Source organism: Shewanella marinintestina, assembly GCF_023283845.1.
In the GTDB taxonomy this organism is placed as follows: domain Bacteria; phylum Pseudomonadota; class Gammaproteobacteria; order Enterobacterales; family Shewanellaceae; genus Shewanella; species Shewanella marinintestina.
Window position 1 is genome coordinate 57,672 of record NZ_JAKILC010000017.1, and the last position, 57,671, is coordinate 115,342.

The following is a 57,671-nucleotide window of genomic DNA, read 5'->3' on the forward strand; positions in this document are numbered from 1 at the left end:
CCAGAAGGTGATGAGCCAAGAACAATCGAAGCTGCAGCTATTTGTGCTGAACGTGGTATCGCTCGTTGCGTGCTTTTAGGTAACCGCGAAGAGATCGAGCGTATTGCCAGCCAACAAGGTGTTGTATTAGGTGAAGGCGTAGAAATCGTTGATCCTGAAACATCACGCAGCCGTTACGTTGAAGCTATGGTTGAGCTACGTCGTGGTAAAGGCCTAACTGAAGTTGTTGCTAAAGAGCAATTAGAAGACAACATGGTACTGGGTACTATGATGCTTGCTCAAGGCGAAGTAGACGGTATTGTTTCTGGTGCGGTTAACACCACAGCGAACACAATTCGTCCACCACTACAGTTAATCAAAACTGCACCAGGTTCAAACCTAGTCTCGTCTATCTTCTTCATGCTAATGCCTGATCAAGTATACATCTACGGTGACTGTGCGATTAACCCAGATCCAAGCGCTGAGCAGTTAGCTGATATCGCGATTCAATCTGCAGAATCTGCAATTGCATTTGGTATTGAGCCACGCGTTGCAATGATCAGTTACTCTACCGGTAGTTCAGGTACAGGTTCAGACGTTGATAAAGTTCGTGAAGCGACTCGTATTGCTCAAGAAAGACGTCCAGATCTCATGATCGACGGTCCTCTACAGTACGATGCGGCAGTGATGCCAAACGTTGCTCGCTCTAAAGCGCCTAACAGCCCTGTTGCTGGTCAAGCGACTGTATTCGTATTCCCAGATCTAAACACGGGTAATACAACATACAAAGCGGTACAACGTAGTGCTGACTTGATCTCTATTGGTCCAATGCTTCAAGGTATGCGTAAGCCTGTGAACGATCTATCACGCGGCGCGCTAGTAGACGATATCGTTTACACCATCGCTCTAACTGCGATTCAAGCGGCTCAAAACGAACAAGCTTAATTAGCCTCGTTTTAATCCCAATAAAAAGCCTGCATTTGCAGGCTTTTTTGTATTTAAATTTTTATTAAGTCAGCTTATTCTTAAAAACGTATTACCTAGAAACTACTCAGAAAGCAGACTATTAATAGACAGAACTACTTATAAACCGGGCTATCGTAATGGTGTCCTTCATCACTGTAAGCGGTAACGATTGCATCTTCCACTAAGCCTGTTTCAGCTTGCACTTGAGTTTCAAAAAAGTTCTTAATTTGCTGGCGGTTACCGTGAGCAGCCCAGGCTTCAGCATTTTGCCAGATCTCGTTAAACACAATCGGATATTCATTACGCGTGGCACTAGGATGGTCAATCTGACGGGTGAGCATATATTGAATACATCCCTCTTCCCGGTATGAGTCCGGCTCTAGTGCCTTTAATACCTCAAACAACTCAGACTCCTTACCCGGCTTTGGTTTAAATTGAGCTAAAACATAAACGCGACTAGACATAATAAATCCCCTGTACTTAATCATTTCATCGATAATAGAGGAGTTTTATAGCAAATAATAGCAAGGTGATAAATGTGGCGTTAAATTAGCTATGTAACTTTTATTGATAATAACAAGTAGCATATTTACGCGCATAAACGGTACAAAGACACAGCTTTAAACGTTGCTAAAACCCAATAGAGCCCAACAAACAATGCCACTACTTTTGCGTATTTTCTAACTATGAAGACGGGATAAAAACGATCCCGAGATCTTTTAAGGATAAAGAATTGAGATGATTCAGGCAGAAATTAACAAGATAAATATTAGACAAAACATAATGTATCAAAAAATAACCAGCACTTTTACCAGTTAAATATCAGCAACTTAACCATGTTAAAAATAGTCTTCAACATGGTTATCCACAGATTCTGTGGATAACCTTTTTAAGTCATCCATACAGATATGCCTCAGATCTTCTTTTAGGTCAAGCTTTAGATAAGATCTAAGCTGATTTTCTTGCGTTAGCCCTTGATAATCGTGATACTGAGTAAAATTCTTAATTAATGAAAACATGATTAAAATTGTCATTTTGATTATTACTTGTTTCGGCCTTTCTGCTTGTAATCCATCAGAGAACGCTAGTAAAGATATTAGCGCTGATGCTAAGCCTTCCCTTCGAACTCCTGAATTATCGTCTCTAGGCTTTCTTAACGCAGTCTATAATGACAAAGATATCGAGAAAGCAAAATTTTACGTTGACGAACCTTTAAAAGAGCTCCTCGGTCATTACTATATTGCTGCTGCGGTGCAACGCAACATGCTCAATTTATCGATGGCTCACGTAGAGCTTGAGGTTGACGAAATTGATATTGATTTCTTTCGTAAGTTTACAGACGATGTAACTGTTATTGTAAAAATGAAAGGCCTACGTGGCGGACAGCATTGGGTGGACGATAGAACATTACGCCTAAATAAGCGCAACGGTAACTGGATAATTGTCGAAATAATGCCAGAAAAGCGGCAAGTGAACGGCTAAACCTTATTATCAATCATCCGCTGTCAATATTGCACCCACTTGCACGATCAAAAGTATTACAGTGAGCAGGCGTTACCTATCTTATACCAATCAATATGGTGACGGTTTCTTATGCTAGTTTAGCGACAAACCAACAAAAAATAGCAACCCTTAGGTTGCTATTTTGTCTTAAGACTCTAGTTACAGTTTGTCGTGTTCCACGCTATAACTGAGTTCTTAGCAATTTTCCTTAATCTAAAAACGCTTCTTCATCCATTTCAACTGGTAGAGACTCTAACATCTCATCTTGTAGTTGGTAATATGCGCCTTCATATTCCTGAATTTCCATAACGACTCCGGATCTTTGATTAAGGTGTAGGGTAAAGAGGCATGTCATCAAAAGTGTGACATTTAGCCTTTTTTCAAAAATATGCCAAATATGCATAGTTCTTAATTCGGAGTATAACAGTTCGTCAGCAGCACTTACAGAAAACTTTCACTATTATTCTAAAAAAACAGCAAAAAACACCTAAAACCCTCTAAAAAGCATCAATAACGGTTACCAGAAGTGAAAGGCTTTCAGTTTAATATTCACTTTTACGCTTAACAGCCTACTTTTTTGTGTTCAAATATTATACTAACCGTTCCACTTTTCGCCCTTTACCTCACCCCATTAGGTTATAGATAGGCTTATTTAGCACAAAACAGGCATAAAAAAGGCCAAACATCTTGTTTGGCCTATCGCTACTTTCTAAAAACTAGCACAGTGCTTGCTTGCGGTACCTAAGCACTTTTAACGCTTTATTAGGATCGACATCTTCAAACACTGCAGGGTTAGCCAGTTGCTCACAAAAAACCAAGCTTGGGCTGTACTCCTCAACCTGCTGCATTAAGAAATCAATACTCAATTCTGGTGCATTAAGGCACAGTAACATATCACCATCATCGGTTAATAACTCAGGCAAACGTTTTAGTAATCGAGCATAATCTTTAGTGGCAACAAAACTGCCCTTTTGATTACTTGGCGGATCGGCAACGATTAGCTCATAAGGCCCAAGCTTGGTTAACTTACCCCAAGACTTAAAAATGTCATGGCCTAAAAAGCGCGCCCCGGCTTTAAAATCATTCAGAATGTGGTTTTGCTTACCGATGGATAAAGCACCTTTACTCATATCGATATTAACTACTTCATCGGCTTTACCTTGCAGAGCAGCAACCGAGAAGCCACAGGTATAAGCAAATAGATTCAACACTTTTTTATGCGCGCTGTTTTCACGCACCCACTGGCGACCATTTGCCATATCCAAGAACAAACCATGATTCTGGCCGCGTAATAGATGCACTTGAAAACAAGCACCATTTTCAGTCACAATGTGCTTTTCAGGCACCTCACCCTTTAGGATCTCAGTGTGTGTTTCACCGCCACGACGGTACTGGAATACCAAATTTAATGGCTCATCACCTTTTACTTCAAGCCAGCGCTGCTCAATAGCTTCGCATAAACTGTTGAGCTCTGAAGTTTCTAGTACTTTAAAACTGGTTAACAGCACCACAGGCGCAAACCAATCCATACACAAATGCTCACAGCCAACAAAACGCTCGCCTCGCCCGTGAAATAAACGCGTAACATCTTGTGGAAACTCTACCTGTTTTACTGCTTCAATAAATAACTGCATCAAGCTCACTTTTCACTATTTTTTAACTGATTACTGTCTTGCTGCTCGCTCGCTGCTGCAGATTGATCTACATCAGAATGCGTTAGCGATGTACTCTCTAATGCTGCGGTCGCGCTCATTTTGGCTTCTTGTAATTGCTCCTCAGATACATCATCACCAAGCAGCACCGCTAACCAACGTCCACCCGAGCTAGACTCAAGGGCGATTTTCACAATCATAGTCAAAGGTACAGATAACAACATGCCCACAGAGCCTAATAACCAGCCCCAGAAAATTAACGACAAGAACACCACCAATGTCGATAAACCTAAACCTTTACCCATGTATCTTGGCTCAACAGCGTTACCCATAACCGTATTAGTACCAAGGTAAAGTAATGCCACACCACCAGCAGCCCCAGGGCCTAATTGAATAAAGGCTAATAGCACCGACGGAATAGCAGCAATAATTGAACCGATATTGGGGATATAGTTAAACAAAAACGCAATCACGCCCCATAACAATGCGTAATCGACACCAATAAAATACAAACCAACGCCAATTATGCTACCGGTTGCTAAGCTGACTAATGTCTTAATCACCATGTACTGGTTTACAGAATGTAAGAAACGATCCACTTGCTTTAAGCGCATATCAGGATCGTCTAGTGCAAGGTGCATCTTGGTTGAAAAACCATTTGATTCAAACAACATGAACACCACTGTCAAAATAATCAAAAACAGATTAGCCATTACACTGCCGACGCCAGACAGCATGTTAGTTGTCATCGACAGCGCAACACCTGGGTCGAAATATGCCAAAATCTGTTCTTTGGAGATTTGAATATTAAACGCCGCTAGCTTTTCTACAATCCAAGAAAACTGATCGATTAATTGGTCACGATAAAAAGGTAGTTGCTTGGAGAATTCATTAATTGAAGTGCCAACCACTGAGGCCAACCACAAGCCCATTAACACAATAAATACCATCAACAGCAATACAGCCAAACCGCGTGGTGTACGATGACGTGTCATCCAACTGATCATCGGATTACAGATCACCGCAATAAATACTGATAATACAAACGGCACAACAATAGGGCTAGCTGCTTTAATGCCTGCCAAAATGACCACAATAAATGCGGAAATGGCGAAGCCTTTAAAAGCTACCCCTTGATTCTCGAATCGAGTCATTACAATAAAGTCCTTCTTGATTCACTATAATATTGATAGGGTTATATAAACTGCTTCTAACATGAACTACAACAGGGACATCGTTTTTTATGAAACCAGAAATCGCCGTGATCCGCATTAAGAACCTAAGGTTACGTACTTACATTGGCATTAAAGAAGACGAAATTCAAAATAAGCAAGATGTCACCATTAATACTGTTATTCATTACTGTGCAAATAAAGCCAGAAACAGTGACAATATGGATGATGCTCTGAATTATCGCACGATTACGAAAAAGATCATTGCTTTAGTTGAAAACAACCGTTTTTCTTTACTGGAAAACTTAACCAGTCAAGTGTTGAGTATTGCCAGTGAGCATGATTGGGTCGACTTTGCTAAAGTAGAAATCGATAAGCCCCATGCATTACGTTTTGCCGATTCAGTGTCGCTAGAGCTGTGTTATCAAAAACAGTCGATCCAATAGGTCAGCCATAGCGTACTGATAATCATCTATTTTATAATCTCTGAGTTTGAGCCTATGAACATATTAATAACTGGCGCCAGCGGATTTATTGGTACGCAACTGGTTAACGCCTTAAAAGAAAAACACCAACTAACGATTTTAAGCCGCTCAGTTGAGGCAGCAGAAAAACGATTGGGCGCCTCACACCAGTATCTAGCATCAATAGACAAGCTCACTCACCTCAATGACTTTGACTCCGTTATCAATTTAGCCGGCGAACCCATTGCAGGAAAACGCTGGAGCGAACAACAAAAGCAGGCTATTTGCCAAAGCCGCTGGGATCTCACCAGCAAACTAAGCAGTTTAATCGAGCAAAGCGATACACCACCGCACACATTTATCAGCGCATCAGCCATTGGATATTACGGCGATCAAAAGCTACAACCTATCGATGAGAGCTTTGAAGTTAGCCAACAGACCCAAGCCGAATTTACCCATCAAGTCTGTCGCCGCTGGGAAGATGAAGCCTTAAAAGCCCAGAGCGAGCAAACACGGGTGTGTATTGTCCGCATAGGTTTGGTATTAGGCCGCCACGGCGGTGCGCTAGCCAAAATGTTACCGGCATTTAAATTGGGCCTCGGTGGGCCCATTGGTAACGGGCAACAGGGAATGAGCTGGATCCATCAGGCAGATCTTATCGCACTTATCAGCCATTTAACTCATCATGCTGACTGCGAAGGTGTTTATAACGGCACTGCGCCCAACCCTGTCAGCAATAAAACCTTTACTCAGGCACTTGGCAAAGCCGTCAATCGCCCAGCTTGTATTCCCGCCCCGACATTTGCGTTAAAGCTTGCTTTAGGTGAGATGTCATCGTTACTCATCGAAGGTCAATACGTCACACCAAGACGCGCATTAGCAGCGGGCTTTGTGTATCAATACCCAGAGCTTGCGCCCGCATTAGCGGAGATATTAGGCGACTGACCTATTAATCAGCAGATGACTAAAGTAAAAGATCCACCTTCTGAAGAAGGTGGCTTTGCTAGCCCTTATTAAACGAACTCCCTAAAAGGGAGCTTTCCTACCGTGCGTTAACAAGACGCCGTAAATATATCCCTATAGGCTCTACTAAATCCCCCCTGATTTAGAAGCTTGTACCGCACTAATAGCAAAGCTCACGTAACACTGAGTTAATCAGCTATGTTTAAATGAATTTATAAGCCGTCTATCGCATGGATGCTAAACTCACCTCCATGGACCCTTTCTTTCAAAAAATGTCAGCGTGCTTATAAGTCGTTAAATATTGCCTTACTCCGCAATGCCATTGAACGTACTTCAGGCAAAGCCTAATTGATGATAACCACCTACTAAAGTAGGTGGTTTAGAGCTAAAAACAAAAAGGATAACGCCCAGCGTTATCCTTTTTTGATTCGTGCTCAATTTGTTATGGGTAACTAATGCCCTTTAAGCAGCTCACCACATGACTTGCTCAGCAATTGTCTGCAGCGCCAAATACCTAAAGTCGCCACAACCAGTCCACCACAAAGCGGCGCAATACCCCACCAAGGCCAATGCATATACACGTTTAACTCAAACACCTGCGTTTTAAGTAGGTAAAGCGTAAACTCGGCAACGATTACCGCCAAAATGCCGGCAATGGTACCAAGTAGCGCAAATTCAAGCCCTGTTGCTGCGCGTAGTAACCAGCCAGAGGCACCAAAGGTACGCAATACCGCCAACTCTCGCTGCCTTGTCGCCATCCCTGCTTCAGTTTGTGCAATCATCACTAAGGCACTTGCCAGTAATACCAAGACTAGGACCAATGACAGAGATAAAGAAACTTGATCAATAATCTGCCTAAGCTGACTCACCATAGCGCCAACATCAATAATCGATACTGTTGGGAACTGTTTGATTAACTCTAAAATCAATCCTCGCTGCGAGTCATCAAGATGAAAGCTCGACATCGAAGTATAAGCAAACGGCGCTAATGCCTCTTGAGTAAAGATCATAAAGAAGTTGGGTTGTAGTGTTTCCCAATGCACCGCACGAATACTGGCTACATTCACCGTCAGGCTTTGGTTATCGATGGTGTAAGTTAATTTATCACCTAGCGCTAACCCTAAGCGCTCAGCTACGCCCGACTCAACTGAAACGTCATACTTGTCTTGGTTAAACTCACCTTCTAACAAATCGTTATTGGGTGGCATGCTGTTGCGGTAAGTGAGGTTTAACTCGCGGGAGATCCCCACTCTGCCCTCAACGCCCTCTTGTTGCTGATCGCGTGAAATTAACACCTCTGCGTTAATTGCGGTCAATCGTCCACGTACTACAGGGTAAATAATCGGCGCAGACTTTAGATGCGGCGCTAAAAACTCACTAATTGGCTGGGTTTCTTCTGGCGCAATATTGACTAAGAAATAGTTTGGCGAGTTTTCCGGTAACTGTTTTTGCCACTCATTAAGTAAATCTTGTCTAAGAGCAAAAATAGTCAATAGCAACACCAATGCACTACTAAAGCCCACCAGCTGCACCGCATTTTGTTTGGCGCGGCGTCTAAGCCCTGCCAATGCTAACTGCAATGGATTGGTGGTTTTCATGCCCACGCTGTGGCCAAGACGGATCATAAAGAAGCCAAGCACACTTAATAGTACGCCTAACAAAAGAACAGCAGCGACCACGGTTAAGGTTAACGCAAGGCTTTGCGAGTACAGATAACCCAATAGCGCCATCGCCCCTAAACTCAGCACTAAGTGCAGCCACATTCCCAGCTGTATGCCTTCAAGCTGCCTTTGCAATACACGTAATGGCGGAATAGCCAATAAGCGCATGAGCGGATAGGCCGAAAACATAAATGCACTTATAAAGCCGGTGCCTAAGCCCAGCATAATCGGCCGCAGCATTGGCGGCGTATAAGCGGCAATTTCTGCCGGTAAAAATGCGGTAATGCCTCTATCTAAGGCAAAGCCACCAATAAGCCCAAGTACCACACCAACGGCAGTCACTAACAATAAGTGCATACCAAATAGCACGCGGATCTGTTTTGCCGACGCGCCAAAGGTTTTAAGCATGGCGACCACGTCATAATGACGCTGACAGTAACGCTGCGCCGCAATGCCTATTGCCGCGCAGGCAAGTGCAATACCTAATAAGCTTGCCAGCAATAAGAAACGCTCCGCGCGCTTTACCGCTTCCGCAATAGGTGAATCACCCGATTGCACATCTACCCAACGCTGGCTGGTATTTAGCAACGGCTTAGCTTGTGCTTCAAAATCTTTAAGCGCGGTCGCATCACCTGCAAACTGATAACGGTATGTCACCCGGCTGCCAGGTTGAATCACTTCAGTTTTAGCCACGTCTTCTATGCGCATCAACACAACCGGCGATGAGGCAAACGGATTAAAGCCAGCATCCGGCAAACGAATAATCTCTTTCGATAAGCCAAATTTGGCATTACCCAGCTCAATTTGCTCTGGGTAACCTAACAAGCCGCCTAAACGAGTTTCAAACCAAATATTATTCTCGCTAGGTAAGCCTTCGGCCTTACCACTGCTAAGCTCAATATCGCCTTTTAACGGATAACCTTGTTCAACCGCTCTGACCGTCACCAGCTGAAACGCATCACCGGCATAAAGCATCGAATTAAATTGCATGCTACTGACACGAGACAAGCCGTTATCATCGGCTAACTGCAGCACCTTGGGGTCTATTGCATTGGGGGAATCAATGATGCGGTCAGCTGCGATAAACTTTGAGGCTTGGCCGTTAATCGCCAGCTGCAAGCGCTCACTGACACTGGCAAGACCGGTCACAGACAGCACAGCCAAGGTTATCGCCAAAATAATCAACACCAATTGGCCTTGGGATAACTCCCTTTTAAACAATCTCCACGCTAAACTTAACTCCATGCGCGCGCCTCGCCCGTTACCTCATCACTTTCCTCTGCCTTCTGCTCAACATCTTGCACAGCCATTTTTTCGCTTAAGCAGCCCGAGTCCATAATGAATTGTCGCTGACAGCGGCTGGCAAGCTCCATATCGTGAGTGACCAGCACTAAGGTCGTGTCACTTTCACGATTAAGCTCAAACAGCATATCGGCAATCTTGTCGCTATTGGCTGAATCAAGGTTACCTGTCGGCTCATCGGCAAATAACACTTTAGGCTCGCAAATAAACGCTCTGGCAATCGCCACGCGTTGTTGTTCGCCACCGGAAAGTTGATTAGGAAAGTGGGTTAAACGATGGCTTAGTCCAACCCGTTCGAGCATAGCTTGGGCTTTGTCTTTCGCCTTTGCAATCCCAGCGAGTTCCGCTGGCAGCATCACGTTCTCAAGGGCGTTTAAGGTGTCGACTAACATAAAAGATTGAAAAATAAAGCTGACTTTTTGTTTGCGCAGGGACGCTTTAGACTCTTCATTAAGTGTTTCAAGTGCAACACCGTCAAGTTTGATTGAACCGCTGCTTGGTGAGTCAAGTGCAGCTAACAAACCTAATAACGTTGACTTACCTGAACCCGATGGTCCGAGGATCGCCACACTCTCTCCTTGCTTGACATCCATATTAATGCCGTTGAGGATAGTCAGTTCTCCCTCTTGAGTAACAACTGATTTAACTAGGTGGCTTACGGTAATGGCGCTATTTTCAGACATAGAATCCTTCTTCAACGTTAAAAACCGACTTCGCGGTTTGGTCTTATTATTGGTTTTCAGCAGTTTTGGGCTGAGTGCTACCCCTATATTAATCCTAGGTGATAGCCTAAGTGCAAGTTATGGCATGCCTGAAAATCAAGGCTGGGTACAATTACTACGAGAGAAAATGCCAAATAGCTCAATCATTAATGGCTCAGTTAGCGGCGAAACATCGGCCGGCGGATTACGCAGACTGCCCGCCCTGCTTGAATCTGCTCAGCCAAAAATATTATTGATAGAACTTGGCGGTAATGATGGACTTCGCGGGTTCCCACCAAAACAATTGAAAAACAATCTTACAAAAATCATTGAGCTAGCTAAAGCACAACAGGTAAAAGTGTTATTAAGTGAGATTATGGTGCCACCTAATTACGGTCCAAGATACGCTTCACAGATTAATACGGTATATAAAGATTTAGCCACTGAACATGACGTCACCTTGATGCCATTTTTTATGGAGCAAATTGTCATCGACCCATCATTAATGCAACGAGATGGCATTCACCCAAATCAAAAAGCGCAGATAATAATTGCCGAGTTTATGTTGCCATGGTTTGAGCAAGCTTTATAATCGCCGCTTAAATCATTGCACCGTTGTTTAATACTCAAACCTTGAATAGCATATTTACACCTTAATTAAAGCTGACCGGCTAAAAATAAAGTCAGCCAAAGGAATCGCTTTTCAAGGGAAGCTTAATGGAATACCACATGCGCTATACACTTATCGCTGCGACCTGTCTCGCAGCCGTTTATTCTGGTTCTGCGATGTCAGCAGAAGCGGTTATCACGACACCAGCTACCTCTCAACAAGCACTTACGCCAGCCGATCTATATCCGCCAGCGGACGCTAAGTACGATTGGCTGCAACTCACTTCACTTGAGCTATTAAAGGGCGAAATTAAAAACCTTTATGATGACAAGTTAGAGTTTGAAAGTGATGAGCTCGATACTGTCTATATCGACTGGGAAGACGTTAAAGTGCTACAAAGTAGTGGCATTGTCAGTATTGGTTTTACCGATCTAAGTACTAAAACGGGCCGTTTACTGGTTGAAAATGGTAAATCGTACATTAATGGTGAAGAGTTTGATAACACGCAAATCATGACCATTATTGCTGGCGATCAATCAGAAGCTAATTACTGGTCAAGCAAGATCACCTTAGGTGCAAACTTTCGCAGCGGTAACACCGACCAAATCGATTACAGCGCATTAGCTAAGACGATTCGTCGTACCACTGAATCACGCTTTAATCTTGATTACATCGGTAATTACTCTAAGACTGACGGTGATAGCCGCATTAACAATCATCGTATCAACACTAACTTTGACTGGTTTATCTCGAAGCAGTTCTATGTGAGACCTATCTTTGCTGAGATCTACAAAGATCCATTCTCAAACATTGAGTATCGAGCGACAGTCGGTTCGGGTTTGGGTTACAACATCATTGATAACTCAAAAACAGAATGGAGCATCAGTGGTAATCCGGCTTATACCTATACTAAGTTCGATGAAGTAGCCGCTGGCGAAGAAACCGATGATGGCAGTGCCGCTATGGTCATTGAAACTGCTTTTGACACTGAAATTACCAGTGACATCGATTTCAATACGTTATACCGCGTGCAATACGGTAATGAACAGTCAGGTGGATATACTCACCATGCTATTGCCACATTAGAGATTGAATTAACCAGCATGTTTGACCTTGATCTGTCATTCGTTTGGGATCACATCAATAACCCACAGGCTGATGCCAGCGGATTGATCCCAGAGCAAGATGACTATCAATTTATTATTGGTTTCGGTATCGATATCTAAGCATGACTCGCTATGTAAATAGCGACTGGCACGCGTTAAAATAAAATCCCTGCCTTAATCGGTGGGGATTTTACTCTCTATCCTCCTATTCCCGCCCACGTCTTTTCGAGCAAAGCGCGATACCGTCATACCGCCGCTAAAATAACCTCACTTTTTATCAGACATAGCGAATCAATACAGGCGTTTGAAACTTATCGAGTTCAATCTAAATTTCAATACTTAAGCCCAATCACCTCGTTTAAACCTCAACACAAACACTCAAGATAACAACTTGTTAAATAATTGTTGTCCACATTTCACATTGCTTATCTTGTACGCCAGTGCAATCTAGGAGTCGCATAATAAAAATAATTTTGGAGACGCTATGCTCAACAAGAAACCGACTTGGCTAATGCCAACTTTGATTGCCAGCGCTGTTGCAATAAGCTTGGGGGCTTGTTCATCAGACGATGATAAATCAGTGGTAGACGATACGCCCGCAGTGGTAGTGCCAGATCCACAACCTGAGAACAACTTTCCCGAAGGCGCCATTATGGTTCAGGAGGGTGACAACCTCACTATGCGCATTCAAGAAGCACTCATTAATGCCCAAAGTGGTGATGTCATCGTGTTGCCTAAAGGTAACTTTGAAATCGAATCAACACTGCTATTTGACGGCGATGTTGACGGCGATGGCAGCTACGCTAAAAACGTCACCATTATGGGTTATGGCATGGATGAGACTGTTTTAGACTTCTCAAATGCCAACTCAGGCGACGGTATTTTTGTGCAAAATGCCATGAACATTATTATTCAAGACTTGTCGGTTAACGAAGCTAAAAACAACGGCATCAAGCTTAAAAATACCAATGGTATTATCCTGCGTCGCCTAGCAACAGTTTGGGAAGGTGAGCTTGACGAAGGCAACGGTGCTTACGGTCTATACCCTGTTGAATGTGAAAACATTCTCATTGAAGATACCTATGTCCGTGGTAGTGCCGATGCCGGTATTTATGTGGGTCAGTCTGAGTACATTGTCGTGCGCCGCAATATCGCCAAAGAGAACGTGGCAGGTATTGAAATTGAAAACTCAAAATACGCCGATGTATATGACAACGAGGCCATGGGCAATACTGGTGGTATTTTAGTGTTTGACTTACCTATTGGTAACCATAGATACGGCTCAAGCGTACGTATTTTCAATAACAAAATTTACGACAACAACACCAAAAACTTTGCTAACGCTTCCGCCAACCCAGCAGGCGTTCACATTGTGCCACCGGGCACAGGTATGATTATCCTGTCTACCGACGATGTGGAGATCTTTAATAATGAGATCACTAATCACGATACTATGGCTGTCACTATTTCGAGCTTCTTTATTGCCGAGCCCGATATTTCGGCTTTTGTGGCTAACTATGGTCAACCAGGACAACCGATAGCAGATGGCTGGCGCCCAACGCCGCGCAATATTTATATGCATGGCAACAAAATTGAAGGCTATGGCCAAAAGCCTAATGGTTACCTAATTGATGACATTATTAAAGGTTACCTCTTTACCCACGGTCAGTTCCCGGGAGTGTTATACGATGGTCTTGGAGAACTGCTATCAAATAATGGCACCGCGGCATATTTAGGCTTACAAGAACTGCCATTTGCCGATGACGGCAGTGACAATATCTGTGCAACCGACAATGGTGATGTGTCATTTGGTCGCTTATATGCCAATGATAATACCGATACCAATAGCCCAGAGTTCCTGCTTGAAAAAAACCAGACCGATATCATGAACTGTCAACAAGTCAGCTTGCCAGTGCATACTGTCACCTTTGGCGATCAGATCTTTGGTTGTGGTGTCGATGATGACACAGCAGGTTGTGACGGCGGTAATCTAGTGGGTGGCGGCGGCACCATTGGCGAAGGTGAAGGGGGTCTTGAGGGCGATGGCGACTTAAGCTTGTGTAAGGCTGAAGGTTCAAATGCCTCATGGGATGCGCTACTCAAAGCAAACTGTCCAAATCTGTCTGACTACAACCTATTTGCAGACATGAAGGATCCAACCAATGCACCACACTCTGGTGGACTACCTTATGACTTAAATACGCCATTATTTACTGACTACTCAAGTAAATATCGTTATGTATTTGTGCCTGAAGGCACTAAAGCGGATTACTCTGCAACCGAGTCAATGGACTTCCCTGTCGGCACTGTCATCGTTAAATCATTTGCGTTGCCGGCTGATACCAGTATGCGCGGCCTTGCTAATGAGGACCTAATTGAAACTCGTTTGCTTATTAACCGTGAAACAGGCTGGACAGCGCTGCCTTATGTCTGGAACGCTGAAAAGTCTGATGCGGTTCTAGCCAAAGCCGGTGCCATTCAAGCCAAGAGTGTGATGCACAATGGCGATGACTTTGCCTTTGATTATGTCGTGCCAAGCATGAACCAATGTAAACAGTGCCACCAGTATAAACCTGACGCTGACAGCCCGGCTAAATTTGTGCCTATTGGCCCTAAAGCGCGCAATCTTAATAAAGATTACGCCTATAACGACGGTAGCATGAATCAGTTATTAAAGTGGCAAGCAGCGGGTATTTTACAAGGTGTACCTGATGTAACCAGCATAGATACGGTTCCAGCATACAATGACGGTGATGAAACCAGTATTGCACAGCTTTCAGACACAGAGCTAATGAAAGCAGCCAAAGGTTATTTAGACATTAACTGCGCCCATTGTCACCGCCCAGAAGGTAACGCGTCTAACACTGGCTTAAAGCTTGAATACTGGCGCTCATATGCTGAAGATGCCGGTCTTTCACATGGTACTTGTAAATCACCTGTGGCTTATGGTGGTGGCTCGTTAGGGTTTGATATCGTACCGGGTAAGCCAGAGGAGTCGATTCTGCACTTTAGAATGGAATCTAACGACCCAGGTGACAGAATGCCTGAGATCGGCCGAAGCTTATCTCACGCTGAAGGTGTTGCACTCATTAATGAATGGATTAAACGTCTACCTGAAGCAAGCTGCTCCAACTAATAGCGGATTCTTTTAATCGCTTTATCGACCTAAGGCCGGCACATGCCGGCCTTTTTTAACCCTAAAACACCAAAAATAGGGGAAAACCCATGCGCACAGTTTTGTTCATTATTACAATTTACCTATTAGTCGGCTGCGGTGGCTCCGATGAGCAAGCACAAACAACACCTGATCACCAAGCGCCGGCGGTTACCCCAAACCCTACCCCCTCACCTGATCCATCATCTAGTTGTGAGGCCACCACCACTGAAGTTAATTGGGATGCACTGATGAATGAAGATTGTCAGTCTTTAGCGCAATATGGACTGTTTATCGACCCTTCTATTCCCACCAGCTCGCCAACATCGCCGGGGTTAAGCTACCAACTCTCAACAGCGTTATTTTCTAACTATGCCAGTAAACACCGCTTTATATTTGTCCCAACAAACCAAACCATCGGCTTTGATGCCACCGATACATTCAACATGCCTGTGGGCACAGTATTGGTAAAAACCTTCTCCCTGCCCTTTGATACTCAAGTGAGCGGCGCGAATAACGAAGTATTAATTGAAACTCGCCTGCTCATTCATCGAGACACCGGCTGGACGACATTGCCCTATATCTGGCAAGACGGAGAAGCAAGTCTGCAAGTCGTTGGCAAAGATATTCCCCATACACTTAACCATAAAGGGCAAAGCCAACAGTTTGATTATCATGTTCCTAGCCGCGCTGAATGTAAGTTATGCCATCAAACCAGTGGCGATAGCAGTCAAATTGAGCCCATCGGCCTAAAAGCACATCTGCTCAATAGAGATGTTAGCCATCAAGGTAGTCAAATCAACCAGTTGCAACTATGGCAACAGCAAGGACTACTGCAAGGTTTACCACAGCTTAATCAAGTTGGTAAAACCTACGATATTTTTGATGACTCGGCGCCGCTTACCGCCAGAGCAAAAGGCTATTTAGATGTGAACTGCGCCCATTGCCATAACCCACAAGGCTTTGCCAGTATCTCAGGCTTAAGGCTTGGGTTTTATGTCGACCACACCCGCTTTGAATACGGGATTTGTAAACAGCCTCCCGGCTGGGATGGTGGTGAGCGCGGCTTGTCTTACGATATTATTCCTGGCGACGGTGATCATTCGATTTTGGTGTACAGACAAGAATTGAACAACGCCAAAGACAGAATGCCGCCTATTGGTCGCAGTATTGCCCATAGTGATGCAGTTGCGTTGATAGAAAAGTGGATTGACCAAATGGAGTCGGCATTAGGTAATTGTCAGCAGTAATAAGTTGTATTCAAGAAACCGTAACCAAATAGCGCAGGTCATTGATGAGGCATACTTGATGCTTATCGTAAACTTTATGCCCAGTATTTATGGCAATGACTTTCTGAAATTAAAGGACGATTTAATCGATGAAAATGACCTGGCGGGTGACCAATCCAATGTTTAAAGCTCTGCCGGAAATGGCTAACCTCACCAAAGCCCATCAGATCAGAAATCGCCTCGATTGAATAATCGCTGGTTAAAATCAAATCAATCGCCATTTGACAACGAACTTGGTCAACCAACTTTTGATAACTGGTATTCGCATTGGCGAGTTTTCGCCTCAGAGTTCTAGCGCTAATATTTTGCTTTTCAGCCATAGCTTCCATACTTGGTAACTCAGGAGCTTGTAGCCTAAGCTGGTTAAGCACTTCTGAAATATAAGACTGTTCGCTATCAAGCCTGCCACTATCTATCTGCTGTTCAAATTGATAAGTTATGGGTAAAGCAAGATAGTCATGGCTAATTGACCATTCAAAAAATCCACAAGTAAACTGCACTTCAGTGCCTGTTTTCATCGCTAAAAACTCAGCGTTTCTAACTGGCTCCGCAAGAGAAATATGGTTTAATTGAATCGCTTTACCAGTTAGCTCGTTGGCGAAAGCTAATAAAGAACAAATACTGTGTTGAAACTGACAACTGTAGCGTTCTGTATCGACTTTATTAGTATTTAGCCAACGTACATGTAAATTGCCATCATCATTTCTGAGTAGCGTGTCGGAGAAACTACCAACAAGTTCTGGATGAGAAATAGCAAACTGCAAACAGTCGCCTAATGTGGCAAACGTCGCCAAATAAGGCTGCAACACATCAAGTTCAACTACCCGATAACAGCTAGCTGCCTTTGCAGCCACTTCTGGGTCTTGGCTCAAATGGCGGATAAAACTCATGGCATAATCGACCTGCCACACATAAACAAATTCACTGAGCTGCAGTTCAGTTTCTCCAATACCAATATCGCTATAGAGCTTCTCAACCTGCTCAGTCGCATAGTTTCGCGCTAAATAGTTAACTAAATTTTTTAGCTCATAGGAAGGATACGATTGGTCCCCTACTCTCATATTTGGCTTATAGCTACAGGCTTGTTGCATTACACTCAATAACTGATGAACGGTAATAATATTTTTAGCGGATCTAAATAAGAATTAATAGCCTTTTATTAATTTAAGCTTAAAAATTATTGTTGCCTTGGAATGAAGGTTGGTTGCATTTTTTGATCGGTGTTACGGGGAAGCGAGTCTAAACTTGCCAAGTTAATGGTATTAATCGCCTACAGCGGGTGATGTGCAGATACTGCAGCCAGACGCAGCACTCGATAATTGGCGCACTCTAGGCGCAGAATTGTTTTATTTCTTAGTTAAAAATGTCCCAAAGTGAGTTAGCCTTCGAATGAAGGCTGATTTACCTTTTGTTTTACTCGGTGTTAAATGGTTGTGAGTATTAAATCGATGCTCTTGAGTTATCAATCGCCTGCAGCGGGTGATGGACAGGACGTTCGAATGTCGTGATCACATGGTCAATGATGTTCCCTACATCATACTGACATTTACCATATCCCTATGGATCAGATGTGAATGAACGACCTTATGTGCAGACGCTGCCGTGACACGCTGCATTTCTTTGTGAAAGACAGGGTCCCAGGTAGCTCGGTCATGACGAATAGCATACTTGCTAAAAAGTCAGTTCGGCATCCTGCCTCTCGTTCGAAAGCTTGATAACTGAGTTATCACTCACCAGATCATGGACGGTCACGTCCGTATCTACAAGGGGTAATTTGTGTACTCATTGGGCTAAGATGATTGGTTTCTAAATTAGAAATGCCTCAAAATTAGCTAGCGAGAGAAATTTTCGCACCGGAGAACTGCAATAGCACCTTGTATTTTCTAAAGTCTTGGGCACTCAGATCTGACTTTAAAGTACTAGATAGATAAATAGTTATAATTGTACGTTGATGACTTGTGAGTAAAGTGAGCAAAAATCGAGTAAATTATGTTCGATAAACTTCTGGTTTTTTGATAACTTATTGAATTTACCATTATTGGTAAAAGATTGTAGAGATCTCTACATCAAGTTGCTGCTAAGTTGGATTTTAGCCGAAAGATTATTGAGCAGCTAGATAATAAGCTGTTATACGTTTCTAGGCTATGGAGTAATCTTAAATGGATTTTGATAAAAACAAATACAAAATATGGAAGTTACCTCATCCAATGTTATTACACTGGATATTAAATCCGGGGTTAGCTTTTAACGAACTAATCCTTGGTCAACGCATACCAAAAATAACATTGATAGACAAAACTAGCGATGCTCCGCTAATGGAAAGGCAATATGTTCCTTGCCCTCATTGCAACACAATTCATAACGGTTCATTGTGGGCTAAACAAAGAGGGTTTAAAAATTGGTTTGGTTTATTCTGCCCTAATTGTGAAAACATTATTCCGTGTATTTGGAACCTGACTAGCCTTGTTTTATTAGCTGTTACTTTTCCTCTTTGGGGTTGGTTTCGTCGTCCTTTAAAGTCAAAGTGGCGTAATTTTAAAAAGAATCAATTCCTTAAAAATAAAGATTTAGAACCAATAACAGCTAAAAATACTTCTTGGTTAAAAATGGGGCTTATTTATGGCACATTAATGTTTTGTTTTATGTCATTACCTAAAATCATCAGTGGTGATGTAACGTCAAAATATATAGTTACTCAAATTCTAATTTGCCTAGTTGCAGGATTGTCTTTTGGTGGCGCAATGAAGTTGTTTATAGGTCGTAGAAAAAACGTATAACAAGCTAATAAATAAGGACTAAAAACAGTTTACTGTTTCGTTCCTCAACATTTTAGCAAACTATTTTTAGCCCATTATTAAGTCATTACCGTATATCGACTTTTCATACTTCCCCTAATGAGAGTCATCACTTTAAGAGCTTTGAATCTAAATGATTCCTGTCCAATAATCAGTTATGGAGCAGGTCGAGTAAACGAGTTAATTTAGCAACGCTAAATAACACTCATAAAAAAACCTGCACTAGGCAGGTCTTTTTATTGTAAAACTAGCTTGCTGAAACCTGTTCTCTAAAACCTGCTCTCTAAAAAAGCTTTATTATTTAAGCGGCTGGTTTTTCTCTGCGAATTTATTGAAAATCGCATTGAAAGACAAAGATGCGCCATGGGCAATTTTGTCTGATAGCTTTTTCTTAAGCTGGTAGCTCACTTTAATAACTGTGCGCTCATTGGCAAGTTTCATGATGACATCATCACTTGTTGAGATCTCATCGACTAAACCTAATTCAATCGCCTGTTGACCATACCAATGCTCGCCTGTTGCCACTTTTTCAAGATCTAACTCTGGACGGTATTTAGCAATGAACTCCTTAAAGAGTACATGGGTCTCTTCAAGCTCTTTTTGGAACTTTTCACGACCTTCATCAGTATTTTCACCAAAGATGGTTAAGGTACGCTTAAAGTCGCCTGCAGTATGCTGCTCGTAATCAATATCGTGCTTTTTCAGTAAACGATTAAAGTTAGGCACTTGAGCAACAACGCCAATTGAACCAACGATTGCAAATGGCGCAGAGTAAATCTTGTTGGCTACACAAGCCATCATGTAACCGCCACTGGCAGCCACTTTATCAACGCAGATGCTAAGTGGGATCTCAGCTTGTCTTAAACGGTCAAGCTGGCTAGATGCCAAGCCATAGCCATGAACCATTCCGCCACCGCTTTCAACATTAACGATAACTTCATCGCCCTTTTCTGCAATAGCTAAAATCGCACTGATTTCTTCGCGTAGTGACGCCACTTCACCTGCGTCAATACTACCTTTAAAATCAACAACAAAAACTTTAGGCTCCGCTTCTTCAACCTTATCCTTTTGTTCTTTTTCTTTGGTTTTCTCATCAGCTTTCAATTGCTTTTCATAAGCCTTAAATGCTTTCTTAGATAACAGCTCTTCTTTCAAATCATGCTTAAGTGATTTTAAGTTATCGCTTAGATTTGTCAGTTTAAGCTCGCCTTTATCGGTCTTGTGCTTAATGGTTGAGGCAAGCACTACAATCACTACGGCCAAAATAGCCACGACGATAGTGACAGCCTTTGCCAAAAATAAACCGTACTCGTACAGAAATTCCAAAATATTCTCCAGCTTAACCAAATCTATCTCTTCAATTGCGAGCTATTCTACCAGCCTATTTAGTAATAAAACATGCCAATAAAAAACCCAGCTTTCGCTGGGTCTTTTTTTGCACAAAATTGGCTATATCAATTAACTCAACTTGCCTATGGGCAGCTTTGTAACACGCTGCTGTCTTGCACTAAGATAGTGGCTGAGCCTTTACCCGCTGTAAGGGCAAATGCGGCGACTTCTTGCTGCATTTCAACTGTCGCTTGTGCAGCCATACCATCAGTTACACCTTCAATCTCATCAGGACTAACAATTGAGCTATGGTGACCTTTGCTAAAGCGTACTGCACCAGAACCTGCTTCAGTACTGTCGATACACTTAAGACCAAGGTTAGTAATCAAAGGCTCTGTGCCTGACAGTGGGAAACCTTCAACCGTATTTGGTAATACCTGATCTGGTTTATTAGTTGCATCACCAACGACTTCGATTAAATGAACCGGTAATTGCGTATTAGCAAGTGATACTGCGTGGTTAATTGGATCCGCGCTATCAAATGCTGTTTGTACTGCAAATGCGAAAGTCGGGATAAATTCAGCGTAAACTGCTGCAACAATTGCGTTGTATTCATCACTCCCAGGCTCAGCATCATTCACATTAGCTTCGTCAACCAACGCCTGGAACGACTCAGTTGCCACTATCGTGTCAAACAATACAGGGCCAAAAGTTGGTGAACCAGCAAATGCCCCCGCTAGGCCACCAGCTGGTGCTACTAGAGAAGCTGCATTTACAACATAAGCATTCGGTAGCTCAGTTCCACTTGCTGGGTCCCGAAGACCGGTAGATGCATAGTTAGAGAATGTTGTCCCAACAATACCACCTAAACTTAACCCTTGAGCACTGATTTTACTGATATCAAAAATCTGCGGCTGCTGAGCTTGTGCAAGACCTAGGTATAAACCTGTTAAAGCCGCACGCAACGCTAAATGGTCAACCGTTGCTTGGCGGAAGTTGTCACGCACCGTCAAGGTGCTAGCAATATTTACAAAGGCTAGTGGATTACCATTTTTAAAGGCATCTGGTGTACCGACAACAGCACCATAGCTAGGATCTGTCGCTGACACTTCATAAATACCATCACCGTTGGCGTCAAATGAGCGCGCACCATGCAGTGGCATATCAATTGATATAGTGGCAATACCCGATGCTGCGTAAGTACCAGCATAAGCAAGAGCCATCTCTTTACCACCACCTAGACCATGCATAGCAATGGTTGTTGGCCAGCCGTTAGTTGGTGCGGTAAATGGTAGACCTTGCTGCTGATAAAAACCGGCAAGTTTGACGGCATTAGGTAGAGTAATTTGTACGGCGACTTTCTCGTATCCCTTAATTGCAGGAATAGGATTAAACTTAGTTAGATGCTTAGTTGGATCAGCAGGTGTACCGTCGTCTAATAACCAAGTTTTTCCCGCTAGTAATGCAGGATTAGTTAGACCCGCAACAGGATCAACGCCTTGCGCCTCTGCTTGGGAGAAATAATTGGCTTGGCTTAGCGTTTGTGCTTCTAATGCTAATAACACTGAAACAGGGCTATCGCCTTGCGCTTTCCAGTGACCATTGATTAACGGATTTAAATTAGCATCTAAACAACTTGTCGATGAACAGTCGCCGTAAATAGGCACTTGAATTTCAGCAGCATAAACGTCTGCTAAATCTGAAACCACATAAGCCAAACCATCAGCAGGGGTTAAACCTGCAGCTTGAGCGACTGTGACACCCAATGGTGTTGGCATTGCCGTTAATTTAGGCGCATAAGGGTTGCCGTCTGTTGGGTCAACCATTAATAGTTTGGTGGTTTCATATACGTCAGCAACTGACTGAGTGGTAAACAGGCCTGAGTAAGTCACTTCTTCAGTGCTTGGACCACCTGCAGCAGCCATACCTTTTTCGTAGCTGTTTACTAACGTTTGTAAGAACAACTGATCAGGTGTTTCTAGTGGCTTAGTTTCAATATCAAGCTTTAATAACCCGTAAGTTGCAGATGGCGCGATAGGACGGCCAGCAGAATCTTGGATAAGTGTTGTGGTCGCATAAATATATGACTGACCGGCTTTTAAAGGCTTAAGCGGAATAATTGCCACTTTGTTACCAGAAGCTTGAGAGACGTAATCAACGCCGAATTGCAATTCATCACCCACTTTACAAGCAGATACTGAAGGTGCTCCGCTACATTCAGGATCCGATGAAAGCGCACCGCCTACGGTCGCTTCAAATACACGCACCGCACCCGGTTGCGCCACAGACGCCGCATCAATCGTTAATACTGCGCCATCGTTGTCGGTTGCTGGTGCAACGTCGATAGTAATAGGTGATGTCAGTGACCAACCATCTAATGCACCAAGCGCGATTTGCGGATCAACATAATCGCCAGACTCTTCACCAGGAATAGCTAACGTGCCATCGGTAGTACCGTTAAACAATAAATCGTTTGGTAGCGGCACAGCACCCGCTGCAGGATCAAAAACAAACACAGACTGAGGAACCAGAGGCTCAGTTTTGTCTACTAATTCGTTATAACTGTCTTCGCTACAAGCCGTGAGCCCCAATGCTGAGGTGATTGCTACGCCCAAAAAGAGTTTTTTCATCTTTTTTCCCCAAATCTTGTTGTAATAATTTTGTTTTCACTAAGAAATTGGTCACAATAGTCAACAATGTATACCAATAGGACTTATTGTTAGTCCTTAACTAAGTTCAAGTTAACGCAAAATTATTGAGTTAGCTACATTTTTGTCACATTCAACCACCAATTGAGCGGACAAAAATTAATCGTTTGTTTTAAACAGCTGTTTATCATATCAGCGATTCTAGAAGTGACGGGCGTTTGAGCTCTGAGGAAGTATTAACTCATGTTGGAATATCAAGCAGCAAAAGATTTACTCAAAGACAAGACCATTTTAGTGACCGGTGCAGGTGACGGCATAGGTAAAGCAGCAGCGATTGCTTATGCAAAACATGGCGCCACGGTGATCTTATTAGGCAAGACAGTAAAAAAACTAGAAGCAGTTTATGACCTAATTGAGCAAGCTGGTTACCCTACCCCTGCTATTGTGCCTCTCGATTTGAAAGGCGCAACCGAACAAAACTATAAAGATATGGCTGACACCATTGAAGAGCAGTTCGGCAAGTTAGATGGCTTATTGCACAATGCAAGCCTGCTAGGCGTATTGGGCCCGTTTGAGCACATTACCATGAGCACGGTAAATGAAGTTATGCAGGTTAATGTGATTGCAGAAATCATGCTAACCAAGGCTATGTTGCCAATCATGCGCAAATCTGAATCTGCATCTTTACTGTTTACCTCTAGCAGTGTTGGTCGCCAAGGTCGAGCTTACTGGGGCGAATATGCTATTTCAAAGTTTGCTACCGAAGGCATGATGCAATCATTAGCTCACGAATACGAAGATACTGTTATCCGTGTTAACAGCATCAACCCAGGTGCAACACGAACCGGCATGCGCGCAAATGCCTACCCTGCTGAAAATCCTCAGACACTTAAGGCACCTGATGAAATCATGGCGACTTATCTGTATCTAATGGGTGATGACTCTAAAGAAGTCAATGGTCAGCAACTGAACGCTCAGTAATCGCAATTAGCTTAGTATCGAGCAATAGGTACAAAAAAGGCCGCTAGTTAGCGGCCTTTCTAATGCTTATCGATTCGTCGATGAGCGGGTTAGCAATTAGCTACGCTGACGGGTAGGCTTTGGCTTACCTGTAGCAACTTTATGCTTATGTACAGCGCGCTTAATTTTAGCACTACGTACTTTGTTACGCGCAACACTGTGCTTATCAGTGCCAAGTAATGTACGTGTTTCTTCGTCCATGCCAGCTGTCTTACGAAGATAGTTTACTTCTTCGATTGGCAACTCAATCCAACCACCACGTGGTAGCGCTTTAGGTAGCTCAATCATACCGTAACGAATACGGATAAGACGGCTTACCTGAACTTCTTGAGATTCCCATAGACGACGAACTTCACGGTTACGGCCTTCAGCTAAGCTAACGTGCCACCACTTATTCATGCCTTCGCCACCAGCAGCTTTAACTTTGTCAAAGTTTGCAGGGCCGTCTTCTAACGTTACGCCCATACGTAAACGTTGAATACACGCATCAGTCACTTCACCAAATGTACGCACAGCGTATTCGCGCTCCACTTCATTTGATGGGTGCATTAAGCGGTTTGCTAATTCACCGTCAGAGGTGAATAACAATAAACCTGAAGTATTAATATCCAAACGTCCTACTGCTACCCAACGTGAATCGCGAGTTTTTGGTAAGCGGTCAAATACCGTTGGGCGTCCTTCTGGGTCTTTACGACTACAAATTTCACCCTCTGGCTTGTGGTATGCAATAACACGACAAACCACATCCTCTTCAGAACGAATTGAAACTGTACGGCCATCGATACGGATTTTTGCGTCTGATTCAACGCGATCACCTAGGCTTGCAATTTCGCCGTCAACACTAACTCGACCTGCAGCAATCCATGCCTCCATCTCACGACGGGAGCCATGGCCTGCACGGGCCAAGACTTTCTGCAATTTTTCACTCATTAGTAGACTCTTCTGTTTTTTCGGTCACACTCTTTTCAGATGAAAACAGTGCAGCCAATGATTCGGGATCAGACAAAGGCGGTAGATCCGCAATAGTGTCTAAGCCGAAATAAGCTAAAAAATCGGTGGTTGTCGCATAAAGCGCTGGTCTTCCCGGCACCTCTTTATGACCCACAACTTTAATCCAATTTCTATCGTTTAAACTTTTTATAATGTGGCTGCTAATTGCCACTCCTCGCACAAACTCAATATCACCACGGGTAACAGGCTGACGATAAGCAATTACCGCCAATGTTTCCAAGGTTGCACGCGAATACTTAGGGGCTTTTTCTTGCCATAACGGCTGTAAAAATGGACTCAATTCAGCCAATGTCTGAAACCGATAGCCCCCTGCCACCTTTACTAATTGTACACCTCGATTCTCATAATCGAGCTGTAACTCTTCAATACATGCTTTGATTTTCACCCGTGACACATTAAAGTTCGACAATACAGTCTCTTTTAACGCTTTAATTGTCATAGGCTTAGCCAATACAAATAGGCTTGCTTCAATTAACTGTTTAAGCTGATCTGGATTTATCTGAGACAATCAGTACGCCCTAACATGTATTGTTGAAAATGGCTCAGCCTGTACAAGCTCAACCAACAACTCTTTAACTAGTTCCATTAACGCCAAAAAGCTCACTACTACACCACTGCGGCCCTCTTCGAAATCAAACAAAGCTTCAAAGGGTAAATAAGTCTCAGCGTTGAGCTTAGCTAAAATCTGCGCCATACGTTCACGTGTTGATAATACTTCACGTACAACATGATGACTCTCTGTGGCTTCAATGCGCTTTAATACCGAAGAAAATGCTCTCGCTATCTCTGTTAAAGAGACTTCTGGAGGCAACAACTCCGGCTTGATATTAGCAGCAGGGATTGCCTTAGCTTGAAACACATCGCGTTCCATTCTAGGCAACTCATCCAACTTCTCTTGAGCATCTTTGATCACTTCGTACGCTTTAAGCTGACGAATTAACTGTGCTCGTGGATCTTCCTCATCTTCTTCCTCAACTTCAGGTCTTGGTAGCAGTAAACGAGATTTAATCTCGGCTAAGGTTGCCGCCATAACAAGGTAATCAGCTGCAAGCTCCACTTTGGCACCTTGCAAAAGATTCACGTATTCCAAGTACTGCTGAGTAATAGAAAAAATAGGTAAATCAACAACATCAAGTTTTTGTTTACGGATTAAATAAAGCAGTAGGTCTAACGGTCCTTCAAATGATTCAAGAAAAACCTCTAATGCCTCAGGCGGAATAAACAGGTCTTTCGGCATCACCTTATAAGGCTCACCCCGAACAACGGCTAAAGGCAATTTTTGCTGAACGCCCTCCATCCGTAATACCCTCTATTTTCGCAAACGCGCGATTATACCTGTAAAACAACTGTGATTAAAGCAATAGCCGCAGTCAATTGTGGTTAACCGCGGCTTGACTGTGAAATTAGAACTTAAAGGAATGGCGTAACATCGCCCGCGCCTTCACGGATGACTTCAATGTCACCGTCTGACAGGTCGACAACTGTGGTTGGTTTTTCACCCAAATAGCCACCATGCATAATCAAATCAACTTGATGCTCTAGGATATCGCGAATATGCTCAGGATCTGACTCCGTGAAATCTTTACCTGGTAAAATCAAGCTGGTAGACATAAGCGGCTCACCTAAAGCTTCAAGTAAAGCCAATGCAATCACGTTGTCTGGTACGCGGATACCGATAGTCTTTTTCTTTGGGTTTTGTAATCTTTTAGGCACTTCTTTAGACGCTTTAAAAATAAACGTATATGGCCCTGGTGTATTTTGCTTCAACAATCGATAAGCTTGATTATCGACTTGAGCATAACTGGCAAGCTCTGACTGATCGCGGCACATCAACGAAAAGTTATGGTCATTTTCAATCTGTCTAATGCGCGCAATCTTGGTCATTGCATCTTTGTCGCCTATTAAGCAACCTAACGCATAACCGGAATCAGTAGGGTAAACAATTACTCCACCACTTTTAATTACATTGACAGCTTGGCTAATTAAGCGTGCTTGCGGGTTTTCCTCATGCACATAAAAAAACTGGCTCATTGTACTACCTTCCATTTATCTGACTGCCAAACCCAATCCACTCCTTGGGGTTGGAACATATTTTTACCGATCTCAATCCAGCTACCTGGAAAATGAAAATCACTGCCTAACGAGCATGTCAGGGCATTATTTATACTAAGCGAAATAAGATTATTGCGATCATCGATAGTCTGCTGTCCGAGTACAACCTCCATCGCATCGCCGCCTGCTAATTTAAATTCTCGAACTAAACGCTTAAGCCATTTAGCCGATAACTTATATCCACTTGGATGTGCTAAAACTGCCACGCCGCCAGCGTTATGAATAACCTCAACCGCACCGGCCATATCACCCCAATTATTGGGAACATAACCCGTTTTCCCACGTGCTAGATACTTCTTAAATACGTTAGCGGTTGTTGTAGCGTAACCTTTTTCAGCAAGCCAACGAGCATAATGTCCTCGGCTAATAGCCGCATCCCCCGCATAAGCTTTAGCACCTTCATAAGCGCCTTCAATTCCAGCTTTAGCTAAACGCTCACCAATCTCATGCGCTCGGGTTGATCGTAACTCACGTTGCTTATGTAAAAATGCGGCCAACTCGACATTATCGATATCCACATTTAGTGCCACAATGTGGATGTCGAAATTGTTCCAACGAGTAGAGATCTCAACGCCGTTGATTAGCTCTAATGGTGTGTCATGCTGTTGATTAAACTCATGAGCTTCTTTCAAGCCGTCTATTGTGTCGTGATCGGTAATAGCAAACATTTCAACACCTTTGCTAATGGCCCGTTCGACTAATTCTGATGGGGACAATTGACCGTCGGATGCGGTCGTATGGCTGTGTAAGTCAACCAATTTTACGTCTATATTATTTTCATCTTTCATGGCTATATGATACTTGAGTTTAGCCTTTAAAGGTGATTTTAATCCTGTTTTAAGTAATTTAATCCGCTAAAACAATGTCAAACTCCCGCAATGGCTAATACAAATCTATGTAAACAACTCAATTCGTAGAATTACTAATTAACTAATAAATTTAATTAACTCATTAATAAACATGCCTTTTACATGTGAGTTTCCATTATTGCTACTTTCATTCAATTTCTTGAAGCAGTGCAAAATATTCAATTAAATTCAATAGCTTTCTGTGCATCAGATAGCAGTACGTCATCGATGAATTATTTACTATTCGCACGCCTGAAAGACACGATATCAAGCCCCTGCTAATCTAAAGATTTACGGGGTACGCTCATGCAATTTCGTTAGTTATTGGATAAATACAACAAGATGAAAAAAACATATCTAGCATTAGTGCTGCTAAGCGCTATGCCATTGCTAGCTCATGCCGAAAAAGAAATGGCATTCGCTCCTTCTTACTTAAGTGTCGAAGGCGATAAAAAGCCTGAGTTAAAGCAGTGGCGCGACTCAAATAGCTGTAAGGGCTGTCATCCACGTCAGTGGAACGGCTGGCAAGGTTCTATGCACTCTATCGCTTTTATCGACCCAGTGTTTCAAGCTGAGTGGGCAATGGGTGAGAAAGAAACTAATGGCGCAGCCAAAAATCTTTGTGGTGGCTGTCACACAGTACTAGGTACCGTAACCCAAACTGTTGAATTTAAATCAGAGTCTGGCAAGTTTGGCGGCTTCACAACTCAAGCGATTGCTAACCAAGGCGTATCTTGTGAAGTCTGCCATAGTGTTGTCGATACTAACGCATCACACACTGCAATGGGTGAGCATGGGAATGCTTCACTTGAAATCGCAAACGATAAAGTTAAGCGCGGCCCATTTGATGATGCAAAACCTCGCGGTCATAAGGCTGAGTATTCAGAATTACATACCAAGTCTGAGTTCTGCGCTAACTGCCATAACGTATTTAACCCAGTTCACGATAATTTTGCTCTAGAGCATACTTATGATGAATGGAAAAAGTCACCTTACGCAGCAGCTGATATCCAATGTCAAGATTGCCACATGGTACCTGTAGAAACAGCGATGCGCGTAGCTGACGAAATGTTGCCAGCTAAAAAGCTTGAAGAACATCGCCTAGGTGGTAAAGCGGCGCGCGGTGGCCCTGTTCGTAGCTTAGTGCACGACCATGGTTTTGTCGGTGGTAATGCGGTTATAGCTCCACTTTTAGGGGTTAAAAACGGCCAAGCTCACGCTGATGAAGCGGTTAAACGCCTAAAATCAGCTGCCGCACTTGATGCAAAAGTGACGGGGTCTGCAAACAATCCTGTACTTGAAGTCACCGTATTTAACCGCCGTGCGGGTCATGATTTACCAACAAGTTTGACTTTCATTCGTCAAATCTGGCTCGAAGTTATTGTACGTGACGTTAATGGAAAAGAGATTTTACGTTCAGGCTCATTAACGGCTGAGAACGCACTACCAGAGGGAACGGTTATTTTCCAAGACACCTCTGTTGATGTGCATGGAAAGCCTGAGCACAAGCCTTGGCGCGTAGCGAGCTTCTCAGTACAAAACACTATCCCAGCCAAAGGTTCAAAAACGGTTAAATATCCGTTTACGTTACCTGCTGGCGTTACAGATTACAGCGTCGAAACCAAGCTACATTACCGCTCATTCGATCAAAGCGTTGCCGATCTATTGCTAGAAAAGAAAGTGATTGTGCCATCGGTAGAAATGGTTAGCTTAAGCCAGAATTATAAAGGCTTAACAACATTATAATTCCTAAATCAATTTATTAGGCCCGTATTAACCGCAATAGCACTCTAATGAATTGAACGTTCTCACTAGCAGTCAGTCAATGACTGACTGCTATCATTCAACACATTAGATCCAAGCTTGGTCAGCGATATCCACGGTTAGCTCACTTGCAATGCTCCCCGTATGTGCCGTCGACTTTGGCTCTACCATTAAGAAATGAGTTTCCTCTGTGGCTTTAGGACAATGTGCTACCCCTTTTGGCACAATATACATTTCTCCAGGATTAAGCACCACTTCAGCGCCTTTCATCAGCAAAGTTAACTGCCCTTTAAATACCAAAAACAATTCATCTTCATTGTCGTGTTGATGCCAAACTAACTCGCCGCAGCCTTTTGCGATTTTGACCAGCTGCTCATTTGATTCAGCAATAATTTTTGGAGACCACAACTCTGAAAACAGGCTAAACTTCTCTTCAATATTAATTTTACTCACTCTTATCTCCCCCTTTAACTAAGCGCTCTAAAACTCCACATTAATACTTTAACGCGACACAAAACCGCTTAAAAGTTGTACAAGGATTTACCTACAGGGATTGATGTCACGTAATAATGACAATGAAATAAGTAAGGGTAATAACTTAAGCTTGAACAAAAGGTCATTAAGTATTGCGCTATAGCCCCCTGCCATTTGTTTACTAAAAGTCGACTCAAAAGAACCTAAATGTTTATGTAAAAATTGTTACTCAGAATAAACTTAATTTTTACAATTTTACAAGGTACCTAAAGGTAATGCGTAACCTAGCTTAAGCCGCAGGCTTGCGCTTTTTCCCCGTAAACTTGCATGCTACACTCTGTCTCACTTTCGACTTTCAAAACTGAATACAACGCTATGAAACAGTTGCTCGATTTTTTGCCTCTTGTCATTTTCTTTGTCGTCTATAAATTTTTTGATATTTATATCGCGAGTGGTGCCCTGATCGCGGCCACCGCTTTGCAACTTGTCATAAGCTACATGCTGTATAAAAAAATAGAAAAAATGCACCTGATCACTTTTGTCATGGTCACTGTATTTGGCACATTAACACTCGTTCTCCATGATGACTCTTTTATTAAATGGAAAGTCACCATTGTTTATGCGTTGTTTGCCATTGCGCTAGGGGTAAGCCAATTAATGCGCAAACCTATTTTAAAAAGTATGCTAGGCAAAGAACTCGTTGTAACCGATAAAATTTGGGCTCATGTAACTTGGTACTGGGTCGCCTTTTTTGTTGTTTGCGGCTTAGTCAATATCTACGTTGCCTTTAGCTTGTCACAAGAAACTTGGGTCAACTTTAAAGTTTTTGGTTTGACCGCTTTAACCCTTATCAATACAGTGTTAACCGTCCTCTACCTGTTTAAAAACATGTCTGAAGAAGATCGTAAGGAACTCAAATAATGTGGTACATGATTTCATCGCAAGATATCGAAAATAGCTTAGAAAAACGTTTGTCTGTTCGTGCTGACCATTTAGCTCGCCTGCAACAACTTGCAGATGAGGGGCGCTTACTCATTGCAGGTCCTCATCCAGCAACGGATAGCGAAAATCCGGGCGAAGCTGGGTTTACAGGATCATTAGTTGTCGCCGATTTTGCATCACTTGAAGATGCACAATGTTGGGCCGATGCCGATCCATATATCGCAGCAGGCGTATATGAAAGTGTAATTGTTAAGCCATACAAGCTAGTTTTACCGTAACAAAAGGATTCAACAAATGAAGATTGTTTCATTTAACATCAATGGACTGCGGGCTAGACTACATCAGCTACAGGCACTTATTGACACCCATCAGCCCGATGTTATTGGTCTACAAGAAACCAAAGTCCATGACGAAGCCTTTCCACTGGCTGATGTTGAAGCTATGGGTTATCACGTACATTACCATGGTGGCAAAGCTCACTATGGTGTCGCGATGCTGTCTAAAGCTGAACCAATTAAAATACAGAAAGGGTTTCCCACTGACGAAGAAGACGCACAGCGCCGTATGATCATGGGCACCTTTACCCAAGAAAATGGACGCACGCTTACCGTTCTTAATGGTTATTTCCCTCAGGGCGAAAATATTAGTCACGAGACTAAGTACCCAGCTAAGCGTAAGTTCTATAAAGATCTTATGCAGTACTTAAATGAACACCATAGTGCTGACGAAGATATCGCTATTATTGGTGACATCAATATCTCACCAGTTGATCTCGATATTGGTATTGGTGAGCCTAACGCCAAACGTTGGTTAAAAACGGGGAAATGTAGTTTTCAACCTGAAGAACGTGAATGGCTAAAAACCTTGATGGATTGGGGCTTAGTCGATACCTTCCGTGAACTTCACCCAACTCGCAGTGAACGTTACTCATGGTTTGACTACCGCAGCAAAGGTTTTGTTGATAACCGCGGCCTACGTATTGATGTTGTTTTAGCAACGAAATCGCTGGCTGAGCGTCTAGTTGAATCAGATGTAGATTACGATTTACGCGGTATTGAAAAACCATCAGATCATGCGCCTATTTGGAGCACATTTAGCTAACTAACTATAAAAATGCCAGCAATCATTGCTGGCATTTTTATATCAATTCAAATGAGTCTATTTATTATGACTCTTCAGCAGTAGGCTCTGCAGCCACACCCTGAAACTTCTTGGTTAATGCTATTAACTGTCCCGTCAATAAACTCATGCTATAACCTAGCATGGCGCCAATCAGCAACGGAGGAATAATCGCCGCAACGTCGCCCCCCATAGCAAACGTAATACAGCAACCAATAAATGCCCCAGGAATAAAAGCCAGTTTTTGATAGCTAGCTTGCAAGCACATTGCTGATGTGGCAATACCGGTGAAGATATAGCCAAACAATGGTGAAACAAAGAAGCTACTGCCAGAAATAATCAACCATCCCCAAAATACGCCAGACATGTTAGTGCTCATTGCCATAAACATACCTTTAATACCTGAATGAGTCTGCGCAAAGAAAGTGCTACAGCTTAAGAAACCTATCCAAGTGACTAGGTGCAGTGCATCGGCAACACCAGCCCAAACGGCTGCAAGTAGTCCTGCTGAAATAGCTATCTGCCAACGATTTTCCATCACTCACCTCAATTACATTCACTCGCATAACAGCGAACTCGAAACAGGTGAGCTAAATTACCTTTTTTAGTTGTAAAAAAACACGATCTAAAGCCAATAATTACGCTTAAATGCCGATTAAACGCACAAAAAGACCATTTATGTAGTAAACATACCTATTTATGACTAGAGAAAAGCATACTTGAAGATAAATTAACGAAGATATAGCAGCTCGGTGAGGATAAAACATGAGATAAATTACAAAAAAGGCACTTCCCTTTGAAAAATGCCCTTACCTAATTACTGCATATTTCTTCTAATAAGCAAAATACTAACTAAAGAGTTGATCAGCCACAAACGGGTTTTGCGCTCGCTCATCACCAAAAGTCGATAATGGGCCATGGCCAGGAATGAACTGAACGTCTTTGCCCAGAGGCCATAGTTTTTCAGTAATAGAATCGATCAGGTCTTGGTGATTAGACTGAGGGAAATCAGTGCGTCCAATTGACCCTCTAAACAATACATCGCCTACCCATGCCAACTTCATAAATTCAGAAAAGAACACAACGTGTCCAGGTGTATGCCCTGGGCAATGTAATACTTTTAACACTTGATTTCCTACAGTAACCTCATCTCCATCTTCAAGGTATTGTGTTGGCGTAAAGGCATCGCAATGCACAAATCCAAAGTGCTGACTTTGTTTGGGTAAACTATCGAGCCAATAGTCATCATCTTTGTGTGGGCCAATAATAGGAACATTTAATTGACTAGCTATGGTTGCAGCTCCACCCACATGGTCAATATGGCCATGAGTCAACAGTACTTTTTCAACAACGACATTATTTTTAGCCGCTTCTTCCAAAATACGCTCAATATTGCCACCAGGATCGACAACCGCCGCTTTCATGGTTTCAGTGCACCAAATTAAGCTACAGTTTTGCTGAAATGGGGTAACCGGTATTAACTGATACTTCATCGATAATCACCTAAGACTCTATGTTTAGCATGTATCAATAAAGATTACGTGAAGTTGAGCTATTCGACTATCTATTATTGGGAGAATTTGATCTTAGCTCTATATTATTTACGCGCATTTTAATTAAGCCTCTATCAAAAGTACGTTATTACTATGTTCAAGATTACAAACGCTGCATTCACCACAAAATTTGGTATACAATCCCAGTTATTCGTTTTGAGTGTATGCCATATAAAAGCTGAATCCCAGCTTGGCAAAGCTCAATAACAGCCCTATCAAAGTGCAATAATAAAAGGCCACTTCAATGCCCTCAGCATCCACTATACAGCTTGAGTTTTCAGGTATGATCGCTCAAAAACACCACTTTACCTTGCCTCTTGACTACAACAAGCCTGATGGTGAGCAGCTTTCTATATTCGCCCGAGAACTCACAAGCCCAGAAAACCAAGGAAAATCATTACCTTTCATTGTTTTCTTCCAAGGTGGTCCAGGTTTTGGTGCTGTACGCCCTGCAGCAAATGGCGGCTGGATTAAGCGCGCACTACAAGAGTATCGAGTTTTACTGCTTGATCAACGCGGAACAGGGCTATCTACTCCTGTTAATTTTGCAAGCCTAGCTCACCTATCAAGCGCAGAGCAAACCCAGTATTTAAGCCATTTTAGAGCTGACAATATTATTCGCGATGCAGAAGCAATTCGCCAGCAATTAACCAATAACCAAAAGTGGACAATTCTGGGACAAAGCTTTGGAGGATTTTGCGTATTAAAATACCTTAACGATGCACCCGAAGGATTAGCTGAGGCATACATTACAGGGGGGATCCCGTCACTCTCTCGTACAGCAGATGAAGTCTATCAAGCAACTTATCAACGCGTACTTACCAAGAACCAAAACTTTTTCAGTCGTTTTAGCGATGCACAACAACTCATCAAAGCACTGGCTGACCATATTGACAACAACCAAGTTTATTTAGCAACTGGTGAGCGTTTAACCGTTGAGATGCTGCAGCTTCTAGGTATTAATTTAGGTATGGAGCAAGGCCCTGAAAGCGTTTACTACCTCCTAGAGCAAGCGTTAATTAATACACCATCAGGCACTCAAGTTAATCCACTGTTTTTAGCCCATTTCTGCCAGCTACTAGATTTTAATACGAATCCGATTTTTGCCTTGCTGCATGAGTCTATCTATTGCCAACAAAATAGTTCAAATTGGGCAGCTCACCGTGTTAGACAAGCATATCCAGAGTTCAACTACAGTGATGACAAGCCTTTTCTATTTACTGGAGAAATGGTTTACCCTTGGTTCTTTGAGCAATTTGGTAACCTTAAGCCATTGCAGCAAGCCGCTGAAGATTTAGCACGAAAAAGTGATTGGCCAATACTCTATAATCTAGACACGCTTGCGAATAATCAAGTGCCTGTAACAGCGGCTATTTACAGCGAAGATATGTTTGTTGAGATGCAATATAGTCTCGAAACAGCTGCTAAAGTCGGTAATTTAAAATACTGGTTAACCTCTGAATATGAGCACAATGGTATTCGTATGGACGGTGAACATATTCTGGATAGATTAATTGCAATTAATCGTGGGGAAAAGCTGCGTTAATTAATAAACCCTTAAGCTTTATGGGACATTATGTATTCTGTTCCTCACCTGTATCACCTTCGCAAGCCTCCACCAAGGCTTGCTTTTTTTTGCCTTGAATTTACCGACCAATGACTAAGGCCATTAATAGCCTTAACCTCATTCAATGCAAAAATCAGCAGTTAGCACTAAAATAAAGATCCTTGCTATCAATAATCACTTTCAATCGACTTAATCGCAAGCATCAGGTGGCTTCTAATGAATATCGATAAACTTGAAACGCTCTCAGCAGAAATCTTAGTTGGAATAGCTAACGAGCACCTGCGTTTAGGCTGTAAAGATCAACAAGCACTGTTTTATGATTTAGATATCAATAGCAAGCTATTAGAGAAAAAACTAGCCGCTAGCGGATTTGAATATGATCCGGATTGTAACCAATACAAACCTCGCTAAAGTTTAAATATAAACTAGTTAGTTGAATAGTGAGTCCCACGGACTTCACGTAGCCGTTTTGCCGCTTGTTCAGGTGTTAGATCTCGTTGCGCTTCGGCTAGCAACTCATAACCTACCATAAACTTTTTCACACTAGCACTGCGTAATAGAGGTGGATAAAAGTGTCCATGTAATAACCACTCAGGATGCTGCCGTTTATCAAATGGCGCCCCTTGCCATCCCATAGAGTAAGGAAAAGAGCATTCAAATAAATTGTCATAACAGCAAGTCAATTGCTTAATAATATCGGCAAGCGCTCTCTGCTTGTTATCATCTAACTGTGTTATCTGCTGAATATTAAATCGAGGTAATAGCAAGGTTTCAAATGGCCATGCAGCCCAATAAGGCACCACCACCAGCCATAACTCGTTACTTACCACAACTCGTTCCTGTAACGCATACTCTCTTGCAGCATAATCACAGAGCAAATTCCGGCCATATTGATTGAAATACTCACACAAGTTTTTCTGCTTCTTAACCACTAAACTTGGCAATTGTTGTTGAGCCCATACCTGTCCATGAGGATGTGGATTAGAGCACCCCATTACAGCCCCCTTGTTTTCAAATACTTGTACCCAAGCATACTGCTTGCTAAGTTCTGCTGTTTGCTGACGCCATGCTAAAATCACCTTCTCAATTTCACTTAACGACAAAAACGCTAAAGTCTTAGAATGATCCGGTGAAAAGCAGATCACTCTGCTTTCACCACGCTCGGTTTTAAATCGAAATAAAGGATCGTCACAATTTGCATTAACAATATCAGGCCTTAACGCGGAAAAGTCATTTTGAAATACAAAAGTTGATTGATAGTCGGGATTGATCTCACCATTAATACGCACATTACCTGCACATAAAAAACAGTTTTGATCATAAGAAACACTTGATATCTCGCTCGTTTCTACTTGTCCAAGCCATGGACGCTTACCTCTATGAGGAGCGAGAAGTACCCACTCGGAAGTCAGCGGGTTAAAACGCCGATGTGCATGTTCACTTGGATCAAACTTGAGCTCTGGCTCTTCTTGCATACTAAGGTCACTAACAATTTTTAATAAAAGCTATGCTGAGCCAATTAACGGTGAAGGTCATTACTAAAAAGCCTCCTTTAACTCCCAGAAAATACTCTCAAGGTTGCTGTAAATAACCAATACCTGCGCTTTTGTAAGAATATCAACCCACAACATGGGGACGTAGTAGCCAAGATCCACGTATGGAGCACTTATCGAAACGGTCTATATCAACAGCATTAAACTTATCAATTTTTACAAATTTAATAATCTTAGGTTATCATTGGCTATCTACCACCATTTCAACAAACTTAGTTTTAAGTCAACAACATGAGGTTTTTTCATGCTCAATCCTATTTGGCTGCATACTTTTAAAACCCTTATCGAGGTTGGTCACTTTACCCAAACCGCAGAAAAGTTGTATATGACACAACCCGGTGTAAGTCAGCAAATAAAGAAACTGGAGCAAGCTTGTGGTCATCCATTAATCAAACGCATTAACAAACAGTTTGAAATAACAGAGCAAGGCAGACAAGTTTATCAATATGCACGAGATCTAACTCAGCATGAACATAAACTGATGGAAAGTTTAAGTTTCGACGACCCTTTTTCTGGCCAATGTCGCCTTTCCTGCTCAGGTTCCTTAGCCCTATTGTATTACCCTAAATTACTTAAGCTTCAAGCAAAATATCCTGCGCTTTCAGTTCATTTAGAAGCTGCACCTAATTATAAAGTCCTTAAGGATATTGCTGAAACCAACATCGATATTGGTGTAGTCACCCACAAACCGAGTGCCAGCGAATTTTATATTGAACCGTTAGGTCTTGAGCCTTTATGCTTAATCATGCCAAAACGCTTTGAAGGCCAAACTATTAATTCACAAACCTTAATTAACTGCGGAGTGGTAAAACATCCTGATTCAGCACATTACCTATCACTCTATTTTGACCAATGTGGTGATAGAGAATTTGCCGAACTTAATATTGAAAAGCTGCCAGCAGCTAGCTACGTAAACCAACTCAGCCAAATATTATTACCCGTTTCACAGGGTATTGGCTTTACCGTACTACCAAAAAGCACCTTCGACAGTTTTATCCATAAGGACTCATTAAGCTTGCATAACCCTAAGGTTCAAGTAACTGAACAGCTATATCTGATCCATAAGCGTAATCGAGAATTACCTGCGCGTTACCAAACCATAGAGCAAATATTAAAAGAATCCGTCAGCCATCAAACTATCAGTTAACACAATACTTTGGCTAAAATGGACAAAGGCGAATCGAAAAATAAAACACTATTTAGCATTGCGCTGTTGCCTTTGTTTACAACGAACACTCGGCTCTGAAGCAGACTTGACGATAGTTTACAGGCATAACTTAAGCACAAAGCCAAACCCGCCTTAATCCTGCCTAAAATATTTGCTAAAACAATCAGCTTAACCAATCACCTTACGCCGAAACTCGAGTGGTGACATGGCAAATTCACGCTGAAAAATATCATAAAAACGGCTTACTGAGCCAAAACCAGCTTCTAAAGCAATATGTAGTACAGGGCTTTGTGTATCAATAAGCAAGGCCTGTGCATGTTGCAAGCGCAGCTGGTTGATATATTGCTTTATAGATACCTTCATGACGCGATTGAATAGCTTCATCGCGTAGTTTTTGTGCAGGCCAGTAGAACTTGAGACATGTTCAATAGTAATTTTTTCGTCGTAATGGTCGGCTATATAACGCAGCATATTTTGAATATGACTTAAACCGCTAACAAGGGTTTTCTTATCCACTTTGTTTACCTGATTAGACAAATTAAAGTTGCAGTAATCTTCTAGCGCCATTCTGCGAATTCGGCTACGAATTTCATTAATCACCTGATCTGTTAATAGCGCTTCGCCACGACTGATATCAGCTTCCCAAATCTGGGTAAATTGTCTGTCACAAACATAGAGGCTATCCGATACAATCACTTCACCATGCAGCAATTGGCTCACAAATTGGCTTGGCAACATCCAAGAAAGGAAGGTCTGCAGCGGTACATAGATATTAACCAAGTCTCCATCCCCTCTTACTGCCGTCATCTGATGGGGGAATGACGCCCAAAAGAGAATCATACGTCCTTCTGGCACAGTAATTTCTTGACCATTAATCAAGTAATCTGCTGAGCAATCAAAAAGATAATTGATTTCTATATGTCCATGCCAATGGCTATGGGCCATCACTGCTGGTTTTTTACGCTGAAAACCAAATTGTGTGTCCTGCGCCTGAACCGTTAGCGGACTTGCTTGGTTAAAAGCAATTTTTTCAACCCAGTCAAACATTTAATAAATCCATCTACAAGGTAAAAGCTGCTTAAAAAGCAGCTAGGTTTAAAGCACTCTTTAACAGACTGATTTAAAGTAAAATATAGGAAAGCCAAACTCTCAGCAAGGCTCTTTAATAGCCAAATTCTGCCGTCAAAAGCACCTACAAATAGCGGCAAACAGCTTATTGTATAAATTATCCCGTTAGACAAATCAACACAATTGAAAGTTATTAAATAAGAGCAATTGGTTAAATTGAGTTGAGTTGAGTTGAGTTGAGTTGAGTTGAGTTGAGTTGAGCAGCAAATTCTAACTGTAGGCCTTTTGGAAGCAAGGAGCAGTCAAGAATATATGCTTCTTTGACTGCTTATAAGCGAGCTATAAACAACTAATCTATTATAGATTTCCGTACTAGATTAGTTCTTTTTCGCCGCAGAGGAACGCTTAACTGGCGCCCTTTTAGCTTTAGTACTGCTGCTCGTAGTACCCGGTTTTTTACTCGCATAACGACGCTTTTTAAAGCCAGTTTCAGGAGACTTAACCCCTTGCAGTGACGTTGGTAATTGCGAGCCAGCTTGAGTGATCAGCTCATGGATTGATGTAACTAGCGGATCCATAAAGTTCTGGTATTTAGCCTCTTTACGACTGATAGCATCAAGGTTATTTTCCCATAATGCCGTCATATCAGGTGTCGTGGCACTTTGTGGCAGGCTATTAACTAAACCTTTACCCACTTCAGTTGCTAAAATAGACTTTCCTTGCCGTGTTAAATAATTACGCTTAAACAGCAATTCAATAATGCCAGCACGCGTTGCTTCTGTGCCTAACCCATCGGTATCTTTGAGAATTTTTCTAATTTCCGGATTGGTCACATAACGGTTAATCCCTGTCATAGCACCAAGCAGGGTCGCGTCAGTAAAGTGCTTAGGAGCTTGGGTTTGCTTCTCCAGCAGTTCACCACGCTCGCAAAGTAATACTTGGCCTTTCTTTAGTGCAGGTATGTTAGCGAGGTGCTCATCGTCATCATTTTTACTGTCACTATTTTTATCGTTACCAGCAGACTTGCTTTGTTTTAGTAATTGCTTCCAGCCCAACGCCACTTCTTGTTTCGCTTTGGTTTTAAACTGCCCGCCAGCAATAATGACTTCAACTTGAGTCTCTTTATACAAATAAGCTGGATAAAACTGCATTAAATACTGACGTGAGATTTGTAAATAAAGCTGTTTTTCCACTGGGCTGAGGCTAGTTAAATTGGCGGTCTTTTCCGTAGGTACAATAGCATGGTGAGCATCGACTTTTTTATCATTCCAGGCTTTAGACTTGAGCTTGGCATTCGGCTCTTCACAGCCTGTAACAAGTTCGCTAGCACCGCTTAACACTGCTCTAATAACGCTAGGCGCTAAGCTATGCTGTTCTACAGGTAGATAACGACTATCAGAACGTGGATAAGTAATAAGCTTATGTTTCTCATACAGTGACTGACAAGTATCGAGTACTGATTTCGCACTCATACCAAAGCGTTTAGCTGCATCAATTTGCAACGATGACAAACTATACGGTAATGGTGCGTTTTGCTTTTTATCTTGTGCTAAGACTTTTTCCACCGTGCCATTCTGGCCGTTAATACGACCGACGACATTTTGCGCTAAGCCTTTAGATAATACTCGTCCCTCTTCATCCATATAAGGTCGACATGCATCACTTGGTTGCCATTTAGCACTAAATTGATCTTGCGAATCTGTTGCTAAATGCGCTAACACTTCATAAAAAGGCTTAGAAATAAAATCTGCAATTTCAGCATCACGGCGCACTACAAGCCCAAGTACGGGAGTTTGTACTCGACCAACAGACAATACGCCTTGATAGCCCACTTTTCGTCCTTGAATAGTGTACGCTCGAGTCATATTCATACCATAGAGCCAATCGGCACGAGAGCGCGCTAATGCTGATGTCGACAATGGAATAAATTCTCGATTCGAGCGTAGCTGCCCCAAAGCTCGCTTTACGGCCTGCGGATTTAAATCGCTAATTAGCAAACGCTGTGCATTTTGTAACTTAGCGCCTCTTACCCCTAAATGCGCAATGATCTCATCGACCAATAACTGCCCTTCTCTATCCGGATCTCCTGCATTAACCAATTGGCTCGCTTCTTTGACTAAGCCTCTAAGCACGGCTATTTGGCTGCGCATCTTATATTTGGGTTTCATCTTCCAAGTATCGGGGACAATCGGTAAATGCTCAAACTTCCATGACTTATACTCTGGTGAGTAAGCATCAGGTTCAGCCTGTTCAAGTAGATGGCCCACACACCAAGAAACACAGTCTCCATTAGCCGCACGAATAAAACCATCCCCTTTCTTTAACGGTTTGGGTAATACATCGGCAATAGCTCGACCAAGGCTTGGTTTTTCAGCAATATATAAGATCATCGGCTTCAAAAAGATCACTGTATAAATTAACAGTAACTGTACCTTGAACCGCAATTAGGCGCAATTGAAACGCTCACTAAAATGAGGATTGTTTAGCGAAGCTTTTGTGTTTGCTCAAAGATTGTAAATTTTGTTGAGAACCATTCTCAACAAGTGGTTTAATTTAGCAACAATTACAAGGAGAGATAAAAATGCTAGCCACACTAAGCAATCAAGGAGTTCGACTCGATAAGTTAATGCTGTTTCACTTGTTACTTGTCACTGCTTGGCTTTTAACCCTTTCCCCTCTAATCCATTTAACCGCTGGTGCAACACCACTAGTTCTTAGCAGCTTGGTTATTCCGTTAACCTGCATTAGTACCTTAGTTGGTTTAAAGCTAGGCCATAGATTTGATAAGCGACCAAGTAGCCTACTGTTTGCCAGCTGGATGTTGGTTTGGGCTGTGCATCTGGTTTAATGGTGCAAATAAAAAAGCCGAGCATTTGCTCGGCTTTTTTATTAATTAATCAAGTATCTGCAATTTAGCTTAAGGATGACAAACGTTATGCATCTCTAAGTTAGTACCAATATCTTTGCTACGATTGGCCTTAGCGTCGTCATTACGCAACTGGGTAATATAATCTAAGTATTCTTGGTTAACGTCATTGGTGACATATTTACCATCAAATACTGAGGTTTCAAAACGCTTAATACTTGGATTTTCTTGACGCACTGCTTCAATCAAATCAGGTAACGATTGGAAGATCATACCATCTGCGCCAATCAGTTTATTGATCTCTTCAACATCACGACCATGTGCAATTAGCTCATTGGTCGTTGGCATATCTATACCGTATACGTTAGGGAAGCGAATTTCAGGCGCTGCTGATGCAAAATAAACTTTATTTGCACCCGCTTCACGTGCCATTTCGATGATCTGCTCAGACGTTGTACCACGTACAATAGAGTCATCAACTAGCAATACGTTCTTACCCTTAAACTCAGCGCTAATGGCATTAAGCTTACGACGCACAGACTTCTTACGCTCTTGCTGGCCTGGCATAATGAAAGTTCGGCCAATATAGCGGTTTTTGACAAAACCTTGGCGATAAGGAAGATCCATATGTCGGGCAATCTCTAACGCGATATCACAAGACGTTTCAGGAATCGGAATAACCACATCAATATCATGATCCTCCCATTCTTTCTTAATCTTTTCACCTAACATAGTTCCCATGTTCACACGGCTGCTATATACAGAAATGTTGTCTATGGTCGAATCTGGACGCGCAAAATAAACGAACTCAAAAATACATGGAGCATAGCTTGGAGAGTGTGCACATTGGCGAGTGTATAGTTCGCCATCCAATGTGATATATACCGCTTCACCCGGTGCCACATCGCGCATAAACTCAAAACCAACCGCATCAAGTGCAACACTTTCAGAAGCAACCATATATTCGGTTCCCGTCTCAGTTTCGTGCTTACCTAGCACTAACGGACGAATTCCAAATGGGTCTCTAAATGCCACCAACCCCTGACCAATTATCATGGCAACAACAGCATAAGCACCACGTGTCAGTTCGTGTACCTGAGTCACAGCGTTAAATACTTCATCAGCACTTAAATCATGAGTGGTGGTATTTTGTAGTTCATCAGCCAATAAGTTAAGTAATACTTCAGAGTCTGAAGTGGTATTAACGTGACGGCGTTGTTTAACAAGACGCTCATGTAACTCAACTGTGTTTGTTAAATTACCATTGTGAGCGAGAGAAATACCAAAAGGAGAGTTTACGTAAAACGGCTGAGCTTCAGAAGCGCTTGAACTGCCTGCCGTAGGGTAACGCACGTGACCAATACCAGAGTTACCTTGAAGGCGTTGCATATGTTTTGGTTCAAAAACATCTTTCACCAAACCATTAGCTTTGCGTAATCTAAACGCATAACCATCAACAGTCACAATGCCAGCAGCATCCTGACCTCGATGCTGAAGCACGGTCAGTGCATCATAAATGGTTTGATTAACCGATGTCTGACCTACTATTCCGACAATACCACACATGTGTGAGTTTCCTCATTGTAAGATGTTCTATTATTTAATATTTTTGTTTTAAGCGAGTAGATATCCGCCTAAAACCAAGTAATGCTTTAGTGCATTTTTATATTTTGGGTACAAAGCTTGAGGTATTTTCCACGTAGTCAAAGAACCACTGGATAACAACTCCAAATTCGGGCACGAGTGTAGAATCTTGCCACCAATCTGTGTTGGGTGCTCCGGTAAAAGCATCCATAAAAAACAGTATCGCGCTTACTATTAGGGCGCCTCTTAGCGCGCCAAAACATAAGCCAAGTACTCTGTCTGTGCCGGACAATCCGGTTTTAGAAACCAATTGGCCAATTAAGTAATTTACTAAGGCACCAAGAATAAGAGTTGAAACAAATAAAATGGCAATCGCCACCCCGTTTCGAACTAGTTCATCTTGCATCTGAGTAAGGTGATCGGCGAGTTTGAGATAAAACTGGCTGGCAATAAAAAATGCGGCAAACCAAACAACGAGAGACATGGCTTCTTTTACAAAACCACGGGCCAAACTTATCAGAGTAGAAAGTCCGATAACAATAATGATGGCGTAATCAATCCAAACCATTTAACAAGTAATCCAGCATAGGGTTTAAGACGGCGCGATTCTATCAGAGACAGAGTTATTTCTCACGTTTTCACGATGAAACAACCTTTTCTCTGATAAAGACAATCGCAATTATTTATTTTTCAACAGGATTGTAGGCTACGATACGCCCTTTCAGTTGAGTAAGCTTTTCAATGTCATTTTGCATACGACTAAGTTTATCTTTAGACACATTGGGGCCAACGAAGACCTTTGTAAGCTGTCCATCAACAGGTTTTGTTGGCAAAGTATACGCACTAAAGCCTTTATTACGTAAACGGCTTACTAGCCCCTTTACGTTTGTTGCGTTGTTAAAGCTACCCAATTGAATTGTCCAGCCAGAAGCAATTTGCGCTACAGGCTTAGTTTCAGCTTGAGATTTAACCGCGGGCTTACTTACAGGTTTCGACGCACTTGCCGCCTCTTGCTCTGCAATATGCCAAGAGTCGTCTACAGCCTCATTAGCATCCGAGTCTTGCTCACCCCTTGATTGCAATTCATCTGCGCCAAGATCTAAAGTTTCAATCTCTTGCTCCGGTAATGTGCTCTCTTGGATCTCAGGTCTTAGTGGAATTTCAGCAAACTGCTCTTCTTCGCGCTGCTTTTTACCATCTAATATATCGGGTAAAAAAATAACCCCTAATGCCACTATCACGATGACACCAACCAGACGGTTTTGAAATTGACTAGACAAAGTCCTCTCCCTTATATAAATCTTTAAAACCAGCAACAGTGTAAAATGAGCCAAATACAATTACTACATCTTCGCTGCGTAATTGTGCTTTTATCGCCATCCAAGCCTCACTCATTTGATTAAAGGTTGCCGCCGTCACACCATCTGGAAGCATTGCCGCCAAATCGGTTGCCGATGCACCTCGTGGTACTGCCAAGTCACACAAAAACCATTGCTGGACGTCGCTCGAAAACTCTTGTAACACTGAACGCGCATCCTTATCTTTAAGCATGCCGCATAATGCAAATAAACGCCCTTTGGGCATAGCTGCTAAGCGAGACTTTAGATACCGAGCTGCATGGGGGTTATGCGCAACATCAACAATCACTTTTGGCGAGTGACTTAAGTATTCAAGTCGACCTGCTAGCTGAGTTTGCCCAACCGATTTAGCCAGTATATCTGCGGATATACTCGGACAAAGGTGTTCTAGCACTGCAATAACTGTTGCTGCATTTGGCTGAGGTAAAAAAGGCAGTGGCAGCTGTGGTAAATCAAAATATTGACCTTGATAATGCCAACTTTGCTCGCTGCATTGATAACTAAAATCAGCATCCACTCGATAAAGCCTAGCACCGACTTTTTTTGCAACGGCTAACAATGATTCAGGACAATCTGGTTCACCAACAATCGCTGGCCGACCCGCTCTGAAGATACCAGCCTTTTCTGCGCCGACTAACTCACGGGTATCACCGAGATATTCTTGGTGATCTAAATCGATTGAAGTCACTACAGCAATATCGGCATCAATCAAGTTGGTAGCATCTAGACGACCACCAAGACCGACTTCAAGCAATACCACGTCCAGTTCCGCTGCTTTGAAAAGGTATAAACCTGCAAGAGTGGCATATTCGAAGAAGGTTAATGAGATCTCTGCACGAGCGAGTTCAATGGCTTCAAATGCTGCAACTAATTCAGGATCTGTAACATCAACGCCATTAATACGTACTCGCTCATTATAATGGAGCAGATGTGGTGAGCTATAAACTCCCACTGTTTGGCCAGACATAAGCATTGCAGCTTCTATCATGGCGCAAGTGGTGCCTTTACCGTTTGTCCCCGCCACAGTAACCACTTTAGCCAGACCTAATTCAGTTAAGCCCATGCGCGCAGCAACTGTCGATACGCGGGTAAGTCCCATATCAATTTCAGTTGGATGGATCGCTAATAAGTACTCTAACCAAGTATTTAGTGTTGCACCTTTTCCGGGTACCATTTGCATTAATGTGTCATTTTTAATCACTAAATTTGTCCATTTAAAACTGTTAAAGGGAGCTTCCCTGATGATGACTATTATTTATTTGTGGATCTTTTACCGCTAAAGCCCCACTGAAAACACTGTTTACCACGTTTTCTATTCATGATTAAAACTTGATTAATCAAGCATAAATAGTGGCCCAAGTGCTAACTTAGGCAATTGGTAACTTTCAGGGTAAGTCACATCAACTAGGTACAACCCATTTGGTTTAGCCGTTGCAGCTGCTTGGTTTCTGTCTTTTAACGCCAACAGCTGATCAATCCACTCGATTGGCTGATTGCCATAACCCACTTCTAATAATGAGCCAACAATATTACGCACCATATGATGTAAAAACGCATTGGCTTTAATATCGACACAAATGTACATGCCTTGACGGGTAACATTAACTTCATGTACGCAACGAAACGGCGTATTCGATTGACAATGAACAGCTCTAAAACTGGTAAAGTCTTGCTCCCCCAATAGGTATTGCGCTGCTTGGTGCATTTTTGTTTCGTCAATATCACCAGGGTAATGACTAACACCACCGCGTAGAATTCCAGGGCGCAATTGATGGTTATAAATCATATAACGATAACGTCGTGCAGTAGCAGTAAAACGCGCATGAAACTCATCATCAACAACTTTGACCCAACGCACAGCAACATTATCTGGCAGGTGAACGTTAACACCTAAAGTCCAAGCGGTATCTTTGCGTACTGCATTAGTTTCGAAGTGAACCACTTGTCCTGTTGCTGAAACACCGGCATCAGTGCGACCGGCACAATGCACAGCAATAGGTTCGTTGGCCACAATTGACAGCGCCTTTTCCAATCGCGCTTGTACTGTGTCAACTTCAGCCTGACGTTGCCAGCCGAAATATTGACTACCATCGTACTCTATACCTAGCACAACCCGCATTTCATACCTCTACACTCGGTTAAACTGCTATGTGACTGTCGTAATATTTCGTAAAACAATCAAATAGCCAAAATCTAATAATTGGCGGCGATTCTAACATACTCAAGACAAACGATAAGTATAAAAAAGGCGCCATAGGCGCCGTTTTTATTAGACAATATCTACACTAACTCTTTGAGTAAGCCGACAGCTTCTGCTTGTTGACGGTCATTTCCATCAAGCTCTACTTCTTTTAGTAGCGCCCTAGCACTGTCGTTATCATCAATTTCAATATAAGCCCGAGCTAGATCCAATTTAGCATTAACTGAGTTTTCTTCATCATCTACATCAACCATAAGCGAGTTCCCCATCAATGAGTTAAGCTCTCCCATGTCAACATCAAGCTCTCGATAAAGATCAGTTTCCCCGCTATCTTCATCAGCTTCACTTAGCAGCATATCAATATCAATGAAGCCGTTATCTTTTTGGAAACCAGTTAAGTCATGAACTGGAGCTGGGCTTTTAGGATCATGTTCCACAAACTCTTCAGCATCTAACGCTGCTAATGCTTCATCCACTGTCATCTTGCTATCGTCGTCGAGAGAAAACTCATCGTCAGATAAATCAAGTGAACTATCGTCAACATCTCCGTCAGCAACTAAACCACGCAGCAACTCATCATCAGTTACCGAATCAAAATCTAATGCTGTTTCATCTTGTTGAGCGGAGGAAGTTTCAGACTGCCAATCTAGAGAGTTATTTCCTGCTTGTTTATGCCCTTTTAAGTCATCAAAGAACCCAGACTCTTTTTCTTCGCTACTACTTGGATGTACTCTCGTTGTTTGCTCAACTTGTGGGTCTAAAAACGCGTCAAGTTCATCATCACTGATATTAACGCTAGATTTAGCATCAACACCTTTTGCTTCAACACTAAAGTCATCATCAGCTAATGAAAATTCAAGCATACCCTCGGCCTGACTTGGCACCTGCGTTTGCTTATCTTCTGCAGGAGTTTGTTCAGCACTTTGCGGGATATCTGATAAATCGAAATCGAGTCCATTTGACGCGTCTTTTAGCTCTGTAACGTTAACGTCTTGTTCAATGACAGCGGTATCTAAAGTATCGCTTTGCTGATGAGCAATATTGTCTACGCCATCAGAACGGCTATCAGCGGTCTCAATTACATCATTAGGCGCACTGAACTCTGCAAGTAATGCATCTAATTCACTGTCTAAATCACTATCGAGCTTCTCTTGGGCAATTTCGTCTTCGTCATCAAGCTCAGCTGCAATTTCAAAGCCTAACTCAAGCTCTGCAGCCATTTCATCTGACAAAGCGTCAATATCTTTTTGCTCTTCATCGGACGTTTCATCACTTGTTAATGATGCTAATAAAGCGTCTAGCTCATCTGCTTCATTTACATTAACGTCTGTCTGTTCGGCAACAGATTCTGAGTCAGAACCGTCAAAACTGGCAAGCAAAGCATCAATATCATCGACTTTATTAGAGTCATCCTGCGCATCGATGTCCGCTACGGGAACAGAGCTGCCAACATGATTAAAGTCGTTCTTATCAGTAAGCTTTGACTCTGCAGACTCTGATTCTGTTTGCTCGCCAAAGCTAGCAAAAAGCGCGTCAAGATCTTCATCTTGTAGCTCTGCATCATTATCAACTACCGATTCTGACTCTACAGTCATCGGTGGCTCATCAAAACCTGCGAGTAACGCGTCTAAGTCATCATCTTCAGCTAAAGTATTTGTTTCAACTGAGGTGTCTGATTTTACTCTAGTCTCTGGCTCATCAAAACCTGCAAGTAATGCGTCTAAGTCATCATCTTCAGCTAAAGTATTGGTTTCAACTGAGGTGTCTGATTTAGCTCTAGTCTCTGGCTCATCAAAACCTGTGAGTAATGCGCCTAAGTCATCATCTTCAGCTAAAGTATTGGTTTCAACTGAGGTGTCTGATTTTGCTCTAGTCTCTGGCTCATCAAAACCTGCAAGTAATGCGTCTAAGTCATCATCTTCAGCTAAAGTATTTGTTTCAACTGAGGAGTCTGATTTTGCTCTAGTCTCTGGCTCATCAAAACCTGCAAGTAACGCGTCTAAGTCATCATCTTCAGCTAAAGTATTTGTTTCAACTGAGGTGTCTGATTTAGCTCTAGTCTCTGGCTCATCAAAACCTGCAAGTAATGCGTCTAAGTCATCATCTTCAGCTAAAGTATTGGTTTCAACTAAGGTGTCTGATTTTGCTCTAGTCTCTGGCTCATCAAAACCTGTGAGTAATGCGTCTAAGTCATCATCTTCAGCTAAAGTATTGGTTTCAACTGAGGTGTCTGATTTTGCTCTAGTCTCTGGCTCATCAAAACCAGCCAATAACGAGTCTAAGTCATCAACATCTGAGGATTGAGCTGCGGCATTAAACCCTTCAAGCTCTTCAGCTTGATCTTGTTCACCCATCGCTTCAGCCCACAAATCATCGAGCGATTGGCCTTCATCTTGGGTATCTTCAACAACGATATCTTGTTCGTTATCTTGCGTAGCAATTGCATCTTGGCTTAATACACCAGCAGCCGCTATATCTTTTAATGGGTCGTTGCCAGCCTCATCTTCAGAATCAAGATGTACGGCAAGATCATCGACGTCATCAGTTTTAGGAGTATTTTCTGGCGTTAACGCTGCAGTTTCAGATTCTTCATTTGCAGTCTGTTTATCCTCTTGCTCCGCGTTAGCATCATTTTTGCGTCTAATAAACAACCAGAACAGTCCTATAACTACAATAGCGGGTAACACTGCACCGAGCGTCAGTAATAATGGATTATCCATTATGGTGCGCCATAGATCAGATGTTGGTGCTGCTACCGGCTCTTTCGCTTCTGCCGCTTGTATTTGCTGAGCTTGCAGCTGTTGCTTAAGCGCCTCAGTTTCTGTCTTCGCATCTTGTAGTGCTTGCTTTAATAAAGCATTTTCTTCTTTAAGTTCACTGATTTCATCTTGAAAAGCCGCGGTATCAGAAGAGCCAACAACAATCTCATCACTGGCTCTTGCTAATTCGTCAGTAAGCTCTAAGTTTTTTGCTTGAATAGCCTCTAGTTGACGAGTAAGCATATCAACTTCCTCTGACAATTCAGCAATCAGCGGATTTGTTTGCTTTTGTGCAGCAGTTGATGAGTTGTTGGCTTTTGGCGTAAAAGTTGGGCTGGTAAGCACAGGCTTAGGTTTAACAACCTCATTACTAGGCGACCACTTTTGATCGTTTTGCTCAGCACGCTGCTTAGCATCTGCTTGCGAAGTTTGCAGCATAAGCTCTTTACTTGGCACCAACAAAATCATCCCGCGTTCTAAGCTGTTATAATTTTTGCTGGAAAAAGCATGGGGGTTGGCATCAAAAAGTGCCGACATGACTTGATAGACAGTCACACTGTTGTCAGGTTTTACAGCTTGAGCAATACTCCAAAACGTATCAGCTGAAGTTGTAGGGCCATATTGGCGTACACCTTGAGTATTGTTTTGGTTAACAGCTTGATTACTGACTTTTACTTGGCCATCTGGCCCGGTAATTTTTAATGGCTCTGCAGCAATCGCTGAGTTAATCGAAGGGGTAGCAAAAGCCACTATTGCAGTAGCTATTAAGCTAACAAGACATGAAGTGCGAAAGTTCATCAATCCTTCCCTTTAAAGCACGTTAGTGTCACCACCCTGGTGACGAGCTTTAGGCAATTGTATTTATTGAGATTACTATAAACTAGATTCTAATGCCCTGCTACTGTTCACATCTTTAAAACATAAAAAGCCCGCATAATGCGGGCTTTTTAATCACTAGCTTGGGTTTTAAACTAAAAATTAATAATAATCTCTAATCAAAACTTCTGCGATTTGAACACTGTTTAGTGCAGCACCTTTACGAATGTTATCAGATACAACCCAAAGGTTAATGCCGTTTTCGTGTGAGATATCTTTGCGAATACGGCCAACATAAACAGGATCGCTGCCAGCACCTTCAGTCACTGCAGTAGGGTAATCTTCATCACCTTCAAATAATTCAACACCTTCAGCACCACGTAATACAGATTTAACATCCTCAGCATCTACTGGTTGCAAAGTTTCTAAATGAATCGCTTCTGAATGCCCATAGAAAACTGGAACGCGTACGGCAGTTGGGTTAACAACGATGCTGTCATCACCAAAAATCTTTTGCGTTTCCCACACCATTTTCATCTCTTCTTTGGTGTAGCCATTGTCCATAAATTTATCAATTTGTGGTAACACGTTAAACGCAATTTGCTTCGGATAAGTTTTAGGTTCAACTGGTAAACCTTGCAGAAGCTTAGCGCATTGCCCTGCTAGCTCTTCAATCGCTTGCTTACCCGAACCCGACACAGATTGGTAAGTTGCCACGTTAATACGTGAAATACCGTAAGCATCGTAAATAGGTTTGAGCGCAACTAACATTTGAATAGTTGAGCAATTTGGGTTGGCGATAATATTACGATTTCTAAAGTCAGCAATAGCTTCTGGATTCACTTCAGGGATAACTAACGGTACATCGATGTCATATCTAAAGTGCGAAGTGTTATCGATAACGACACAACCATTTTCAGCAGCAATAGGCGCCCATTTTGCAGAAACGTCACCGCCTGCTGAGAAGAAACCGATTTGAGCCTTTGACCAGTCAAAGGTATCTACATCTAAAATTTCGACCTGTTTACCGTGGAAGCTGACCGTATTACCGGCGCTGCGGCTGCTGGCTAATGGATATAAATTAGCAATCGGAAAGTTACGCTCTTCGAGGATCTCAATCATAGTTTGACCCACTGCGCCCGATGCACCTAATACGACAACATTAAATTCCTGCGACATAATTACAGCTCGACTCCTGAAAACCCTAAATTGGATAACCAATTTACATCAGTTTGCCCCATGTTGCCTACCTTTAATGCGCTAAATTCACGGCGATGAGTGTGATTTTTTCTCATATGATCAAACCCCTGGTTATTTAGAAACATTTTTCTAAATAATTCATCATCATCGCGCAAATCATAAACAAATCTGGCTAGCTGCAATAATGACTTTTCTTCACTAAACTTCAGAACATTAACTTGTTCGCTCCATAAAGCAGGCAGCAGTGAGTCCATCTGTTTATCAGCATCAAAGCCTAAGACTTTTGACAGGTTTTGGTACAACATATAAGTGCCGCGAGCCTTTCCCTCTAGAGAATAGCCTGCAATATGCGGCGTACAAAATTCGATATAAGGAACAAGGTCTGGCATAGGGTTGGGCTCACCCTCCCAAACATCGAGTACCACTTTTACATCTTGGCGCTGTTGCTTAAATTGGATTAACGCGCGGTTATCAATGACCTCTCCGCGGCAGCAGTTTAATAACCAAGTCCCTTGTTTTAAACTATTGAGACGGGCTTCATCAAAGAGGTACCAAGTTTTGTGCGTACCTTTTTTAGTAATCGGTACGTGTAAACTAATGACATCACAGGTTTCAATAAGAGTATCTAACGAAACAAACTCACGATCGTCACCTCTTTCAGCCAAAACAGGGTCATTAAGTAACACTTCAATGCCATAGGCCCTAAGGCATTTGGCAACAGCGGAGCCTGTATTACCGGCTCCAACAATCCCCACCACTTTACCTTTTAACGGACTATTAAAGCGTTGTGCCAATTCAAGCATTGCGATAAAGGCAAATTCTCCCACAGCGGTGGCATTACAACCGGGGGCATTGGAAAACGGAATATTGCGACTTGCAAGGTAATCTAAATCAATATGGTCAGTGCCTATGGTGGCACTACCTACAAACTTAAGTTTTTTATTTAACCCAAGTAACGCTTTATCAACTTTAGTGACTGAACGCACTAACAACACATCGGCATCTTCAACTTGCTCAGGCGTTAACTCCCTGCCATTTATGGTTTCAATTGAACCTAAATCACCAAACAACTGCTGAACATACGGCATATTTTCATCGGCAAGGATTTTCATTAATGTTTCCAGTAGGGGGATAAATACTTATGCGGCTTATTGTAACAAGATGAACAATCTATTCGAAACAATGGATTAAAAATAATTACTCAATCTTACTCATCACAACATGTAGAAGATTTGAGAACAAAGTAAAGCAATAATATTGCTCACCTAATCGCGTAACCGATTGTTAGATAATACTTTCTATCAAAGCACTATATAACGCGGCCATCACTTAAATAACGCTCAGTAGAGGGAAAATATGGGATATTGATAATTAGCCATTGCCATTGGGGCTGAGGTCGTCGCGACATTAGCACTTAAAGCATACTATGGATTTTCACATTCAACGCCAAGTACAATTTGTGTCATTGGTTACGCCATTGCATTTTATGCATTGTCACTAGTTCTAAAAACCGTTCCTGTTGGCATAGCTTATCCCATCTGGGCCGGAATGGAGATAGTACTCATTGCCGTAATTAGCGCAGTGCTCTACAAGCAAGTTCCCGACTTAGCTGCAATAATTGGTATGCTTTTAATTTTGGCCGGAGTGGTGGTAATTAATGTCTTTTCCAAAACGGTCAGCGATTAAAGATGAGTTATCCTTCGCTAATGAGCTAGATATCGACATGTGGCAATACAAAGCACAAAAAAAGGAAGCCTTAGCTTCCTTTTTCAATTATGCATAACGTAAATAAAATTACTTGTATTTACGCATCACCAGTGTCGCGTTTGTGCCACCAAAACCGAAGCTGTTGCTCATCACAGTATTAAGCTCTTTTTCGGTCATTTCAGTCACAATAGGCATACCTGCAGCTTTCTCATCGACATTATCGATGTTAATGCTTGGTGCGATGAAACTGCTTTCCATCATAATCAAACTGTAAATCGCTTCGTGAGCACCTGCAGCACCTAACGCGTGACCAGTCAAAGACTTAGTCGATGCGATTGCTGGCAGATTATCACCAAAGGTTTCACGCAGTGCTTCAAGCTCACGCATGTCGCCTACTGGCGTTGATGTGCCGTGAGTATTGATGTAATCAATTGGTGTATCAACATCGGCAAGTGCCATCTGCATACAACGAACCGCACCTTCGCCCGATGGAGCAACCATGTCATAACCGTCAGATGACGCACCATAACCGATAACTTCAGCGTAAATTTTTGCGCCACGTGCTAGAGCATGCTCTAGCTCTTCGACTACAACGATACCGCCGCCGCCTGAGATAACAAAACCATCACGGTCAGCATCATAAGTACGTGATGCTTTCGTTGGCTCATCATTATACTTAGTCGATAGTGCGCCCATAGCATCAAAGCCCATGGTTAGCGTCCAATCCACTTCTTCTGAACCACCGGCAAACACCATGTCCTGCTTACCCATTTGGATAAGTTCAACAGCGTGGCCAATACAGTGTGCACTAGTTGCACAAGCTGAACTGATTGAGTAGTTCATGCCTTTAATTTTAAATGGCGTTGCCAAACATGCACTCGCTGTGCTCGACATAATACGTGGCACGATATACGGACCTACGCGCTTAACGCCTTTTTCACGTAGTGTATCTGCAGCTTGAACCTGGTTTGCTGAAGATGCGCCGCCTGTGCCTACGATAATACCGACACGTGGGTCTGAATACTGCTCTTCAGTTAAATCAGCATCTTTAATCGCTTCTTGCATTGCAATGTGTGCATATGCTGCTGCATTACCCATAAAGCGCAGTGCTTTACGGTCAATATATTCTGATGGGTCAATCTTAATGTCGCCCCAAACATGACTACGCAGCTTCATTTCTTCAAACTGATCTGAGTGGGTAATACCACTACGACCCGCTTTTAATGATTCAGTGACTTCTTGCTTGTTGTTACCGATACTTGACACTACGCCAAGTCCAGTGATCACGACTCTTTTCATTATTAACTTTCCATTCTGTACATCTAGTACCAATTTTGCTGCACCAATGGTATCGCTTTTCATCCATATAAGTGGTCAGCTTTCCATAAGGAACACAAAAATAATGTCTATTATGAGACCTTACGTATAATCTTTGCCAAAATCTGCCCATAAAAAGGTACACTTCCGACAAGTAAAAGCGATTGTAACGCATATTTGTGAGCGTTCAATTTAACATTAAAGACGTAACCATGACAGTAAGTAAAAGTGTTCAGCAAATTATTGATACAAAATCAACCACTCAAGTGGTTATCGGTCAGCTTGGTTTAGACTCTCTAGACACGCTCGAATACCTGCTAACAAGCCAAAAGATTAGACATCATAAAGTAACAGTAAAGGTTTTTAGTCCTATCGATTCAGTATTAATCAATCTGATTAATAATAAAAGACTTGAACAGATTGCAGGCGAAGAAGCACTTTTACCTCTGGTTGCTATCGAAGGTTGCCAACGTCGAATATTAAATAACGGCCAAGTTATTATTGATTTTTATCTCGGCCCGATTATTGAGCTGTTACAAAAGATCCCAATGGTAAATGACAGCTTTATTGATGGCTGGATCGTTGCTGGAGATATTAATCTCAACTTGTTCAACGATGAACTTTTGTGGCAAATGGGTAAAATCAGTCACGAGCGAACTCAAGTTTATCTAAGCCAAACGATTACCGGCAGTGACAAGCTTAAAATTGAGCAGCTTGCCCAGCAAAGTGGCCTTTTTCAGCCAAATAAGCTAAAAAATGATGATATTGCTTTTCAAGAGAGAGCGGCGCTGCGTAGCCAGCTAAAAATAAAACAAGCGCCCTTCCCAATTGTTGCAGCTAGCGCTAAATCGCAAAATATTGCTATTATTGGCGGCGGAATTGCCAGTGCCAGCTTAGCGCTTTCATTAGCAGAACGCGGCCAGAAAGTGAGCCTGTTCTGCGAAGACTCAGCATTAGCACAAGCTGCATCCGGTAACAAGCAAGGTGCTATTTACCCGCTATTAACACCGGATAACAACTATTTAAGTCAGTATTTCCAGCAAGCATATCTATTTAGCCTACAAAGGCTTAAAAGCCTTGCAGCACTCGGCCATAAAATCGACTTTGATTTATGTGGCGTTGTGCATACAGGCCATGATGAACGCAGTCGTAAGCGAGTTGCAAAAATTATTGACAGCCACAGCTGGAACTCGTTAATTGCTGACAAAATCACAGCTAAACAAGCGTCTGAAATAGCCTCTGTAAAAATAGATGATGAGGGTATTTTCTACCCGCTAGGTGGCTGGGTGTCACCGCAAGATTTTACTCAAGCTGCTTTCAATCAAGCTAAAGTGCTCGCTGATGTTTCTTTGGCTCTAAATACCAAAATTAATACTATCGACTATCAAGCCGATGGCTGGTGCCTGACTAGCGATGAACAAGTGTATGGGCCTTTCAGTGCCGTCGTTGTGGCTAACGGTAAATCAATTACCCAGTTTAATCAGACCCAGTATTTGCAAGCGACAGGCTTTAGAGGTCAAGTGAGTCACGCTCCCTCACGAACAAAATTATCAAAATTGAGTACAGTGCTTTGTGCACACGGTTATATGACCCCAAGCAACAATAGTCTCCACTGTCTGGGGGCAAGCTACGTTAAAAATGCTCAACACTTAAATTATTGTCCGACCGAGCAAGTAGAAAACTTGAAAAAGATTCAACATAGCTACCTTCAACAAGACTGGGTTGAAGATATTGATATTTCGGGCCATAGCGCTCGTGTAGGTGTGCGGATGGTGACCCGCGATCACGCACCAATGATGGGGCCAGTACCAGACATCGATGCGATACTTGCGCTTTACCAGACTCATCAACTAACACCTGCAAGCCGTCAGTTTTGGCAATCAACTGTAGCGCCAACCCATAAAGACCTTTATGTTTTAGGGGGGTTAGGTTCTCGCGGCTTAAGTTCTGGGCCATTGGCAGCTGAAGCCCTCGCCGCGCAAATTTGCGCAGAAGACTTGCCTATTAGTCTAGATTTTATTGCACTACTTAGCCCCAATCGTATGTGGCTACGTAAACTATTAAAAGGTAAGGCATTAGAAGTTAGTAGCGATAGTTAAGTGTTCGCTAAACATTAGAAAAAAAGCGCCTTCTTGGCGCTTTCTGCATTGAATAAAACCTAATTACATCCGCACTATTGCGCTCCCGCTTCCATCAATGCATTTTTAAAATCATTTGCCCAACGGCGATAAACCGTTTTTACATCCCCCCAATTAAACACTTGGGTATTCTGACGCCACTGGTCAAAGGCTTGCCCTCTATCTGCAGCTTTTGCGAGCACCTCACCCGTTGCACCATCTTTAACGACCGCTAATAGCATCATAGAGCCCGA

The 57,671-nt window shown here is 42.4% G+C and carries 49 protein-coding genes (2 of these 49 cut by a window edge); 20 read left to right on the forward strand and 29 right to left on the reverse strand.

Going from position 1 to position 57,671, the window contains the following annotated elements; all coding sequences use genetic code 11:
- A protein-coding gene (pta, locus tag L2747_RS16715; RefSeq protein WP_249000145.1) for a phosphate acetyltransferase crosses the window boundary here: on the forward strand, positions 1 to 924 show its end. The gene continues 1,224 nt to the left of window position 1, outside the view; only the last 924 of its 2,148 coding nucleotides appear in the window; its start codon lies off the left edge, out of view; the stop codon is at positions 922 to 924.
- Between the two features lie 134 nt (positions 925 to 1,058).
- Here the strand turns inward: pta and L2747_RS16720 are convergent, their stop codons facing one another.
- Positions 1,059 to 1,409, reverse strand: coding sequence for a putative quinol monooxygenase (locus L2747_RS16720; protein ID WP_249000146.1), 351 nt, complete (start codon positions 1,407 to 1,409; stop codon positions 1,059 to 1,061).
- A gap of 553 nt (positions 1,410 to 1,962) precedes the next feature.
- On the opposite strand from L2747_RS16720, the gene L2747_RS16725 reads away from it, so the two are divergent.
- Positions 1,963 to 2,427: a hypothetical protein gene (locus L2747_RS16725; RefSeq protein ID WP_249000147.1), complete on the forward strand. Its 465-nt coding sequence runs from the start codon at positions 1,963 to 1,965 to the stop codon at positions 2,425 to 2,427.
- 737 nt (positions 2,428 to 3,164) lie between these two features.
- Here L2747_RS16725 and L2747_RS16730 read toward each other — a convergent pair.
- Both L2747_RS16730 and L2747_RS16735 read right to left on the reverse strand, forming a co-directional pair.
- A complete protein-coding gene (locus tag L2747_RS16730; RefSeq protein ID WP_249000148.1) occupies positions 3,165 to 4,082 on the reverse strand; it encodes a class I SAM-dependent methyltransferase in 918 nt (305 codons plus the stop codon).
- A 5-nt stretch (positions 4,083 to 4,087) separates the two neighbouring features.
- Positions 4,088 to 5,254, reverse strand: coding sequence for an AI-2E family transporter (locus L2747_RS16735; RefSeq protein ID WP_249000149.1), 1,167 nt, complete (start codon positions 5,252 to 5,254; stop codon positions 4,088 to 4,090).
- Positions 5,255 to 5,343: 89 nt separating this feature from the next.
- Between L2747_RS16735 and folX the strand changes: the two genes are divergently transcribed.
- Both folX and L2747_RS16745 read left to right on the forward strand, forming a co-directional pair.
- The gene (gene folX, locus L2747_RS16740; RefSeq protein WP_249000150.1) at positions 5,344 to 5,718 is read left to right on the forward strand and encodes a dihydroneopterin triphosphate 2'-epimerase; all 375 of its coding nucleotides are present in this window, start codon (positions 5,344 to 5,346) and stop codon (positions 5,716 to 5,718) included.
- A gap of 54 nt (positions 5,719 to 5,772) precedes the next feature.
- Positions 5,773 to 6,681: a TIGR01777 family oxidoreductase gene (locus L2747_RS16745; protein ID WP_249000151.1), complete on the forward strand. Its 909-nt coding sequence runs from the start codon at positions 5,773 to 5,775 to the stop codon at positions 6,679 to 6,681.
- 470 nt (positions 6,682 to 7,151) lie between these two features.
- Here the strand turns inward: L2747_RS16745 and L2747_RS16750 are convergent, their stop codons facing one another.
- Positions 7,152 to 9,605, reverse strand: coding sequence for an ABC transporter permease (locus L2747_RS16750; protein WP_249000152.1), 2,454 nt, complete (start codon positions 9,603 to 9,605; stop codon positions 7,152 to 7,154).
- A complete protein-coding gene (locus L2747_RS16755; RefSeq protein WP_249000153.1) occupies positions 9,596 to 10,345 on the reverse strand; it encodes an ABC transporter ATP-binding protein in 750 nt (249 codons plus the stop codon). The genes L2747_RS16750 and L2747_RS16755 overlap by 10 nt, the downstream gene beginning before the upstream one ends.
- Between L2747_RS16755 and L2747_RS16760 the strand changes: the two genes are divergently transcribed.
- The 4 genes from L2747_RS16760 (at position 10,326) to L2747_RS16775 (ending at position 16,483) form a co-directional block, all read left to right on the forward strand.
- Positions 10,326 to 10,955 carry an arylesterase gene (locus L2747_RS16760; protein WP_246616226.1) on the forward strand — a complete coding sequence of 210 codons (630 nt, stop codon included), beginning with the start codon at positions 10,326 to 10,328 and terminating at the stop codon, positions 10,953 to 10,955. The two genes, L2747_RS16755 and L2747_RS16760, sit on opposite strands and share 20 nt — an antisense overlap.
- Positions 10,956 to 11,080: 125 nt before the next feature.
- Positions 11,081 to 12,199 (forward strand): DUF481 domain-containing protein, encoded by a 1,119-nt coding sequence (locus L2747_RS16765; protein ID WP_249000154.1) that lies wholly within the window; start codon positions 11,081 to 11,083, stop codon positions 12,197 to 12,199.
- A gap of 364 nt (positions 12,200 to 12,563) precedes the next feature.
- The gene (locus L2747_RS16770) at positions 12,564 to 15,215 is read left to right on the forward strand and encodes a parallel beta-helix domain-containing protein (RefSeq protein ID WP_249000155.1); all 2,652 of its coding nucleotides are present in this window, start codon (positions 12,564 to 12,566) and stop codon (positions 15,213 to 15,215) included.
- 89 nt (positions 15,216 to 15,304) lie between these two features.
- Positions 15,305 to 16,483, forward strand: a complete 1,179-nt coding sequence (locus tag L2747_RS16775) for an SO2930 family diheme c-type cytochrome (RefSeq protein ID WP_249000156.1) — start codon at positions 15,305 to 15,307, stop codon at positions 16,481 to 16,483.
- Between the two features lie 74 nt (positions 16,484 to 16,557).
- Here the strand turns inward: L2747_RS16775 and L2747_RS16780 are convergent, their stop codons facing one another.
- Positions 16,558 to 17,583 (reverse strand): helix-turn-helix domain-containing protein, encoded by a 1,026-nt coding sequence (locus L2747_RS16780; protein ID WP_346347790.1) that lies wholly within the window; start codon positions 17,581 to 17,583, stop codon positions 16,558 to 16,560.
- A gap of 1,098 nt (positions 17,584 to 18,681) precedes the next feature.
- On the opposite strand from L2747_RS16780, the gene L2747_RS16785 reads away from it, so the two are divergent.
- Positions 18,682 to 19,299 (forward strand): hypothetical protein, encoded by a 618-nt coding sequence (locus L2747_RS16785; RefSeq protein WP_249000158.1) that lies wholly within the window; start codon positions 18,682 to 18,684, stop codon positions 19,297 to 19,299.
- 315 nt (positions 19,300 to 19,614) lie between these two features.
- On the opposite strand, the gene sohB is transcribed toward L2747_RS16785, so the two are convergent.
- Both sohB and L2747_RS16795 read right to left on the reverse strand, forming a co-directional pair.
- A complete protein-coding gene (gene sohB, locus L2747_RS16790; RefSeq protein ID WP_249000159.1) occupies positions 19,615 to 20,643 on the reverse strand; it encodes a protease SohB in 1,029 nt (342 codons plus the stop codon).
- Positions 20,644 to 20,789: 146 nt separating this feature from the next.
- Positions 20,790 to 23,276: a VolA/Pla-1 family phospholipase gene (locus L2747_RS16795; RefSeq protein ID WP_249000160.1), complete on the reverse strand. Its 2,487-nt coding sequence runs from the start codon at positions 23,274 to 23,276 to the stop codon at positions 20,790 to 20,792.
- Positions 23,277 to 23,537: 261 nt separating this feature from the next.
- On the opposite strand from L2747_RS16795, the gene L2747_RS16800 reads away from it, so the two are divergent.
- Entirely contained in the window at positions 23,538 to 24,275 is a 738-nt protein-coding gene (locus L2747_RS16800) for a YciK family oxidoreductase (protein WP_249000161.1), read from the forward strand.
- A 96-nt stretch (positions 24,276 to 24,371) separates the two neighbouring features.
- On the opposite strand, the gene rluB is transcribed toward L2747_RS16800, so the two are convergent.
- The 5 genes from rluB to rnm form a co-directional block, all read right to left on the reverse strand.
- Positions 24,372 to 25,244 carry a 23S rRNA pseudouridine(2605) synthase RluB gene (gene rluB, locus L2747_RS16805; protein ID WP_220759543.1) on the reverse strand — a complete coding sequence of 291 codons (873 nt, stop codon included), beginning with the start codon at positions 25,242 to 25,244 and terminating at the stop codon, positions 24,372 to 24,374.
- On the reverse strand, positions 25,237 to 25,833 hold the full coding sequence (gene scpB, locus L2747_RS16810) for an SMC-Scp complex subunit ScpB (protein WP_249000162.1): 597 nt from the start codon (positions 25,831 to 25,833) through the stop codon (positions 25,237 to 25,239). The genes rluB and scpB overlap by 8 nt, the downstream gene beginning before the upstream one ends.
- A complete protein-coding gene (locus L2747_RS16815; RefSeq protein ID WP_249000163.1) occupies positions 25,834 to 26,622 on the reverse strand; it encodes a segregation and condensation protein A in 789 nt (262 codons plus the stop codon). It lies immediately after the preceding gene.
- Between the two features lie 113 nt (positions 26,623 to 26,735).
- Positions 26,736 to 27,356 (reverse strand): L-threonylcarbamoyladenylate synthase, encoded by a 621-nt coding sequence (locus tag L2747_RS16820; protein ID WP_249000164.1) that lies wholly within the window; start codon positions 27,354 to 27,356, stop codon positions 26,736 to 26,738.
- Positions 27,353 to 28,225 carry an RNase RNM gene (gene rnm, locus L2747_RS16825; protein WP_249000165.1) on the reverse strand — a complete coding sequence of 291 codons (873 nt, stop codon included), beginning with the start codon at positions 28,223 to 28,225 and terminating at the stop codon, positions 27,353 to 27,355. The genes L2747_RS16820 and rnm overlap by 4 nt, the downstream gene beginning before the upstream one ends.
- Positions 28,226 to 28,627: 402 nt before the next feature.
- Here rnm and L2747_RS16830 point away from each other — a divergent pair, with 402 nt between their 5' ends.
- A complete protein-coding gene (locus L2747_RS16830; RefSeq protein ID WP_249000166.1) occupies positions 28,628 to 30,031 on the forward strand; it encodes a multiheme c-type cytochrome in 1,404 nt (467 codons plus the stop codon).
- Positions 30,032 to 30,136: 105 nt separating this feature from the next.
- Here the strand turns inward: L2747_RS16830 and L2747_RS16835 are convergent, their stop codons facing one another.
- A complete protein-coding gene (locus L2747_RS16835) occupies positions 30,137 to 30,502 on the reverse strand; it encodes a cupin domain-containing protein (protein ID WP_249000167.1) in 366 nt (121 codons plus the stop codon).
- A gap of 396 nt (positions 30,503 to 30,898) precedes the next feature.
- On the opposite strand from L2747_RS16835, the gene L2747_RS16840 reads away from it, so the two are divergent.
- From L2747_RS16840 to xthA, 3 genes are read left to right on the forward strand one after another with little or no spacing between them, the layout of a single operon-like run.
- Positions 30,899 to 31,444, forward strand: a complete 546-nt coding sequence (locus tag L2747_RS16840) for a septation protein A (RefSeq protein WP_249000168.1) — start codon at positions 30,899 to 30,901, stop codon at positions 31,442 to 31,444.
- Positions 31,444 to 31,743, forward strand: coding sequence for a YciI family protein (locus L2747_RS16845; RefSeq protein WP_249000169.1), 300 nt, complete (start codon positions 31,444 to 31,446; stop codon positions 31,741 to 31,743). Before L2747_RS16840 ends, L2747_RS16845 begins: the two co-directional genes overlap by 1 nt.
- Before the next feature lie 16 nt (positions 31,744 to 31,759).
- The gene (xthA, locus tag L2747_RS16850; protein ID WP_249000170.1) at positions 31,760 to 32,566 is read left to right on the forward strand and encodes an exodeoxyribonuclease III; all 807 of its coding nucleotides are present in this window, start codon (positions 31,760 to 31,762) and stop codon (positions 32,564 to 32,566) included.
- A gap of 64 nt (positions 32,567 to 32,630) precedes the next feature.
- Here the strand turns inward: xthA and L2747_RS16855 are convergent, their stop codons facing one another.
- Entirely contained in the window at positions 32,631 to 33,122 is a 492-nt protein-coding gene (locus tag L2747_RS16855; RefSeq protein ID WP_249000171.1) for a DUF1097 domain-containing protein, read from the reverse strand.
- A gap of 310 nt (positions 33,123 to 33,432) precedes the next feature.
- On the reverse strand, positions 33,433 to 34,077 hold the full coding sequence (locus L2747_RS16860) for an MBL fold metallo-hydrolase (RefSeq protein WP_249000172.1): 645 nt from the start codon (positions 34,075 to 34,077) through the stop codon (positions 33,433 to 33,435).
- A gap of 304 nt (positions 34,078 to 34,381) precedes the next feature.
- On the opposite strand from L2747_RS16860, the gene L2747_RS16865 reads away from it, so the two are divergent.
- Together L2747_RS16865 and L2747_RS16870 are read left to right on the forward strand one after the other, a co-directional pair.
- The gene (locus L2747_RS16865; protein ID WP_249000173.1) at positions 34,382 to 35,683 is read left to right on the forward strand and encodes an alpha/beta fold hydrolase; all 1,302 of its coding nucleotides are present in this window, start codon (positions 34,382 to 34,384) and stop codon (positions 35,681 to 35,683) included.
- Between the two features lie 237 nt (positions 35,684 to 35,920).
- A complete protein-coding gene (locus L2747_RS16870) occupies positions 35,921 to 36,115 on the forward strand; it encodes a DUF4250 domain-containing protein (RefSeq protein WP_249000174.1) in 195 nt (64 codons plus the stop codon).
- Positions 36,116 to 36,129: 14 nt separating this feature from the next.
- Here the strand turns inward: L2747_RS16870 and L2747_RS16875 are convergent, their stop codons facing one another.
- A complete protein-coding gene (locus tag L2747_RS16875) occupies positions 36,130 to 37,179 on the reverse strand; it encodes a UDP-glucose--hexose-1-phosphate uridylyltransferase (RefSeq protein ID WP_249000175.1) in 1,050 nt (349 codons plus the stop codon).
- 322 nt (positions 37,180 to 37,501) lie between these two features.
- On the opposite strand from L2747_RS16875, the gene L2747_RS16880 reads away from it, so the two are divergent.
- The gene (locus L2747_RS16880) at positions 37,502 to 38,404 is read left to right on the forward strand and encodes a LysR family transcriptional regulator (protein ID WP_249000176.1); all 903 of its coding nucleotides are present in this window, start codon (positions 37,502 to 37,504) and stop codon (positions 38,402 to 38,404) included.
- Positions 38,405 to 38,593: 189 nt separating this feature from the next.
- Here L2747_RS16880 and L2747_RS16885 read toward each other — a convergent pair whose 3' ends face one another.
- Entirely contained in the window at positions 38,594 to 39,472 is an 879-nt protein-coding gene (locus L2747_RS16885; RefSeq protein WP_249000177.1) for a helix-turn-helix domain-containing protein, read from the reverse strand.
- A gap of 398 nt (positions 39,473 to 39,870) precedes the next feature.
- The gene (locus L2747_RS16890; RefSeq protein WP_249000178.1) at positions 39,871 to 41,883 is read right to left on the reverse strand and encodes a DNA topoisomerase III; all 2,013 of its coding nucleotides are present in this window, start codon (positions 41,881 to 41,883) and stop codon (positions 39,871 to 39,873) included.
- Positions 41,884 to 42,074: 191 nt separating this feature from the next.
- On the opposite strand from L2747_RS16890, the gene L2747_RS16895 reads away from it, so the two are divergent.
- Positions 42,075 to 42,341: a hypothetical protein gene (locus tag L2747_RS16895; protein ID WP_249000179.1), complete on the forward strand. Its 267-nt coding sequence runs from the start codon at positions 42,075 to 42,077 to the stop codon at positions 42,339 to 42,341.
- Positions 42,342 to 42,410: 69 nt separating this feature from the next.
- On the opposite strand, the gene purF is transcribed toward L2747_RS16895, so the two are convergent.
- The 8 genes from purF to L2747_RS16935 all read right to left on the reverse strand — a co-directional run bounded on the left by purF (position 42,411) and on the right by L2747_RS16935 (position 53,388).
- On the reverse strand, positions 42,411 to 43,925 hold the full coding sequence (gene purF / locus L2747_RS16900; protein ID WP_249000180.1) for an amidophosphoribosyltransferase: 1,515 nt from the start codon (positions 43,923 to 43,925) through the stop codon (positions 42,411 to 42,413).
- A 97-nt stretch (positions 43,926 to 44,022) separates the two neighbouring features.
- On the reverse strand, positions 44,023 to 44,511 hold the full coding sequence (locus L2747_RS16905; RefSeq protein WP_249000181.1) for a CvpA family protein: 489 nt from the start codon (positions 44,509 to 44,511) through the stop codon (positions 44,023 to 44,025).
- Between the two features lie 115 nt (positions 44,512 to 44,626).
- Entirely contained in the window at positions 44,627 to 45,223 is a 597-nt protein-coding gene (locus L2747_RS16910; RefSeq protein ID WP_249000182.1) for an SPOR domain-containing protein, read from the reverse strand.
- Positions 45,216 to 46,481, reverse strand: a complete 1,266-nt coding sequence (folC, locus tag L2747_RS16915) for a bifunctional tetrahydrofolate synthase/dihydrofolate synthase (RefSeq protein WP_249000200.1) — start codon at positions 46,479 to 46,481, stop codon at positions 45,216 to 45,218. The genes L2747_RS16910 and folC overlap by 8 nt, the downstream gene beginning before the upstream one ends.
- 153 nt (positions 46,482 to 46,634) lie before the next feature.
- Positions 46,635 to 47,420: a tRNA pseudouridine(38-40) synthase TruA gene (gene truA / locus L2747_RS16920; RefSeq protein WP_249000183.1), complete on the reverse strand. Its 786-nt coding sequence runs from the start codon at positions 47,418 to 47,420 to the stop codon at positions 46,635 to 46,637.
- Positions 47,421 to 47,581: 161 nt separating this feature from the next.
- Positions 47,582 to 51,058 (reverse strand): FimV/HubP family polar landmark protein, encoded by a 3,477-nt coding sequence (locus tag L2747_RS16925; RefSeq protein WP_249000184.1) that lies wholly within the window; start codon positions 51,056 to 51,058, stop codon positions 47,582 to 47,584.
- Between the two features lie 180 nt (positions 51,059 to 51,238).
- On the reverse strand, positions 51,239 to 52,255 hold the full coding sequence (locus L2747_RS16930; protein ID WP_249000185.1) for an aspartate-semialdehyde dehydrogenase: 1,017 nt from the start codon (positions 52,253 to 52,255) through the stop codon (positions 51,239 to 51,241).
- A 2-nt stretch (positions 52,256 to 52,257) separates the two neighbouring features.
- The gene (locus L2747_RS16935; protein ID WP_249000186.1) at positions 52,258 to 53,388 is read right to left on the reverse strand and encodes a 4-phosphoerythronate dehydrogenase; all 1,131 of its coding nucleotides are present in this window, start codon (positions 53,386 to 53,388) and stop codon (positions 52,258 to 52,260) included.
- 265 nt (positions 53,389 to 53,653) lie between these two features.
- On the opposite strand from L2747_RS16935, the gene L2747_RS16940 reads away from it, so the two are divergent.
- The gene (locus L2747_RS16940; protein ID WP_249000201.1) at positions 53,654 to 53,962 is read left to right on the forward strand and encodes a DMT family transporter; all 309 of its coding nucleotides are present in this window, start codon (positions 53,654 to 53,656) and stop codon (positions 53,960 to 53,962) included.
- A 108-nt stretch (positions 53,963 to 54,070) separates the two neighbouring features.
- Here L2747_RS16940 and fabB read toward each other — a convergent pair whose 3' ends face one another.
- A complete protein-coding gene (gene fabB, locus L2747_RS16945; protein WP_249000187.1) occupies positions 54,071 to 55,282 on the reverse strand; it encodes a beta-ketoacyl-ACP synthase I in 1,212 nt (403 codons plus the stop codon).
- Positions 55,283 to 55,512: 230 nt separating this feature from the next.
- Here fabB and mnmC1 point away from each other — a divergent pair, with 230 nt between their 5' ends.
- Complete coding sequence (gene mnmC1 / locus L2747_RS16950) at positions 55,513 to 57,399, forward strand: FAD-dependent 5-carboxymethylaminomethyl-2-thiouridine(34) oxidoreductase MnmC1 (RefSeq protein WP_249000188.1); 1,887 nt, start codon at positions 55,513 to 55,515, stop codon at positions 57,397 to 57,399.
- Between the two features lie 74 nt (positions 57,400 to 57,473).
- Here the strand turns inward: mnmC1 and L2747_RS16955 are convergent, their stop codons facing one another.
- On the reverse strand, positions 57,474 to 57,671 hold the final stretch of the coding sequence (locus L2747_RS16955; protein WP_249000189.1) for a DUF3313 family protein. 501 nt of this gene lie beyond the right edge of the window; 198 of the gene's 699 nt are visible here — the last part of the coding sequence; the start codon falls outside the window, past its right edge; the stop codon is at positions 57,474 to 57,476.

Coding starts and splice junctions, on each gene's coding strand:
- L2747_RS16720 (WP_249000146.1), bottom strand. CDS start 1,409: ATGTCTAGTCGCGTTTATGTTTTAGCTCAATTTAAACCAAAGCCGGGT.
- L2747_RS16725 (WP_249000147.1), top strand. CDS start 1,963: ATGATTAAAATTGTCATTTTGATTATTACTTGTTTCGGCCTTTCTGCT.
- L2747_RS16730 (WP_249000148.1), bottom strand. CDS start 4,082: ATGCAGTTATTTATTGAAGCAGTAAAACAGGTAGAGTTTCCACAAGAT.
- L2747_RS16735 (WP_249000149.1), bottom strand. CDS start 5,254: ATGACTCGATTCGAGAATCAAGGGGTAGCTTTTAAAGGCTTCGCCATT.
- folX (WP_249000150.1), top strand. CDS start 5,344: ATGAAACCAGAAATCGCCGTGATCCGCATTAAGAACCTAAGGTTACGT.
- L2747_RS16745 (WP_249000151.1), top strand. CDS start 5,773: ATGAACATATTAATAACTGGCGCCAGCGGATTTATTGGTACGCAACTG.
- L2747_RS16750 (WP_249000152.1), bottom strand. CDS start 9,605: ATGGAGTTAAGTTTAGCGTGGAGATTGTTTAAAAGGGAGTTATCCCAA.
- L2747_RS16760 (WP_246616226.1), top strand. CDS start 10,326: ATGGCGCTATTTTCAGACATAGAATCCTTCTTCAACGTTAAAAACCGA.
- L2747_RS16755 (WP_249000153.1), bottom strand. CDS start 10,345: ATGTCTGAAAATAGCGCCATTACCGTAAGCCACCTAGTTAAATCAGTT.
- L2747_RS16765 (WP_249000154.1), top strand. CDS start 11,081: ATGGAATACCACATGCGCTATACACTTATCGCTGCGACCTGTCTCGCA.
- L2747_RS16770 (WP_249000155.1), top strand. CDS start 12,564: ATGCTCAACAAGAAACCGACTTGGCTAATGCCAACTTTGATTGCCAGC.
- L2747_RS16775 (WP_249000156.1), top strand. CDS start 15,305: ATGCGCACAGTTTTGTTCATTATTACAATTTACCTATTAGTCGGCTGC.
- L2747_RS16780 (WP_346347790.1), bottom strand. CDS start 17,583: ATGAGAGTAGGGGACCAATCGTATCCTTCCTATGAGCTAAAAAATTTA.
- L2747_RS16785 (WP_249000158.1), top strand. CDS start 18,682: ATGGATTTTGATAAAAACAAATACAAAATATGGAAGTTACCTCATCCA.
- L2747_RS16795 (WP_249000160.1), bottom strand. CDS start 23,276: ATGAAAAAACTCTTTTTGGGCGTAGCAATCACCTCAGCATTGGGGCTC.
- L2747_RS16800 (WP_249000161.1), top strand. CDS start 23,538: ATGTTGGAATATCAAGCAGCAAAAGATTTACTCAAAGACAAGACCATT.
- rluB (WP_220759543.1), bottom strand. CDS start 25,244: ATGAGTGAAAAATTGCAGAAAGTCTTGGCCCGTGCAGGCCATGGCTCC.
- L2747_RS16815 (WP_249000163.1), bottom strand. CDS start 26,622: ATGGAGGGCGTTCAGCAAAAATTGCCTTTAGCCGTTGTTCGGGGTGAG.
- L2747_RS16820 (WP_249000164.1), bottom strand. CDS start 27,356: ATGAGCCAGTTTTTTTATGTGCATGAGGAAAACCCGCAAGCACGCTTA.
- rnm (WP_249000165.1), bottom strand. CDS start 28,225: ATGAAAGATGAAAATAATATAGACGTAAAATTGGTTGACTTACACAGC.
- L2747_RS16830 (WP_249000166.1), top strand. CDS start 28,628: ATGAAAAAAACATATCTAGCATTAGTGCTGCTAAGCGCTATGCCATTG.
- L2747_RS16840 (WP_249000168.1), top strand. CDS start 30,899: ATGAAACAGTTGCTCGATTTTTTGCCTCTTGTCATTTTCTTTGTCGTC.
- L2747_RS16845 (WP_249000169.1), top strand. CDS start 31,444: ATGTGGTACATGATTTCATCGCAAGATATCGAAAATAGCTTAGAAAAA.
- xthA (WP_249000170.1), top strand. CDS start 31,760: ATGAAGATTGTTTCATTTAACATCAATGGACTGCGGGCTAGACTACAT.
- L2747_RS16855 (WP_249000171.1), bottom strand. CDS start 33,122: ATGGAAAATCGTTGGCAGATAGCTATTTCAGCAGGACTACTTGCAGCC.
- L2747_RS16860 (WP_249000172.1), bottom strand. CDS start 34,077: ATGAAGTATCAGTTAATACCGGTTACCCCATTTCAGCAAAACTGTAGC.
- L2747_RS16865 (WP_249000173.1), top strand. CDS start 34,382: ATGCCCTCAGCATCCACTATACAGCTTGAGTTTTCAGGTATGATCGCT.
- L2747_RS16870 (WP_249000174.1), top strand. CDS start 35,921: ATGAATATCGATAAACTTGAAACGCTCTCAGCAGAAATCTTAGTTGGA.
- L2747_RS16875 (WP_249000175.1), bottom strand. CDS start 37,179: ATGCAAGAAGAGCCAGAGCTCAAGTTTGATCCAAGTGAACATGCACAT.
- L2747_RS16880 (WP_249000176.1), top strand. CDS start 37,502: ATGCTCAATCCTATTTGGCTGCATACTTTTAAAACCCTTATCGAGGTT.
- L2747_RS16885 (WP_249000177.1), bottom strand. CDS start 39,472: ATGTTTGACTGGGTTGAAAAAATTGCTTTTAACCAAGCAAGTCCGCTA.
- L2747_RS16890 (WP_249000178.1), bottom strand. CDS start 41,883: ATGATCTTATATATTGCTGAAAAACCAAGCCTTGGTCGAGCTATTGCC.
- L2747_RS16895 (WP_249000179.1), top strand. CDS start 42,075: ATGCTAGCCACACTAAGCAATCAAGGAGTTCGACTCGATAAGTTAATG.
- purF (WP_249000180.1), bottom strand. CDS start 43,925: ATGTGTGGTATTGTCGGAATAGTAGGTCAGACATCGGTTAATCAAACC.
- L2747_RS16905 (WP_249000181.1), bottom strand. CDS start 44,511: ATGGTTTGGATTGATTACGCCATCATTATTGTTATCGGACTTTCTACT.
- folC (WP_249000200.1), bottom strand. CDS start 46,481: ATGCAAATGGTACCCGGAAAAGGTGCAACACTAAATACTTGGTTAGAG.
- truA (WP_249000183.1), bottom strand. CDS start 47,420: ATGCGGGTTGTGCTAGGTATAGAGTACGATGGTAGTCAATATTTCGGC.
- L2747_RS16925 (WP_249000184.1), bottom strand. CDS start 51,058: ATGAACTTTCGCACTTCATGTCTTGTTAGCTTAATAGCTACTGCAATA.
- L2747_RS16930 (WP_249000185.1), bottom strand. CDS start 52,255: ATGTCGCAGGAATTTAATGTTGTCGTATTAGGTGCATCGGGCGCAGTG.
- L2747_RS16935 (WP_249000186.1), bottom strand. CDS start 53,388: ATGAAAATCCTTGCCGATGAAAATATGCCGTATGTTCAGCAGTTGTTT.
- fabB (WP_249000187.1), bottom strand. CDS start 55,282: ATGAAAAGAGTCGTGATCACTGGACTTGGCGTAGTGTCAAGTATCGGT.
- mnmC1 (WP_249000188.1), top strand. CDS start 55,513: ATGACAGTAAGTAAAAGTGTTCAGCAAATTATTGATACAAAATCAACC.